49 protein-coding genes and 1 pseudogene (2 of these 50 only partly in view) are annotated in these 56,839 nt (G+C 70.9%); 30 read left to right on the forward strand and 20 right to left on the reverse strand.

Translation table 11 applies throughout. The features are described from left to right. A protein-coding gene (locus J2X55_RS08425; RefSeq protein WP_115920442.1) for a Na+/H+ antiporter crosses the window boundary here: on the reverse strand, nt 1-810 show its beginning. 969 nt of this gene lie to the left of the window's left edge; only the first 810 of its 1,779 coding nucleotides appear in the window; it begins with the start codon at nt 808-810; the stop codon falls past the left edge of the window. A 112-nt stretch (nt 811-922) separates the two neighbouring features. Next, the gene (locus J2X55_RS08430) at nt 923-2,365 is read right to left on the reverse strand and encodes a PLP-dependent aminotransferase family protein (protein ID WP_309822869.1); all 1,443 of its coding nucleotides are present in this window, start codon (nt 2,363-2,365) and stop codon (nt 923-925) included. 19 nt (nt 2,366-2,384) lie between these two features. Here J2X55_RS08430 and J2X55_RS08435 point away from each other — a divergent pair, with 19 nt between their 5' ends. Beyond that, nucleotides 2,385-2,705, forward strand: coding sequence for a hypothetical protein (locus tag J2X55_RS08435; protein ID WP_309822870.1), 321 nt, complete (start codon nt 2,385-2,387; stop codon nt 2,703-2,705). Nucleotides 2,706-2,742: 37 nt separating this feature from the next. Here J2X55_RS08435 and J2X55_RS08440 read toward each other — a convergent pair whose 3' ends face one another. The 5 genes from J2X55_RS08440 to J2X55_RS08460 form a co-directional block, all read right to left on the reverse strand. Next, the gene (locus J2X55_RS08440) at nt 2,743-6,096 is read right to left on the reverse strand and encodes an SbcC/MukB-like Walker B domain-containing protein (RefSeq protein ID WP_309822871.1); all 3,354 of its coding nucleotides are present in this window, start codon (nt 6,094-6,096) and stop codon (nt 2,743-2,745) included. After that, on the reverse strand, nt 6,093-6,833 hold the full coding sequence (locus J2X55_RS08445) for a DUF4194 domain-containing protein (protein ID WP_309822872.1): 741 nt from the start codon (nt 6,831-6,833) through the stop codon (nt 6,093-6,095). The genes J2X55_RS08440 and J2X55_RS08445 overlap by 4 nt, the downstream gene beginning before the upstream one ends. After that, a complete protein-coding gene (locus tag J2X55_RS08450; RefSeq protein WP_309822873.1) occupies nt 6,826-8,301 on the reverse strand; it encodes a DUF3375 domain-containing protein in 1,476 nt (491 codons plus the stop codon). The genes J2X55_RS08445 and J2X55_RS08450 overlap by 8 nt, the downstream gene beginning before the upstream one ends. A 56-nt stretch (nt 8,302-8,357) precedes the next feature. Beyond that, complete coding sequence (locus J2X55_RS08455; RefSeq protein WP_309822874.1) at nt 8,358-10,334, reverse strand: glycosyltransferase family 39 protein; 1,977 nt, start codon at nt 10,332-10,334, stop codon at nt 8,358-8,360. Nucleotides 10,335-10,498: 164 nt separating this feature from the next. Beyond that, a complete protein-coding gene (locus J2X55_RS08460) occupies nt 10,499-11,125 on the reverse strand; it encodes a DUF1028 domain-containing protein (RefSeq protein ID WP_309822875.1) in 627 nt (208 codons plus the stop codon). Between the two features lie 158 nt (nt 11,126-11,283). Here J2X55_RS08460 and J2X55_RS08465 point away from each other — a divergent pair, with 158 nt between their 5' ends. The 5 genes from J2X55_RS08465 to J2X55_RS08485 all read left to right on the forward strand — a co-directional run bounded on the left by J2X55_RS08465 (nt 11,284) and on the right by J2X55_RS08485 (nt 17,201). Next, nucleotides 11,284-12,813, forward strand: coding sequence for an ABC transporter substrate-binding protein (locus tag J2X55_RS08465; RefSeq protein WP_309822876.1), 1,530 nt, complete (start codon nt 11,284-11,286; stop codon nt 12,811-12,813). A 99-nt stretch (nt 12,814-12,912) separates the two neighbouring features. Then, a complete protein-coding gene (locus J2X55_RS08470; protein WP_220338184.1) occupies nt 12,913-13,878 on the forward strand; it encodes an ABC transporter permease in 966 nt (321 codons plus the stop codon). Then, nucleotides 13,875-14,837, forward strand: a complete 963-nt coding sequence (locus J2X55_RS08475; protein WP_309822877.1) for an ABC transporter permease — start codon at nt 13,875-13,877, stop codon at nt 14,835-14,837. Before J2X55_RS08470 ends, J2X55_RS08475 begins: the two co-directional genes overlap by 4 nt. Further along, the gene (locus J2X55_RS08480) at nt 14,834-16,459 is read left to right on the forward strand and encodes an ABC transporter ATP-binding protein (RefSeq protein ID WP_309822878.1); all 1,626 of its coding nucleotides are present in this window, start codon (nt 14,834-14,836) and stop codon (nt 16,457-16,459) included. The genes J2X55_RS08475 and J2X55_RS08480 overlap by 4 nt, the downstream gene beginning before the upstream one ends. Before the next feature lie 148 nt (nt 16,460-16,607). Further along, nucleotides 16,608-17,201: a helix-turn-helix domain-containing protein gene (locus tag J2X55_RS08485; protein WP_210113045.1), complete on the forward strand. Its 594-nt coding sequence runs from the start codon at nt 16,608-16,610 to the stop codon at nt 17,199-17,201. Between the two features lie 117 nt (nt 17,202-17,318). On the opposite strand, the gene J2X55_RS08490 is transcribed toward J2X55_RS08485, so the two are convergent. Next, a complete protein-coding gene (locus J2X55_RS08490) occupies nt 17,319-17,660 on the reverse strand; it encodes a nuclear transport factor 2 family protein (protein WP_309822879.1) in 342 nt (113 codons plus the stop codon). 108 nt (nt 17,661-17,768) lie between these two features. Between J2X55_RS08490 and J2X55_RS08495 the strand changes: the two genes are divergently transcribed. Then, on the forward strand, nt 17,769-18,659 hold the full coding sequence (locus tag J2X55_RS08495) for a LysR family transcriptional regulator (RefSeq protein ID WP_309822880.1): 891 nt from the start codon (nt 17,769-17,771) through the stop codon (nt 18,657-18,659). A gap of 77 nt (nt 18,660-18,736) precedes the next feature. Here J2X55_RS08495 and J2X55_RS08500 read toward each other — a convergent pair. From J2X55_RS08500 to J2X55_RS08510, 3 genes and pseudogenes are all read right to left on the reverse strand, one after another. Then, nucleotides 18,737-20,092: pseudogene (locus J2X55_RS08500) on the reverse strand (APC family permease); the annotation flags it as partial. 249 nt (nt 20,093-20,341) lie between these two features. Further along, nucleotides 20,342-21,736 (reverse strand): aspartate aminotransferase family protein, encoded by a 1,395-nt coding sequence (locus J2X55_RS08505; RefSeq protein ID WP_309822881.1) that lies wholly within the window; start codon nt 21,734-21,736, stop codon nt 20,342-20,344. Then, nucleotides 21,733-22,203, reverse strand: coding sequence for an Lrp/AsnC family transcriptional regulator (locus tag J2X55_RS08510; RefSeq protein WP_115920721.1), 471 nt, complete (start codon nt 22,201-22,203; stop codon nt 21,733-21,735). The genes J2X55_RS08505 and J2X55_RS08510 overlap by 4 nt, the downstream gene beginning before the upstream one ends. Nucleotides 22,204-22,347: 144 nt before the next feature. Here J2X55_RS08510 and J2X55_RS08515 point away from each other — a divergent pair, with 144 nt between their 5' ends. After that, a complete protein-coding gene (locus J2X55_RS08515; protein WP_309823029.1) occupies nt 22,348-23,988 on the forward strand; it encodes a cellulase family glycosylhydrolase in 1,641 nt (546 codons plus the stop codon). A gap of 92 nt (nt 23,989-24,080) precedes the next feature. Beyond that, complete coding sequence (locus tag J2X55_RS08520; RefSeq protein ID WP_309822882.1) at nt 24,081-26,078, forward strand: glycosyltransferase family 39 protein; 1,998 nt, start codon at nt 24,081-24,083, stop codon at nt 26,076-26,078. A 741-nt stretch (nt 26,079-26,819) separates the two neighbouring features. On the opposite strand, the gene J2X55_RS08525 is transcribed toward J2X55_RS08520, so the two are convergent. Next, nucleotides 26,820-27,611 (reverse strand): alpha/beta fold hydrolase, encoded by a 792-nt coding sequence (locus tag J2X55_RS08525; protein ID WP_115920473.1) that lies wholly within the window; start codon nt 27,609-27,611, stop codon nt 26,820-26,822. 57 nt (nt 27,612-27,668) lie between these two features. On the opposite strand from J2X55_RS08525, the gene J2X55_RS08530 reads away from it, so the two are divergent. The 6 genes from J2X55_RS08530 (at nt 27,669) to J2X55_RS08555 (ending at nt 31,401) form a co-directional block, all read left to right on the forward strand. Next, nucleotides 27,669-28,235 carry a mismatch-specific DNA-glycosylase gene (locus tag J2X55_RS08530; protein ID WP_309822883.1) on the forward strand — a complete coding sequence of 189 codons (567 nt, stop codon included), beginning with the start codon at nt 27,669-27,671 and terminating at the stop codon, nt 28,233-28,235. A gap of 41 nt (nt 28,236-28,276) precedes the next feature. Continuing rightward, on the forward strand, nt 28,277-28,669 hold the full coding sequence (locus J2X55_RS08535; protein ID WP_309822884.1) for a DUF2809 domain-containing protein: 393 nt from the start codon (nt 28,277-28,279) through the stop codon (nt 28,667-28,669). Between the two features lie 90 nt (nt 28,670-28,759). Beyond that, the gene (locus J2X55_RS08540; protein WP_115920479.1) at nt 28,760-29,056 is read left to right on the forward strand and encodes a DUF1905 domain-containing protein; all 297 of its coding nucleotides are present in this window, start codon (nt 28,760-28,762) and stop codon (nt 29,054-29,056) included. Between the two features lie 9 nt (nt 29,057-29,065). Beyond that, nucleotides 29,066-29,539 carry an A24 family peptidase gene (locus J2X55_RS08545; protein ID WP_309823030.1) on the forward strand — a complete coding sequence of 158 codons (474 nt, stop codon included), beginning with the start codon at nt 29,066-29,068 and terminating at the stop codon, nt 29,537-29,539. 67 nt (nt 29,540-29,606) lie between these two features. Then, nucleotides 29,607-30,677, forward strand: a complete 1,071-nt coding sequence (locus J2X55_RS08550; RefSeq protein ID WP_309822885.1) for a YhjD/YihY/BrkB family envelope integrity protein — start codon at nt 29,607-29,609, stop codon at nt 30,675-30,677. Then, complete coding sequence (locus J2X55_RS08555; protein ID WP_309822886.1) at nt 30,670-31,401, forward strand: NAD(P)H-hydrate epimerase; 732 nt, start codon at nt 30,670-30,672, stop codon at nt 31,399-31,401. Before J2X55_RS08550 ends, J2X55_RS08555 begins: the two co-directional genes overlap by 8 nt. A gap of 10 nt (nt 31,402-31,411) precedes the next feature. On the opposite strand, the gene J2X55_RS08560 is transcribed toward J2X55_RS08555, so the two are convergent. Continuing rightward, a complete protein-coding gene (locus tag J2X55_RS08560; RefSeq protein WP_309822887.1) occupies nt 31,412-32,167 on the reverse strand; it encodes a glutamine amidotransferase in 756 nt (251 codons plus the stop codon). Between the two features lie 68 nt (nt 32,168-32,235). On the opposite strand from J2X55_RS08560, the gene J2X55_RS08565 reads away from it, so the two are divergent. Beyond that, complete coding sequence (locus J2X55_RS08565; protein WP_309822888.1) at nt 32,236-32,463, forward strand: response regulator; 228 nt, start codon at nt 32,236-32,238, stop codon at nt 32,461-32,463. After that, nucleotides 32,460-33,104 carry a CYTH domain-containing protein gene (locus J2X55_RS08570; protein ID WP_309822889.1) on the forward strand — a complete coding sequence of 215 codons (645 nt, stop codon included), beginning with the start codon at nt 32,460-32,462 and terminating at the stop codon, nt 33,102-33,104. Before J2X55_RS08565 ends, J2X55_RS08570 begins: the two co-directional genes overlap by 4 nt. A 163-nt stretch (nt 33,105-33,267) precedes the next feature. Here the strand turns inward: J2X55_RS08570 and lpdA are convergent, their stop codons facing one another. Both lpdA and J2X55_RS08580 read right to left on the reverse strand, forming a co-directional pair. Next, nucleotides 33,268-34,665 (reverse strand): dihydrolipoyl dehydrogenase, encoded by a 1,398-nt coding sequence (gene lpdA, locus J2X55_RS08575; RefSeq protein ID WP_309822890.1) that lies wholly within the window; start codon nt 34,663-34,665, stop codon nt 33,268-33,270. 9 nt (nt 34,666-34,674) lie between these two features. After that, the gene (locus J2X55_RS08580; protein ID WP_309822891.1) at nt 34,675-35,316 is read right to left on the reverse strand and encodes a copper resistance protein CopC; all 642 of its coding nucleotides are present in this window, start codon (nt 35,314-35,316) and stop codon (nt 34,675-34,677) included. A gap of 295 nt (nt 35,317-35,611) precedes the next feature. Between J2X55_RS08580 and J2X55_RS08585 the strand changes: the two genes are divergently transcribed. The 3 genes from J2X55_RS08585 (at nt 35,612) to J2X55_RS08595 (ending at nt 37,427) form a co-directional block, all read left to right on the forward strand. After that, the gene (locus tag J2X55_RS08585; protein WP_181906557.1) at nt 35,612-36,100 is read left to right on the forward strand and encodes an FHA domain-containing protein; all 489 of its coding nucleotides are present in this window, start codon (nt 35,612-35,614) and stop codon (nt 36,098-36,100) included. Further along, nucleotides 36,100-36,786, forward strand: a complete 687-nt coding sequence (locus J2X55_RS08590; RefSeq protein ID WP_115920495.1) for a MerR family transcriptional regulator — start codon at nt 36,100-36,102, stop codon at nt 36,784-36,786. Before J2X55_RS08585 ends, J2X55_RS08590 begins: the two co-directional genes overlap by 1 nt. A 95-nt stretch (nt 36,787-36,881) precedes the next feature. Beyond that, nucleotides 36,882-37,427 (forward strand): MerR family transcriptional regulator, encoded by a 546-nt coding sequence (locus J2X55_RS08595; protein WP_115920497.1) that lies wholly within the window; start codon nt 36,882-36,884, stop codon nt 37,425-37,427. 196 nt (nt 37,428-37,623) lie between these two features. Here J2X55_RS08595 and J2X55_RS08600 read toward each other — a convergent pair whose 3' ends face one another. After that, nucleotides 37,624-38,436 (reverse strand): ParA family protein, encoded by an 813-nt coding sequence (locus J2X55_RS08600; RefSeq protein ID WP_055835478.1) that lies wholly within the window; start codon nt 38,434-38,436, stop codon nt 37,624-37,626. A gap of 68 nt (nt 38,437-38,504) precedes the next feature. Here J2X55_RS08600 and J2X55_RS08605 point away from each other — a divergent pair, with 68 nt between their 5' ends. The 3 genes from J2X55_RS08605 to def are packed head-to-tail and all read left to right on the forward strand — an operon-like array spanning nt 38,505 to nt 44,846. Then, nucleotides 38,505-41,912 carry a pyruvate carboxylase gene (locus tag J2X55_RS08605; protein ID WP_309822892.1) on the forward strand — a complete coding sequence of 1,136 codons (3,408 nt, stop codon included), beginning with the start codon at nt 38,505-38,507 and terminating at the stop codon, nt 41,910-41,912. 46 nt (nt 41,913-41,958) lie between these two features. Continuing rightward, nucleotides 41,959-44,358 (forward strand): MinD/ParA family protein, encoded by a 2,400-nt coding sequence (locus tag J2X55_RS08610; protein ID WP_309822893.1) that lies wholly within the window; start codon nt 41,959-41,961, stop codon nt 44,356-44,358. Beyond that, nucleotides 44,355-44,846, forward strand: coding sequence for a peptide deformylase (def, locus tag J2X55_RS08615; protein ID WP_115920501.1), 492 nt, complete (start codon nt 44,355-44,357; stop codon nt 44,844-44,846). Before J2X55_RS08610 ends, def begins: the two co-directional genes overlap by 4 nt. Before the next feature lie 152 nt (nt 44,847-44,998). Here the strand turns inward: def and J2X55_RS08620 are convergent, their stop codons facing one another. Then, on the reverse strand, nt 44,999-46,825 hold the full coding sequence (locus J2X55_RS08620) for a long-chain fatty acid--CoA ligase (protein ID WP_115920503.1): 1,827 nt from the start codon (nt 46,823-46,825) through the stop codon (nt 44,999-45,001). 156 nt (nt 46,826-46,981) lie between these two features. On the opposite strand from J2X55_RS08620, the gene J2X55_RS08625 reads away from it, so the two are divergent. Genes J2X55_RS08625 through J2X55_RS08635 form a run of 3 tightly spaced genes read left to right on the forward strand, consistent with a single transcriptional unit; the run spans nt 46,982 to nt 49,980 of the window. Beyond that, nucleotides 46,982-47,917 carry an ROK family glucokinase gene (locus J2X55_RS08625; RefSeq protein ID WP_115920505.1) on the forward strand — a complete coding sequence of 312 codons (936 nt, stop codon included), beginning with the start codon at nt 46,982-46,984 and terminating at the stop codon, nt 47,915-47,917. Nucleotides 47,918-47,919: 2 nt separating this feature from the next. Then, nucleotides 47,920-48,633, forward strand: a complete 714-nt coding sequence (locus J2X55_RS08630) for a lysophospholipid acyltransferase family protein (protein WP_309822894.1) — start codon at nt 47,920-47,922, stop codon at nt 48,631-48,633. 9 nt (nt 48,634-48,642) lie between these two features. Then, entirely contained in the window at nt 48,643-49,980 is a 1,338-nt protein-coding gene (locus J2X55_RS08635) for a class II 3-deoxy-7-phosphoheptulonate synthase (protein WP_115920507.1), read from the forward strand. Between the two features lie 130 nt (nt 49,981-50,110). Here J2X55_RS08635 and pknB read toward each other — a convergent pair whose 3' ends face one another. Together pknB and J2X55_RS08645 are read right to left on the reverse strand one after the other, a co-directional pair. After that, complete coding sequence (pknB, locus tag J2X55_RS08640; RefSeq protein ID WP_309822895.1) at nt 50,111-52,063, reverse strand: Stk1 family PASTA domain-containing Ser/Thr kinase; 1,953 nt, start codon at nt 52,061-52,063, stop codon at nt 50,111-50,113. A 67-nt stretch (nt 52,064-52,130) separates the two neighbouring features. Continuing rightward, nucleotides 52,131-53,120: a LysM peptidoglycan-binding domain-containing protein gene (locus J2X55_RS08645; RefSeq protein ID WP_309822896.1), complete on the reverse strand. Its 990-nt coding sequence runs from the start codon at nt 53,118-53,120 to the stop codon at nt 52,131-52,133. 148 nt (nt 53,121-53,268) lie between these two features. On the opposite strand from J2X55_RS08645, the gene J2X55_RS08650 reads away from it, so the two are divergent. After that, nucleotides 53,269-53,613, forward strand: coding sequence for an Rv2175c family DNA-binding protein (locus J2X55_RS08650; protein ID WP_103210659.1), 345 nt, complete (start codon nt 53,269-53,271; stop codon nt 53,611-53,613). An 11-nt stretch (nt 53,614-53,624) separates the two neighbouring features. Here J2X55_RS08650 and J2X55_RS08655 read toward each other — a convergent pair whose 3' ends face one another. After that, nucleotides 53,625-54,716, reverse strand: a complete 1,092-nt coding sequence (locus J2X55_RS08655; protein ID WP_309822897.1) for a polyprenyl synthetase family protein — start codon at nt 54,714-54,716, stop codon at nt 53,625-53,627. Nucleotides 54,717-54,780: 64 nt separating this feature from the next. On the opposite strand from J2X55_RS08655, the gene J2X55_RS08660 reads away from it, so the two are divergent. The 3 genes from J2X55_RS08660 to rsmH all read left to right on the forward strand — a co-directional run. Next, nucleotides 54,781-55,161, forward strand: coding sequence for a DUF3040 domain-containing protein (locus tag J2X55_RS08660; RefSeq protein WP_309822898.1), 381 nt, complete (start codon nt 54,781-54,783; stop codon nt 55,159-55,161). A 325-nt stretch (nt 55,162-55,486) separates the two neighbouring features. After that, on the forward strand, nt 55,487-55,918 hold the full coding sequence (gene mraZ / locus J2X55_RS08665; RefSeq protein WP_115920512.1) for a division/cell wall cluster transcriptional repressor MraZ: 432 nt from the start codon (nt 55,487-55,489) through the stop codon (nt 55,916-55,918). Between the two features lie 100 nt (nt 55,919-56,018). Next, nucleotides 56,019-56,839, forward strand: the 5' portion of a protein-coding gene (gene rsmH / locus J2X55_RS08670; RefSeq protein WP_309822899.1) for a 16S rRNA (cytosine(1402)-N(4))-methyltransferase RsmH. It continues 133 nt past the right edge of the window; the window shows 821 of its 954 coding nt (coding positions 1-821); its start codon is at nt 56,019-56,021; the stop codon falls past the right edge of the window.

Below are 56,839 nucleotides of genomic sequence, written 5' to 3' on the forward strand. Positions count from 1 at the left end.
GTTGAGCAGGTAGACGCCGAAGGGCCACGTGGCATCCGCCGCCCGCCGCGACATCGCGGTCGTGATCCGCGGAGACACCCACGCCATGATGAGGCCGGCGAACACCACGGCGAGCACCCCCGAGGCCTCGACGAGTTCGGCGATGAGGAACGACACGAACGGGACGAGCACCATCGTGAGGTTGATCGTCAGCGTCGACTGCATGCGGCGCAGGGCGAAGAAGGCGGCGGCCGCCACCGCGATACCCGCCGCCGCGCCACCGAGGTAAGACAGCAGCACCATGCCGGTGATCTGCAGCGGGGTGATCTGATCGCCGAGCAGCAGGGCGACGGCGATCGCGTAGAGAACGAGCGCGGTGCCGTCGTTGGTGAGACTTTCGGCCTTGAGCTTCATGAAGGTCTTGGCGGGCAGCAGACGTCCGAGCGCTGCGACGGCCGTGGCGTCGGGCGGAGCGACCGCGGCACCCAGCACGAGGGCTGCCTCCCACGGCACCCCCATCCAGGTCGCGACCCCGGCGACGGCGAACGCGGATGCCACGACGAGAAGCGTGCTCATGGGGATGATGTAGCGCAGCGACCGACGGACCGACCTCAGGGAGGTCGTCCACGCCTCACGGAACAGCATGACGGGCAGGAAGAGCAGCAGCACGGTCTCGGGTGGGAGCTCGATCTGACGGAGCTCCGGGATGAAGCCCAGGGCGAGACCGATGACGAGCAGTACGAGCGGTGTGGCCACGCGCAGTCGCGGTGCCAGGACGGTGCCCACGAGCATCGCGAGCCCCAGCAGAACCGTGATCTCGAGTCCCTGCATGCCTGCCGCCCTTCGTCGTGCCCCTGGACACAGCGTAGAGAGCGTGCGGAGAATTCCCGAGCGGCGTCAGCCGCGGGATGGGTGGGCTGACGTCTCCGCGCGCACGTCGTCTTCAGGCGCGATCCCGATACCCCTCCCATGCATCGGCGAGTCGCCTCAGCCCCTCGTCGAGCACGGGCGAAGTGACCGGCACACGAATGCGGTCATCGGTGTCGACGTCGGACGAGAACGCGGCCGACCCGGCGACCGAGACCCCGAAAGACGCAGCGTGCCGCGCGAACGCCGCGGCAGAGCCCACCGGCATCCGGGCCCAGATGCAGAGGCCTCCGCGGGGTGGCCGCCACTCCCAGTCGGGCAGGTGCGACGCCAGAAGGGTGCCGGCGCCCAGGGCGGCCTCGCGGTGCGTCACGACCGCATCCCGTCGCAGTGCGGGCGCGTGGGCGAGCAGATCGAGCGCGAGCAGCTGCGCGGGAACGCTCGTCGACAGGTCGGTGGTCTGGCGAAGGCCCCGCAACCGCCTCACCAGCACCGGGTCGGCGCGCACCCACCCCACGCGCAGGCCCTCCCAGGCCCATTTCGACAGGGACTCGACGGCGATGATCGGCGCGTCCGGCCTCAGGGCCGCGAGCGACGGGGGAGTCAGACCGTCGAATGACAGGTGCGCCAGCACGCGGTCTTCGACGACGGTGATGCCGTGCTCGGCGGCGAGGTCGGCGATCCGCTGGCGCACGAGCGGGTGGGTCTGGATGCCGGTCGGGTTGTGGTTGTGCGGGTTCAGGGCGATGAGCACGGGCCGGCGCACGACGATCGCCGCTTCGAGGTCGCCGACGTCGATCCCGTCGGGGGTCAGGCGGATGCCGTGCACCAGGCCGCCGCGCCGGCGCACGGCATCCGTGAGTCCCGGCCAGCTGACGTTCTCGGTGAGGACCGTGTCGCCGGGGGAGACGAGCTCGTCCACGAGCAGGCTGAGCGCCTGCTGCCCGCCGTGCGTGACGAGGATCTGCGCGGGGGTGGTGGGTGTCCCCTCGTCGGTCACGGTCTGGGCGATGAGCGCGCGCAGGGCGGGAAGGCCCGCGGGGTCCGCCTCGGCGGTGGTGGCGTCGAGCACGGGTCGGTGGCGGTGCACGATCTCGATCGCGCGCGGCGAGATCGCCGGTACCGCGCGCAGCAGGTCGATGTTCGACGAGAGCGACGCGTAGAGGGCTTCGCCGCGCCCGGCTCGCGAGCGCGCGGCGGTCGGCGCAGTCCCCGCGACTCGGGTTCCGCTGCCTTGCCGGCGGTCGAGGATGCCGTCTTCGTACAGCCGGGCGTAGGCGCTGACGACCGTGCCGCGCGAGACGGCGACGGTGGCGGCGAGGGTGCGTTCCGAGGGCAGGCGGTCCCCGCCGCGCAGTTCCCCCTCGCGGACGAGGCGGGCGATGCCGTCGGCGAGACTGGCCGACAGGGTCGCGTCGGTCGTCGCCCAGCGTCCGAGGCGCGCGGCGAGGGCTTCGGCCGACACGACAGCCGTCCGATGGTCCACCAGGGCGGAAGTGGCTCTGTCGACGAGGGTCATAGTCCCCGATTCTGGGGCCATGACCCGTCGTGAATCAGCCGAATCGTTCGTTCTCAGTCCACTGACCCTCGATTGGACCATCGGCGAGCTGCTCGCGTGGATCGGCGCCGAAGATGCGCGCTGTCATGACGAGGGCCTCGCGGAAGCCGTGGATGCCGTGAACCGAGCTCTCGGCGAGACGGCCGTCGCGACGATGACGCCGGTGATGGCCGTGCGTTCGCTCGCGATGCGCGTGGCGAACGAGCCGGCCCTGGCGGCGTCGCGCCTGGCCGGCATCCTCACCCCGGTGACGGTACCCGACCTCGCGCGCGTGGAGCGTGGCGTCATGACGCCCGCGTGACACCGGCACCTGGGTGCTGCACGCGGCTCTCGCGATCTCAGCCCCCGGCCGGCAGCGCCACCTTCGCCTTCGCCCACGAGCGCCCGCGCGTGTCCTTGAGGATGTCGTACTCGACGTCGACGTGCGGTTCGATCGCGCTGTACTTGTCGTTCGGCGCCCCGATGACGAGCTGGAAGCCGAGGCCGCGCCACGCGCCGATCGCGCGCTTGGTGAAGTGGGCGTCGGCCTTGATGAGCGCCTCGTCGAGGAACACGGGCGCGTACCGCGGCCGTTCGGCACCGGCATCCCCGAGCTGATACCGCAGAGCGGCGCCGACGATGAAGGCGATGAGCTCCTGCGACTCGCCTCCCGACTTCTCGCCGATGTGGTCGTAGAGGGCGACGTGCTCGCCGGTGTCGGCGCGGAAGCGCTCGGCGCTGACCCGCACGTGATTACGCACGTCGACGAGGTCGGCGAAGTCGGGTGCGGTCGGCCGGATGCGGCCGATGAGCCGGGCCATCCGTCCGTACACGGCTTCGCGTTCTTCGTCGGTTGAGGCGGCGTCGATCGCGGCACGGACATCGCGGAGCTCCCGGCGGAAGCGCTTGCGCACCTCGGACTGGCTCTCGCGCGGCACGATCTGCAGCCGATGCTCGTCGTCATAGAACGGCAGATCCTGCATGATGTCGTTGATCGGGGCGATGCGTTCGCGGATCTCGCGCAGGGCCCGGGTGAGAGCGGAGTCGAGGCTGGTGAGGTCGTTGCCCGACAGGCGCAGCAGCGAGTCGCGCCACTCCGCTTCGAGCTCGTGCAGGCCGCTGGCCTCGAGGTCGGCGAGGATCCGCTCGAAGTCGCCGAGCGAGTCGTCGGGGTCGGCGAGCAGGTTGGGGCTCGGCCACCGGTCGGTGAACGCGGTCATCGTGCGGCGGAGGCTCTCGCGTTGGTCGCTCCACGTCTCTTGCGCGCTCCGCTGTTCCTCGAGCAGGCGCCTCGAGGCCGACTCGAGGGCCGCGTCGAAGCGCGCGAGCTGCTGCGAGGGCGAGGCCTCGTCGCCGGCGGGCGCCACGAACAACCCGTCGAGATAGTCCGTCTCGTCGGAGGACAGCGTCATCTCGCGGTCCTCGGCCCGTTCGAGCAGGATCTGCGCGGCATCCACGTCGTCGGTGATCTCCGCCCAGCGCGCGGCGAGCGCCTGCTGTTCGGTCTTCGCGCCGCCGATCTCCTCGCGCAGCCGCCCCACGCGCGCTCTCGCGCCCGAGATCTGCTCCTGCAGTTCGGCGATGCGGGGGTTGCCGGCGGTGATCTCGGCGACGGTCTCGTTCCAGCGGTCGAGGTCGCGTCGGACGGATGCCACGTCCACCTGGTCCCACGACAGATCCGCGATCTTCTCGAGGGCGCCGCGCCGGTCGTCGAAGGCGTCGAGGGCGGCGGCGGCCTCGTCGACCGCGGTCTTGGCGGTGGCGAGCTCGCGGCGCACGGTGACGATCTGCTCGCCCAGCTCGGTGAGGCGCACGCGCGACGAGAAACCGAGGATGCTCTGCCGCACCGACCCGCCGTGCGCGCCGCGGGAGCCCTGGCTCGTCTGCCCCGAGATGGTCAGGGCCATGCGGTGCTGCGACAGCTGTGAGACGGCATCGACGCAGACGAAGGCGAACTGTTGCTCGAGCCGGTCCTGGAGCCAGCCGGTGAAGGGAGAGCGGCGGAATTCCAGGCGCCCGGGAAGGGTCGCGGGGTCGAGCCCGCCTCGCTCGGGCAGGTCGGTGGGCACGCCCTCGAAGCGCAACCGCTCACCGAGGCGGACGGTGTCGATCGCGGAGCGGAAGGCTGAAAGGTGAGCCGCGTCCACGAGCAGCGTCGTCGCGAATCCGCCCAGGGCGAGGGTGAACGCCCCCCGCCACGGTTCGAACTCGGTGCGGACGTCGACCAGCTCGGCGACGAAGGGCAGCTCGGCGGCCGTGAGCCCGGCGGCCTCGGCCAGGGCTTCGCGGGCCTCGTGCAGCCGCGGGGGAATGTTGTCGTCGCGGGTCTGCGTGCGCCGGTGCTCGCTCTCGAGGGATGCGAGCTGCTGACGCAGGTCGGTGTGGCGGCTGCTGGCGGCGACGAAGGCGTCGCGCACGGCGCTCTTGGCATCCGTGTCCCCGAGCGTGCGACGCGCCTCGGCGACGAGCGCGGTGAACTGCTTCTCGGTGGTCACCTCGACCGATAGCACCGCAAGGGCCACCTCGAACCGCTCGCGGTCGCGCTGCATGCCGGCGAGGCGCCGCTCGAGGTTCCGCAGCTCGCGCTGCGCGGCGTCGAGACGGTCGCCGCCGGCCGCGCGCAGCACGTCGCCGAGGCCCTCGCGCTCCGCCTCGGCCGCGTCGGCGAGGGCTTGACGCTCGCGCACGAGCGTGTCGGTGGCGTGCGTGCGGTCGCGCAGCTCCGCCTCGACGGCGCCGAGCAGATCGACCCGGCGCTGGGCGCGCCAGAGCGAGGCGCGCGAGTCGGGGTCGCTGAGGCGGCCCAGCGCGTCGATCAGGCGAAGGCGTTCGGCGGCGTCGTCGATGCGCGTCTTCATGCCGCGGATGGGCTGCAGCGCCCGCACCTGCTGGCGGGCTTCGAGCATGCGCGTGCGCGTGGATTCGAGCCCGTCGAAGTGCGTGACGACCGCGTCGGCGACGGCGAGCGTCTCGGGCTCTTCGAGCACCATCCGCTTGTAGAGGTCGTCGACGGTGGTGATCTGCTGTCCGGCCTGGATGCGCGCGAGCAGGCTCATCGCCTTCGAGCCCGCTCCCGCCGCCCCAATGCCGAGAACCGCGTGCAGCCGCGCCGAGAACTCGCGGTCGGTGGCGAGGGTCTCGAGGCCCGTGGCCCGCACCGCGGCGTCGGAGAGGTGGCTCTGCGCCGCCCGCTCGAGCCGGCGCAGGTCGAACGCCCCGTGCACGCTCGCGCGCACCTTCACCGCGTCGTCGAGCGTGCGGGCGGCGGCCGGGATGTACCAGGCGCGCACCGCCGTGAAGCGCGCGCCGTCGTGGTCGGCCCACGTCATCGCGATCGCCGTCCACGTGTCGACGCCGTCGCCGCGCAGCACGCGCACCTTCGTGCCCTCGTCGGTGCGCGACTCGTCGAGTTTGCCGCGCCCGTACGAGAGGATGTTGCGCTGCTCCTGCCCGCGCGGGCGCCCCACGACAGCGCCGTTCGAGGCGCCGTTGAAGGGGGTCGTGTGCGGCATCATGAGCGCGACGTAGGCGTCCATGAGCGTGGACTTGCCCGAGCCCGACCCGCCGCACAGCAGCGTCGCCGTCGGGGCGAAGCGCACGCGGTGCGTGCCGTCGTAGCCGCCCCAGTTGATGAGCTGCAGGTCTTCGGCGACCCACTGCTGTCCCCGCGATGCGGCGGGGATCAGCCCGAACAGCGTCTCGAGCATGCTCATGCGCGCTCCTCCTCGACCATCGCGGATGCCCCGGTCTCGATGCTCGGTTCCGCCTCGCCGGTCAGCGACGCCGGGGTGCCGGCATCCGGGGTCTGCTCGTCGAGCCAGCGCTGGAGCTCGCGCAGGACCTCGGCGCTGAGCACGATCTCGATGAGCGGGCCGATGCGGTAGCGCCCCTCGGACTCCTCCTCGATGATCCCCTCGCGATCGAGGCGGGCAATGGCCGTGCGGACGGCTCGCTGCTGGCTCGCGCGGGTGCCGTCGGTCTCGCTGAAGTAGGTGAGCACGGTCTGCTCGACCTCCTCGACGTCGACGCGGGCGGATGCCGTGCCCGCGGTCGTCTCGCGCTGGAACACCGTCCGCAGGTAGACGAGTACCAGGGTCTCGGCGCGCGAGTAGGCCTCGTCCTTCAGCAGGATCGGCACGTCGACGTCGTCGCTGCGCACCTGTTCCTTGTAGGCGACCCCGCGTGCGTGGTCGACGACGAGGCGGACGAACAGGTCGTTCAGGCGCGATTCGATCATCTGCTGATGCTCGATGAGCAGCTTCCACTCGGCGGGGGAGTTCTCGGCGACGAGGAAGCGCCGCTGCAGGATGCGCACCAGCACGCGTCGCACGTCGGCATCCAGGATGCCGCGATCCCCGGCGAACAACGCGTCGGGGTCGTTCTCCATCGCGACGGGGGCGATGAAGGCGGGGGTGTCCGTGTCGGAGGGGGACGGGGCGATGTCAGTCATCAGCATCCGTTTCTGTCGTGCGGGAGGCGGTGACCGCCCCGAAGGCGAAGCGACGGGTGGTGCCGTCGGGGCGGACGGCCTCGACGATCGAGACGTCGTCGCTCTCGATCGAACCGCGGCGGTGGACGATCTCGAGCAGGCCCACGAGGTCGACCGGGCGACGGGTCTCGGTCTCGGCGCCGTCGAACGCGGTCGCGAGGTCGAAGCCCTCGCCGAGTGTCGCGACGTACGCCTCGAGCTCGGCGTAGTGCGGCCCGCCCCACGCGCGCGTGTCGGCGTCGACGAACTCGACGTCGACGTCTGCGGATGCCAAGGGCTCGGGCGCCCCGGCCGGACGCACGTCGCTGAGGGACCGGCGCAGGTGCCCGATGTCGGCGAGGGGGAGGGTGCGCACCGGTTCGACCCGGCCGGGGGCGCGGGTCTGGCTCCAGCGATGTAGCCCCGCCATCACCGAGCGCAGCAGGTCGTCGACCTGCCGGTCGCGGATCGGGTCGTGGGTGCGCACCTGGGCGGTGATGATGTGCGAGGCCCGCCGCTGTGCCGTGAGCACGTCGTGCACGCCGGTCTCGACGCGGCGGGCGATCGCGTCGAGCTCGCCGCGCTGCTCGGCCGTCATCAGGCGCGAGAAGGGCTGGGTGAGCACCGTGTGCAGCTGGTCGGTGAGGTCGTCGATGTGCTCGGGGTCGCCGATCAGACGCAGCGCCCCCTGGAACGCCCGGCCCTCGGGGGTGGCCTGCATCACCTGGCGCCCGCGCTCGAGGTACTCGCGCAGCACCTCGCCCGTGGGACGCACGTCGCGGCGGAGCTCGGCGACGACATCGCGCTGCATCGCGGCGATCGATTCGGCCACCCGCGAGAAGTCGGCGGGGAGTTCTCGCGCGAGGTGGATGACGTTCTCGGCCTCTTCGAGCAGATGATCGTCGTCGAGCGGTTCGACGACGCCCTCGTCGAGGGCGGCGATCTCGGCGTCAAGGGCCGCTCTCTCTTCAAGCAGCGCCTCGCGGCGACGACCGGGGTCGCTCTCGGCGTCGCGCGCGAGCCGGTCGACGGCATCGAGCAGGGTCCGCACGCGCGAGCGCGAGACGCGCGCGCGACCGCCACCCGCGCGTCCGGCGATCTCGAGCGCACCGACCGCGTGCGCCGAGAGCCGGTAGACCTCGACGTCGTCCTCGATCTGCAGGCCCAGCCAGCCCACGCGCACCCACCCGCGGCAGATCTCGCGGGCGGTGCCGGCGGGGATCCGGCGATCGTCCTCGGTGTCGATGCCCGCGGCGCGCAGCTCGTCGATCGCCTCGGCGACCTCGACGTGCGCGTCGGCGACGGCGACGGCGGGGCGATCGGGAGTGAAGACGATCGACAGCACGGCGACGACGAACGGCGCGAACCGGCCGTGCAGCAGGTCGAGCGTCGGATTCTTGAATGCCGTCACCGAGCGCAGGTACGCGGCTTCGGTTCGGGTGCTGCTCACTGGCTGAAGTCTACCGGCGGCTCAGCGGGCGCCACGGCGGCCCCTTTCGGCACCGTTCACCCGGCCGTGCATTGGTAGAGGGTGGCGCCGGTCACCTTGTTGATCTCGCCGCCCTCCTTCGGCTGAGCGAAGTCCCATTCCCTCACCTCGTGGCATCCGGGACCGGTCGCCACGCGCCGCACCGGGTCGCTCTCGGGAGCCCCGGATGCCACGACGAACAGCCGCGCGTGGCCGCTGCGGACCATCTGCTCGAGCTCGTCCGCCGTGAACACCGGCACATGTCCGCTGTAGCCGCCGTCGGTCAGCACGCTCGCCCCGGTGGCGTCGATGACCTGCGACGACATCGCCCACGAGTCGGTGACGAAGAGCGGGGCGCCGTTCTCGCCGCCGCCGTGCTGGCGGGCCGCGTCGACGATCTGCGCGACGGCGGGGCTCATCTGCGGGCTCCCGCCCCAGGGCGACGGGGGCGACACCGCGAACGTCTCGTCGGGGTGGCCGCCGCGCGCGGTGACGCCGACGTACGCGTCACCCCCGCTGCCGTCGCGCGCGTCGTCGAGCACCTGCAGGCTGGTCGCCGCCGGGAGGCACAGCAGGGCGACGGCGAGGGCGGCGGGGGCGAGACGCCGCACCCGGGGAAGTGCCCGGGGCTTCGACACCGCGGCCACCGCACCGACCGTCAGCCCCACCGCGCCGATCACGATCGCGGGCACCAGGAGCACCGCGGGCAGCCGCGCCTCGCTGATCAGGACGACCCACCACGCCGCCTGCACGGCGACGACGGCGGGCAGCACGAGGCGGAGAGACCGGCGTCGCGAGCGCAGAAGGTGCGCCCCTTCGCGCCAGGCGACGGCGACGAGCAGGACCAGGGGAACACCGAGGGCGGCGACGTAGGCCGTGTGCGGCACGTGCGTGACCGTGAGGACCGCCGCCGCGGTCGCGAACCACGCCGTCGCGACGACCACCAGGGGAAAACGGGCCCGCGACACCGGCGTGCCGCGGTGGCCGCGTCTCGGCCGGTACCGCCAGAGACCCAGGGCGATGCCCGCGAGAGCCGCCGGGTAGAGCCACCCGATCTGGGTGACGAGCGGCAGTTCCAGCAGCTTCGTGAGCGTCGGCGAGCCTCCCGAGCTCGAGGCGGCGGGCGTCGTGAGCGCATGGGCCAGGGCGGCGAGGGTCGCGCCGAGCCCGCCGGTCGAGCTCGAGGCTCCGACCGACCCCGGCACGGCGCCCGGTGCGAGGCGGTCGAGGCCGTTGTAGCCGAAGACCATCGCGAAGATGTCGTCGTTCGTCGAGCCGTCGACGTAGGGGCGCGCACCGGCCGGGACGAGGGCGAAGACGGTGATCCAGGCGACGGATGCCACGACGGCGGCGCCCGTGACGATTCCGGCGCGGTAGAGCCCGCGGCGCCACCCGGGGGTCGCGGCGAGCGTGCCCGCCACGATGGCGGGGAGGAGGAACCACGCGGCCATCATCTTCGCCTGGAAGCCCACGCCGATGAACACCGCGCAGACCACCAGGGGCCACCATCTGGCGGTGAGCACCGCGCGCTGCCACCACACCAGGGCGACGGCGAGGGCCATCGTGAGCAGTCCGTCTTCCATCGGGTGGGCGAACATCGACACGAAGATCGGCGTCGAGGCCGCTGCGGCGGCGGCGAGGAGCCCCGCGCCGCGTCCTCCCCAGCGCAGTGCCAGCACCGCGCACGCGACGATGGTGACGACGCCCTCGATCACTTGGGGGAGGGCGATGGCCGAGATCGACATCCCGAACAGTCGGATGCTGAGCGCCTGGGGCACGGCGAAACCGCTGAGCTTGTCGAGGGTCACCGTGGCATCCGGATCGAAGGCGCCGAAGAAGAGCGCATGCCACGACTGCGACATCGACCGGGCCGACGCTTCGTAGAACGAGAAGTCGCCGCCTCGCGCGAGGTTCCAGCACGTGAGGACGACGAAGCCCGCGACGATGACCGTCAGCGAGATCCGGGCCCACCAGGGTTCGCGCCACCACCGGGCGAGAGGGACGGGGAACGGCACGGTCCACAGCATCGACCTCGCGGTGCGGGCGATCGTATGCGCCGGGTATCAGTCCGCTGTGACGCGGGAAGAGCACGGCGGGCGAGCTCAGGATGCCGACGGGCACGGTGTCCGCGCGGCTCGCCGCATCGCCCTGACGGAGCCGCCGCGGCCCGCGGGCGCGCTCAGGAGCGGGGTGCGGGGACCTCCGTGGGCGCGGCGGCGAGGGTGCGCAGTCGCGCGAGCTCGGTCAGCGGAGCCGGATGGTCGTCGACACGGAGGTCGACCACGGTGTCGGTGCGCGTGGCGACGAGCAGGGCGGCGCTCTGACGCCCCCGGGCATCGCCTCCGGCGGCATCGCCCGCGGCCATCACGTGGAGGAGGCGATCGGAGAGGTCGTCACCGGCGCTGTCGCGCCATGCCGACGTCATCGCTTCGAGCACGGCGGGGCCTGTCAGGAGGTTGCCCACGAACACGGCGTCCGTCTCGACCAGGGAGCCGGCCCAGTCGCTGACGTCTCTCCCCGATCGGGCGGCTCCCGGTCCGCTCCAGGCGAGGGCGGCGACCTGCCGGAGCGCGAACTGCTCGTCCCACTCCGGCACGCGTGCCACCGCGTCGGGCGCGTCGGCGCCCGAGGCCATGCGGGCCAGCAGGAGCGGGCGCAGGGTGCGGTTCGTCCACGCCTGGCTCGCGACGACGCCCACGGCGGGCTCGACGGCGATCACCGAGGCGCCCACGGCGAGCGAGCGGCTGGCGGTCGCGGCGCCGATCCGATCGCGCGCGGAGTCGCGAGCGAGAACGGTGAAGGTCATGGGCTCTCCTGGGGTCGTCGAGGCGCGGCGGCGTCCTCGCGAGTCGATTGTGAAGATCGTGTTTCGGGGCGTCTCGGGGCTTGTGCCGCTCCCCATGCTTGCACATACTGATCGAAACATCATTCAAATGATGGACCCCTCACCCGATTGGCATCCACATGAAACCGCGCATCACTCTCGGCATCGCCGGCGCGCTCGTCGCGGCGCTCGCCCTCGCCGGTTGCTCCGCCGGCCAGAGCGTCGACCTCGGCGGCTCCAGCACCAGCTCCGGCCAGACCCTCGTCGCCGCCATCGGCGGCGAGCCCGACCAGCTCGACCCGCAGAAGACGACGTCGTACTTCGCGTTCGAGGTGCTCGAGAACGTCTTCGACACCCTCGTGCAGCCCGACGCGAGCCTCGAGATGCAGCCGGCCCTCGCCGAGAGCTGGACGACGAGCGACGACCAGCTCACGTGGACGTTCACGCTGCGCGACGGCGTGAAATTCCAAGACGGGTCGGACTTCACCAGCGAAGACGTCGTCTACTCGTACCGCCGCATCATCGACGAGAAGCTCGCCAACGCCTGGAAGTTCTCCACGGTCACCGACGTCGCCGCTCCCGACGCCCAGACGGTCGTCATCACGGTCTCGCAGCCCACGCCCAACCTGCTGTCGAACCTCGGCGGCTTCAAGGGCATGGCGATCGTCGAGAAGAGCAACGTCGAGTCGGGGAAGATCACCACGGAGCCCGTCGGCACCGGCCCCTTCTCGGTCAGCGAGAACGTCGCCGGCGACCACATCACCCTGAAGGCGAACCCGAACTACTGGGGCGGCGCGCCCAAGATCGGGGGAGTGGAGTACCGCTTCATCTCCGAGCCCGCCACCGCGCTCGCCTCGCTGAAGGCCGGCGACATCGACTGGACCGACGTGGTTCCGACGCAGCAGGTGGCTCAGCTGAAAGACGACAGCTCGCTCACGCTCGGTCAGACGCCCTCGAGCGACTACTGGTACCTCGCCCTGAACGAGGCCAAGGGCCCGTGGAGCGATGTGCGGGTGCGCCAGGCCATCGCCTACGCCATCGATCGGGATGCCATCGTGCAGGCCGTCAGCTACGGCACCGCCGAGAAGAACCAGCTCGCCATTCCGAAGCAGAGCTTCTGGTACACCGAATACGACCAGTACTCCACCGACCTCGACAAGGCCAAGCAGCTCCTGGCCGAGGCCGGGTACACCGGCGGTACGCTCGACCTGCTCGCCACGAGCGACTACCCCGAGACGGTCACGGCCGCGCAGATCATCGCCGCGAACCTGGCGCCCCTCGGCATCCAGGTCTCGATCCGTCAGCCCGACTTCTCGACCTGGCTCGACGAGCAGAACTCCGGCAACTTCGACATGCTCATGATGGGCTGGCTCGGAAACATCGACCCCGACGACTTCTACTACTCGCAGCACCACACCGGTGGCGCCAGCAACGCGCAGAAGTTCTCGGACCCCGAGGTCGACAAGCTGCTCGACGCCGGTCGGGTCGAGACCGACAAGGACGCGCGCAAGGACCTCTACGCGCAGGCCGCGACGATCATCGCGGACAAGGTCAGCTACATCTACCTGTACAACCCGTCGGTGCTGCAGGTCTGGTCGCCCGAGGTCAGCGGCTACGAGACGCGCGCCGACCGCGCGATCCGGTTCGCCGGCGTCTCGCTGACCGAGTAATCCCCGCCGTGGGGGCGCCGGTCGCCGGTACCCCCACGGCCCCGAACCCCGTGGGATGCCGCCCGAACGGCATCCCACGGCCCGATGAGAGGAGAGCCCGTGAGCATCGCCCCCGCGCAACTGCTGCGCTTCCTGGGCGCGAGGCTGCTGTCGTCGGCCGTCGTGCTGCTCGGCGTGCTGATCGTCGTGTTCGCGCTCGTGCACCTCGTGCCCGGTGACCCCGTTCGTCTCGCCCTCGGTACCCGGTACACCCCCGAGGCGTACGACGCCCTGCGGGCGGCATCCGGTCTCGATCGTTCGCTCCCCGAGCAGTTCGTCACCTACATCGCTCACGCGCTGACCGGCGACCTCGGCGTGAGCTTCCGCAACGGTCAGCCGGTGACCACGACGCTCCTGCAGCGGCTTCCCGCCACGATCTCGCTCGCCCTCGTCGGCCTCGTCATCGCCCTGATCATCTCGGTTCCGGCCGGGGTGTACTCGGCGCTGCGCGAGGGGCGCGTGAGCGACGTCGTCGTGCGACTCACCAGTCAGTTCGGTGTCTCGGTACCCGACTTCTGGCTCGGCCTGCTGCTCATCTCGCTCTTCTCCGTCACGCTGGGCCTGCTCCCGGCGAGCGGATACGTCGCCCTCACCGACGACCCCGGCGGCTGGCTCCGGCAGGTGACCCTCCCCGGCCTGACCGTGGGCCTGGTCGCGGGCGCGATCATGACGCGCTACATCCGCGCCGCCGTCATCGACGTCGCCTCCGCCGGCTACATCCGCACGGCCGTGTCGAAGGGGCTGCCCCGCCGCGTCGTCGTGTCGCGCCACATCGTGCGCGGCGCGCTCGTTCCGGTGCTGACGATCGCCGGCATCCAGCTCGCGACCATCCTCGGCGGGGTGATCGTCGTCGAGGTCGTCTTCGCCTGGCCCGGGCTCGGCCGCCTCGTCTACGACGCCGTGGCCGCGCGCGACTACCCGCTCATCCAGGGCGCCGTGCTGCTGGTGGCCGTGATGTTCATCGTCGTCAACCTGATCGTGGACGTGCTGTACGCCGTCGTCGACCCGAGGATCCGTGCCGCATGAGTGTCATCGAACCCCCCGTCTCCGTCGCCGCCCCGCGCTCTCGCGTCCGAGCATGGCGCCTGTTGGCATCCAATCCGCTCACCGTGGCCGCGGCCATCGTGCTGGCCGTCGTCGTGCTGGCCTCGGTGCTCGCGCCGTGGGTCGCACCGTACGGTGTTAATCAGATCGATGTGGCGAACGCGCTGAACCCGCCGAGCCCCGCGCACTGGTTCGGCACCGACGAGCTCGGGCGCGACGTGCTCTCGCGCGTGCTGCTGGCCGGGTCCACCTCGCTCACGATCGCGGTGTCGGCCGTGGCGATCGCCCTCGTCCTGGGGCTCGTGCTCGGCGTCGTCGCCGGTTTCGCGGGCGGCTGGGTCGACGCGGCGCTCATGCGCATCGTCGACGTGATGTTCGCCTTCCCCGTGCTGCTGCTCGCGCTGGCGATCATCGCGATCTTCCAGCCCGGGATGCTCACCACCACGATCGCGATAGGGGTCGTTTACACGCCGATCTTCGCCCGCGTCGCCCGCGCCAGCACGCTGTCGCTGCGCACCGCGCCGTTCGTGCAGGTGTCGAGAACGATGGGCACGCCCGCGGCATCCATTCTCCGCCGGCACGTCCTGCCGAACATCGGCGGTCCGATCATCGTGCAGACCTCTTTGTCGCTCGCGTTCGCGATCCTGTCCGAGGCCGCGCTGTCGTTCCTGGGCCTCGGCATCCAGCCGCCCGCGCCGTCGTGGGGAGGCATGCTCTTCACCGCCCAGGGTTTCCTCGCGCAGGCGTGGTGGATGAGCGTCTTCCCGGGCGCGGCGATCTTCGTCACCGCCCTGGCGTTCAACCTGTTCGGCGACGGGCTGCGCGACGGGCTCGATCCGCGCCAACGCACGATCATCGAGGCACGACACGGGCAGCGGCGGCGCGAGCGCGCGGCGGCGGCGCTCCGCCGCGACACGACCGACCGGGAGGCTTCACAATGACCGTTCTTCAGGTGCGCGACCTCCGCGTCGCGATCGGCGAGACCCCGATCGTGCACGGGCTGGACTTCGCCGTCGACCGGGGCCAGACCCTGGGCATCGTGGGGGAGTCGGGTTCGGGCAAGTCGCTGACGGTGCTCGCCGCGACGGGGCTCATCGACGCCCCGGGCCGCCGGGTGTCGGGTTCCAGCGTGCTGCGGAAGGACCCGGATGCCGCGGGCGTCGAGCTCGTGGGAGCCTCCGACCGCGTGCTGCGCTCGGTGCACGGCGACGGCATCGGCTTCGTCTTCCAGGACCCCTCCACCTCGCTGAACCCCTACCTGACGGTCGGGCGGCAGATCGCCGAATCCCTCGAGACCCATCGGGGACTGTCGCGCCGGGCCGCGCACACCCGCGCCGTCGCGCTGCTCGAGGCCGTCGGCATCCCGGATCCGGGTTCGCGCGTCGACGCGTACCCGCACCAGTTCTCGGGCGGCCAGCGTCAGCGCGTGATGATCGCGATCGCGCTCGCGTGCGATCCGGCGCTGCTCGTCGCCGACGAACCGACCACCGCGCTCGACGTCACGACCCAGGCGCAGATCATCGACCTCGTGCAGCAGTTGCAGCACGACCGCGGCACCGCCGTGGTGTGGATCAGCCATGACCTCGGCGTGATCGGCCAGGTCGCCGACGACGTGCTCGTGCTCCGCCACGGCGAGGCCGTCGAGCAACGGCCGCTCGCCGAGGTGTACGCCGACCCGCAGCACGCCTACACGAAGGAGCTGCTCGCGGCGCGCCCGCGCGTCGTCGCCGGGGCCGGTCCCGCGCCCGAGCCGGCCGCCGCGCCCCTGCTCGAGGTCGTCGGTCTCGACGTGCGGTTCGCGGTGCAGACGCCAGCCGGTCGCCGCACCGTGCACGCCGTCGACGACGTGTCGTTCACGGTGCGCCGCGGCACGACGCTCGCGCTCGTGGGCGAGTCCGGCTCGGGCAAGTCGACGATCGCGAACGCCCTCACCGGCCTCGTCGCCCCGCACGCAGGCGCGGCGACGTTGGCGGATGCCGCGGGCACCGGCGTCCGCGACGCGCTGCGCGCGAAGCGCCGCGAACGCCGACGCATCGCCATGGTGTTCCAGGACCCGTTCGCCTCGATCGACCCGCGCCGCACCGTCGCCGACGCGATCGCCGAGCCGCTGCGCGTGCACCGGCTCGGCGGCGCCACGGCGGCATCGCGCACCGCGCGCGTGCGGGAGCTGCTCGAGCTCGTCGACCTCGACCCGGCCTTCGCCGAGCGCTACCCGCACGAGCTCTCCGGCGGCCAGCGTCAGCGCGTGTCGATCGCCCGCGCGCTGGCTCTCGAGCCCGAGCTCGTCATCCTCGACGAGGCCACGGCATCCCTCGACGTCTCGGTGCAGGCGCGCGTGCTCGCCCTGCTTCGGCGCCTGCAGGTCGAGCAGGGCTTGACGTACCTCTTCATCGCCCACGATCTCGCGATCGTGCAGCAGATGAGCCACGACATCGTCGTCCTGCGGGGCGGGAAGGTCGTCGAGGCCGCGCCGGCCGCGGAGCTGTTCGCGCACCCCCGCGAGGAGTACACGCGGGCGCTGCTGGCGGCCGTGCCGCCGGACGGGCCGCGGGTGCGGGCGTGATCCCGCTGACTTCGGCCGTATCTGCGCCGGTGGCCTCCCATGACGTGCGCGCGGCGCACGTCGGCGACGGGGCGGGGCGCGCAGGGCGCGGCACCGGCCGGGCGGGCCGCCGCGTGTGCGCGCCGGATCTCGATACGCTGACACCGTCATGACACGAGCTACGGATGCCGACGAGCAGCGCACCGTCGAGACCCTCGGGGCCGCGGTGCGCGAGGCACGCAAACGCCTCGGCCTGAGCGTGCAGGCGCTGTCCGAGAAAGCCGGCGTGAGCTTCGGCCTCGTCAGTCAGCTCGAGCGGGGACTCGGCAACCCCTCACTGCAGTCCCTTCAGCGGCTCGCCGGGGCTCTCGGCATCCCGGTCACCCAGTTGCTCGACGAGCCCGCCGTCCCTCTCGCGGTCGTCACGCGCGCGAAGCGGCACGTCATGCCGGTGGCCGCCGACGCGCCGCCGCACCAGCGCGCCGAGCGGGAACTCCTGACCCCGCGCGGGGAGTCGATGCTGCAGCTCATCCGCTCGACGCTTCCGCCCGGATTCACGAACGAGGCGAGCCCCTTCCGCCACATCGGTACCGAGACCGTGACGGTGGAGTCGGGGGTGCTCGTCGTGTGCCAGTCCGACCGCCGCGTCGAGCTGCAGGCCGGCGACACCGTCACCTACGGCTGCTCGGCCCCGCACTGGTGGGCCAACGGTCACGACGGCGAGACGGTCGTCCTCGGGGCGGTCACACCGTTCGAGCGCTAGCCAGCGCCCCGGCCGGGCCGAACCCCCGGGGACATCTCGCGTCTCAGAGCGGTCAGGCCGTGGGGCGCTGGCGCCCGCCACGGGACCGGATGTCAGGCGGCGACGGCATCGCCCCGCTCAGAGCAGCGGGCGGGGATCGAACGTGACGCGGATACGAGTGATCGCCCCCGATTCGACGTGACTCCAGTTCACGATCGGCAGGGGACCGGCATCCGTCGTCGTCAGTTCGAACCACGTGATCACATCGGGTCCATCGACCCAGCGGTGCACGACCTCGACGCTGCTCGTCATCGCGAACAACCCGGTCAGTCCCGCGAGAGTGTCATCGACGCCCGCCGTCGTGCCGAGGGCGCCGACGAATGACACGTCTTCGGCGAGAAGGGGCCGGATGCCTTCGGCATCCTTTCTGTGCCAGGCCTCGAAGTAGGCGGTCGCGACCTCGACGGGTGTTTTCGACATGAGGATCTCCTTGTCCGGCGCGATGGTGTCCGCGCCCTTCCTCCATGGTCGCCGCGGCAGGATGAGAAGTCGAAGACCTGCTTGTTCTCACGATCAGAACGGATGCTTATGGAACTTCGTCAGATCGCCTACCTGCTCGCGGTGGTCGAGTCCGCCAGCTTCACGCGCGCCGCGGAACAGCTGCACGTCGCGCAGCCGGGCATCAGCGCCCAGATCCGTCGGCTCGAGCGCGAGCTGGGACACGAGCTACTCGATCGATCGACGAGGACGATCCGCCCCACGCCGGCGGGAGCCGCGGTGCTCGGCCCGGCACGGGCCGCTTGGGACGCCGTTGCCGGTATGCGCACCGCGCTCGATGAGTTCAAGGGTCTGCTGCGGGGGCGGGTGGCCGTCGGAACCGTCGCCACGGCCGATCCGCTCGGGCTGCCCGATCGTCTGGCAGAGTTCCACCACGCCCATCCGGCGATCGAGGTGACCCTGGTCGAAGCCACGTCGCGGCGGCTCGTGGACCAGCTTCGCGACGGGGGCCTGGACCTCGCCATCGTCAGCGTTCCGCGCGACCTTCCCGGCGGATTGACCGGACGAGTCGTCACGGATCGGCCGTTGGTCGCGGTCGTCCCTCCCGGGCACGCGCTCGAGGGGCGGGGGAGTGTGCCGCTCCACGAGCTGGTGGAGCAGCCGCTCATCACCATGCCTGCCGGCTCGGGGACGCGGGAGAGTCTGGACACCGGATGTGCCGCCGAGGGGCTGCCATCGCACATCGCTTTCGAGGCGAGCAGTCCCCGCACGGTGACCCGTTTGGTCGCGCGAGGCCTCGGCGTCGGAGTCCTCCCGGCCCGCGAGCCCGGTCAGCGCTATGACACGGCTCTCGAGGAACTCGGCATCACCTCGCCGACGGTGCGCGCGCGTCTCGTGCTCGCGTGGCGGGAGAGCGAGGCGCTGACTCCCGCCGCGGCCGCTCTGGCTGCGCGTCTGGGAGAGCGCATCGGCGTCGCCTGACGCGCCCCCTCGGCAGAGAGCGCCGGAAACGCGGCGGCCGCGACACCCCTGACGAAGGGATGCCGCGGCCGAGAGGATCAGACCTCCGATCGCGGTCCGGCGACGGTCTTGTTCACCCCGGTCACCGGCTCGTTCTCGTCGAACGAGGCGATCGGTCGACGGAAGCCGCGCGTGAGGATGACGAGGTAGATGACGCCGAGCGCGGTCCAGATCAGCCCGCCGATGAGGGCGTGCATGTCGAGGTTGACCCACAGCAGGCCGGTGAGAAGCATGCCGATACCGGGCATCACGATGTAGCGCAGGATGTCGCCCGGAGTCTTGCGCAGACCCTTGCGAACGGCGAACCACGCGATCACCGAGATGTTCACGAACGTGAAGGCGATGAGCGCGCCGTAGTTGATGTACGCCGCGATCTGCTCGAGCGTGAACTCGATCGCCAGCAGGCTCACGAGCCCCACGATGATGATCGAGAACGTGGGGGTGTGCGTCTTCGGGTTGATGAAGCCGAAGACTCTCCGCGGCAGGACGTTGTTGCGGCCCATCACCATGAGCATGCGTGACACCGAGGCGTGCGACGCGAGCCACGACGCCAAGGTCGCCGCGAACCCGGCCGCGGTGAGCACGGCCTGCAGCACCGGCCCGCCGACCTGCACACCGATCTCGGGCAGCGTGCTGTCTTCGATCGCCTCCTGCGGGAATGCGGTCGAGTCGGGGAAGCGCAGCTGCGTCACGTACGAGGCGACCAGGAAGATGAGACCGCCGACGACGAGTGTCAGCACGATGGCGCGCGGCATGATCTTCGGGGTCTTCGCCTCTTCGGAGTACATCGACACCGCGTCGAATCCGATGAACGAGAAGCACACGACGGTGGCTCCCGCGAGCACTGCGCCGAACTGCACGTCGCTGTGGGCGAAGGGGGCGATCGACACGGGCGTGCCGGCTCCCGCGCCGCCGACGAGCTGCACGACGACCATCACGACGAACACCGTCATCACGAGGATCGAGAACACCAGCAGCAGCATGTTGACGTTCGAGGTCCCGCGCATCGTCAGGTAGATGATGCCCGTCACGCCCGCCGTGAAGACGACGACCCAGATCCAGCCCGGGACGTCGGGAAACAGGGCTTCCATGTAGCTGCGCAGGATGAGCGCGTTCACCATCGGCAGCAGCATGTAGTCGATGAGCGCGGTCCACCCGACGACGAAGCCGACGCCCGGGTGGATGGACTCACGCGCGTAGGTGTAGGCGGAACCAGCGCTGGGGATGACGCGGACCATCTTCCCGTAGCTGATGGCGGTGAAGATCAGCACGACGAGCGCGACCGCGTAGGCGGCCGGGACGACGTTGTTCGTCTTCTCGGCGACGAGGCCGAAGGTGTCGAACACGACGGTCGGGGTCATGTAGCCCAGGCCCAGGCCGACGATCGACCAGAGCCCGAGCGTGCGGGCGAGCTTGGCGCTCGAGCGGGACGGGGCCGCCGAGGCGGCGAGGTTCTCGTTCGTGGCTCCTCCTGGAGGGTGCGGGTCGCGACGTCGTCGCGACCGGAGATGGTGTCGGGTACAGCATCGAGAGCACCGCTCGCGGGTGGGAGCGGAAGTACCGGCGGGGGTGGTGCCGGGTGAGCGGGGGACGCGGGTGGAGCGGGAGGGATGCCGACAGGGGTGCGCCGGCATCCCTGTTCGTCAGAGGCGGGTCCCGGCCTCGGTCAGGACGGAACGGAGGATCTGCTCGATCTCGGTGAACTCGCTCGGGCCGATCGTGAGGGGCGGGGCGAGCTGGATGACGGGGTCGCCGCGGTCGTCGGCGCGGCAGTAGAGCCCTGCGTCGTAGAGGGCCTTCGAGAGGAAGCCGCGCAGCAGCCGCTCGGACTCGTCGTCGTCGAAGGTCTCTTTGGTCGCCTTGTCTTTGACGAGTTCGATGCCGAAGAAGTATCCGTCGCCGCGCACGTCGCCGACGATGGGCAGGTCCAGCAGCTTCTCGAGCGTCGAGCGGAAGACGGGGGAGTTCGTGCGGACGTTCTCGAGCAGCCCCTCCTCCTCGAAGACGTCGAGGTTCTCCAGCGCGACGGCGGCCGACACGGGGTGTCCGCCGAAGGTGTAGCCGTGCGGGAAGGTCGCGTCGCCGTGGGCGAAGGGCTCGTAGACCCGGTCGCTGACGATCGTGCCGCCCAACGGTGAGTACCCGCTCGTGACGGCCTTGGCGAACGTGATCATGTCGGGTTGGTAGTCGTAGGCCGTGGCGCCGAAGTAGTGGCCGAGCCGGCCGAAGGCGCAGATGACCTCGTCGGAGACGAGCAGCACGTCGTAGCGGTCGCAGATCTCACGCACGCGTTGGAAGTAGCCGGCCGGGGCGGGGAAGCAGCCGCCGGCGTTCTGCACCGGCTCGAGGAAGACCGCGGCGACCGTCTCGGGTCCCTCGAACTGGATCATCTGCTCGATGCGGTCGGCGGCCCACACGCCGAACTCTTCGGGGGTGCCGCCCCCGAAACCCGACTCCTCGGCGCGGTAGGAGTTCGTATTCGGCACCCGGAAGCCGCCCGGGGTGACGGGCTCGAACATGTGCTTCATGACGGGCAGTCCCGTGATGGCGAGGGCGCCCTGCGTCGTGCCGTGATACGCGATCGCGCGGGAGATGACCTTGTGTTTGCTCGGCTTTCCCTGCGTCTTCCAGTACTGCTTGGCGAGCTTGAACGCCGTCTCGACCGCCTCGCCGCCGCCGGTGGAGAAGAACACGTGGTTCAGGTCGCCGGGGGCGAGGTTCGCGATGCGCTCGGCGAGCTCGATCGCAGCCGGGTGGGCGTAGGACCACAGCGGGAAGAACGCCAGCTCCTCGGCCTGCTTCGCCGCGGCCTGCGCGATGCGCCGTCGCCCGTGGCCCGCATTGACGACGAAGAGTCCGGCGAGGCCGTCGATGTACCGCTTGCCCGCGGCATCCCAGATGTGGTGTCCCTCGCCCTTGACGATGATCGGGACGCCAGGACCATCCGTCATCACGGACTGGCGCGCGAAGTGCATCCACAGGTGATCCCGGGCTTTCGCCTGGAGATCCGACTGCTGGTCGGTGCCGAGAAGGGTCATCGCGTCCCCCAGTTGTAGAGCTGACGGTGGAGTTTGAGGTAGACGAACGTCTCGGTCGAGACAACGTCGGGCAGGGCCCGGATGCGGTCGTTGAGCAGATCGATGAGATCGTCGTCGCTCTCGCACACGACCTCCACGAGCAGGTCGAACGACCCCGCGGTCGAGACGACGTAGATGACCCCGGGAAGCTCCGCCATCTCGGCGGCCACGACCCGGGTGTCGCCCGAGACGCGGACCCCGATCATGGCCTGGCGCGCGAAGCCCAGCTGCATCGGGTCGGTGACCGCGACGATCTGCAGGATGCCGGCATCCTGGAGTTTCTGCACGCGCTGGCGCGTCGCGGTCTCGCTCAAGCCCACTACCTTGCCGATCTCGGCGTAGGAACGGCGCCCGTCCTCCTGCAGCTGTTCGACGATGGCCTTCGAGACGGCATCGAGGGTGGTGCGGCGTTCGATCGACGGGCTCATGATCGGCGACGGTATCAGCGGGATCTGACCCAAAGTCACGATGGATTCGACATTTACAACCCCGTAACGGAGCGGAAACCGCGGCATTCTGTGAGTGGTCTTTGGGGGGTTCGCGGTCCCAGTACGATGACCGCGGGGGTGCCCATGTCCGCACTGCGCAAGAACCGGTCGTCCACGCGTCGCGTCCTCCGACGCGTGGCGGCCTTCGTCGCGGGTGCGGTCCTCGTCGCCGCAGGGGCGGTCGTCTCTCCCGCGTCGGCAGCGACCGCGCTCCCGGGCTGGCTATCGACCAACGGGTCGACGATCGTCACGGCATCCGGTGCGCCTTTCACCATCAAGGCGGCCGCGTGGTTCGGCATGGAGACCTCGAACTGCGCCCCGCACGGCCTATGGTCGATTCCCCTCGACGACGGCCTCGCCGCGATCGCGGGGATGGGGTTCAACACCATCCGCCTCCCCTTCTCGAACGAGTGCCTCGCCGCCAAGACCTCGAACTCGATCAATGCGAACGCCAACCCGGGACTGGTCTCGCTCACGCCCCTGCAGCTCATGGACACCGTGATCGCCCGGGCGAAGGCGCACGGGCTCTCGGTAATCCTCGACCGGCATCGCCCCGATTCCGCGGCCCAGAGCGAGCTCTGGTACACCGCGCAGTACAGCGAACAGCGGTGGATCGGCGACTGGAAGATGCTCGCCACCCGCTACAAGAACGAATCCGCCGTCATCGGCGTCGATCTGCACAACGAACCCCACGGATCGGCCTGCTGGAACTGCGGCGATCCCGCCCGCGACTGGCGCGCGGCGGCCACCCGCGCCGGCAATGCGGTGCTGGCGGTGAACCCGAAGCTGCTGATCATCGTCGAGGGCGTCGAACGCCAGAACGACGGGTCCAGCACGTGGTGGGGCGGTGGCCTGAAGGACGCGGGGGCCGCACCGGTCACCCTCGCGGTGAAGAACCGGGTGGTCTACTCGCCGCACGACTATCCGGCGAGCGTCTACGCGCAGCCCTGGTTCGCGGCATCCGGGTATCCCGCCAATCTCGAAGCGGTGTGGGATGCCAACTGGGGTTACCTCGTGCGCAAGAACATCGCTCCCGTGCTGCTCGGCGAGTTCGGCACCAAGCTCGAGACGGCCAGCGACCGCGCCTGGCTCGACGCGCTCGTGGGGTACCTCGCGAAGACGAAGATCAGCTACGCCTACTGGTCGTTCAACCCGAACAGCGGCGACACCGGTGGGCTCGTCGCCGACGACTGGCGCACGCCGCAGAAGGCGAAGCTCGCGGCTCTCGCACCGATCCTGAAACCGGCCGCGGCGCCGGCCCCGCAGCCGAGCCCCACCCCGACCGCGACGCCCCAGCCGACCCCGAAGCCCACCGCTTCTCCTTCGGCGACCCCGAAGCCCACCGCTTCTCCTTCGGCGACCCCGAAGCCGACGGCCACGCCCACCCCGTCGCCCACGTTCACAGCACAGCCGGGGACGAGCGCGCCGGCCGGGATCACCGCGACGTGGATCCCGCAGAGCACATGGGGTGAGGGATACGTCGCCGAGCTCACGGTCACCGCCACCGGACGGGTCAAGACGTGGTCCGTATCCTTCGACGCCCCCGGTACCACCGCGGTGTCGAACGCGTGGGGAATGACGTGCGCGGTCGCCGCCGGCCGTGTGACGTGCACCGGAAGCGACTGGGCGGCCGCCCTCGCCCCCGGCCAGACCGTGCGGGTGGGTCTGCAGGCCGCGGCCAGCCGGGCGCCCTCCGCTCCGAAGTTCACCGTCGCGGCATCCTGAGTTCCCCCTGCGCGACGACCGGAGCGGCATCCATCGCTCGCGCATAGGCTCCGCAGGGCTGTGGTGAGGGAAGCGCTGCCTACGATGCGTCGGTGACCGCTGCTTCCCCTCCCGTTCCCACCCCGACGCTCCCGCTGACGGCGAGCCTCCGCCGCCCCCGCGGCTGGACCGTCGGTCTCATCGCCATCGGGCTGCTCGCACTCGTCCTGACGGGCTGGCAGGTGTGGGCGGGGGCGCCGAGCGAGTACTACGCCTCGATCGCCCTGTCGATGAGCCGGTCCTGGTCGAACTTCTTCTTCGGCGCGGTCGACCCCGCCGGGACCGTGACGCTCGACAAGATCCCCGGGTCGTTCTGGATCCCCGCCCTGTTCGTGCGGGCCTTCGGATACTCGACGTGGGCGGTGATCCTGCCGAATGCCCTCGCGGCGGTCGCTGCGGCACTCGTCACCGCCGTCGCCGCCAGACGCGTGGCGGGGGAGCGGGCGGGACTCATCGCCGGCGCGGTGGTGGCGGTGACGCCGATCCTGGTCGCGGTCGCCCGCTCGAACCAGCCCGAGACGTTCTTCGTGCTCGGTCTGTCGCTGACAGCCTGGGCGGCGGTGCGAGCCGTCCAGGCCGGGAGCCTCGGCTGGCTGATCACCGCGGGAGCGTTCATCGGCCTGTCGTTCCAGTTCTACGAGCTCGAAGCGTGGGCCGTGTGGCCGGCGCTCGCCGCCGCATACCTCTTCACCCGGCAGTCGTGGGCCCGACGCATCGGCCATCTCGCGCTCGCGGGAGCGGTGAGTCTCGCGGCCTCGCTGTGGTGGGTCGCGATCGTCTCACTCATCCCCGCCGGAAGCCGGCCGTACATCGGCAGCACGCTCGCCAACAACCCGTGGGAGATGGTGTTCGGCTATAACGGCCTGGGCCGATTCTCGGCGACCGCCGACAGCGGAGCGTACGAGTCGTTCACCCCGCCGTTCTCGGGGGAGCCCGGGGTGCTGCGCCTGTTCAACGCGCAGCTCGCGGGCCAGGTGGCCTGGCTCATCCCGGCGGCCGTCGTCGCTCTCGTCGTGCTGTGGGTGCTGCGCTTCGCGCGTCCGCTCACGGTGCTGCTGACCGTGTGGCTCGCGACCTTCGCGGTGATGTTCTCGGTCGTGGCGGGGATGCACCAGTTCTATACGGCGGCACTCGCCGTACCCCTCGCGCTCGCGGTCGGTACGGCGCTCGCCGCGGCACGCCGTGCGCGAAAGGTCTGGCCGCAGATCGCAATCGTCGCGGTGGCGGGGGCGACGGCTCTCGGCATCGGCATCTCGACCGGGGGATACAGCGTGCCCGTCTCGATCGCGCAGGCCCTCGTCGCCGTGATCGCGATCGTGCTGTTGTCGACACGCCACCGTGGGCGTCCGGTCACCGCCGTCGCACTGATGATCGGGCTACTGCTCACCCCGGCCGTCTGGTCGGCGGTCACCGTGGCCCACCCCAACTCGATCAACCCCGTCGCGGGCGGAGTGTCGGAGACCTCGGGATTCGGTGGACGCGGTTTCGGCGGGGGCGACTTCGGCGGCGGGATGCCGACCGGCGGACGCGGCAGCCAGGGGTTCGGCGCCGCACCCGGGGGCGGAGGAACGCCGGGGCAGGGTTTCGGACAAGGATCCGGCTCGGGGACGGCGCCCGGCGGCTCGGCCTCGGGGCATGCGCGTGGGGGAGCGGGCGGGGCACCGGCCGGCGGCGCCGGCTTCGGTACGGGCGGCGGCGACGACAACGCTGCACTCCTCTCGTGGTTGCAGGCCCGCAGCACGGGATCCACCTACCTCGCCGCGACTTTTGGGGCGCAATCGGCGGCGCAGCTGATCGTCGCCTCGGACGGCGGCTCGTTCCTGCCGATCGGCGGCTTCAACGGCACCGACGACGTGCCGACCCTGCAGGCGTTCACCGCCCTGGTCGAATCGGGCCAGGTGCGTTACGTCATCGGCGGTGACCAGCGCGGAGGGGGCACGTCGATGGCCGCCGCAGCCACCACCACCGCGTCGTCTCAGATCCGCACGTGGGTCACCCAGCACTGCGCCACCGACAGCTCCGCCCCCGTCACGGTCTACGACTGCGGCTGACGCGCTGTGCTCTCCGGTTGAGGGTCCAGGACACGCCGCGTCCGGCGACGCACGTGCGGCGTGTCCTGGACACTCAACGGGAGGCACGGCCGCCCGCGCCTCTCGCGAACGTTCAGCCCGACTTCGCCGCGCCCGAGCTCGGCCCGCCCACGCTCGCTGCGCCCGAGCGCGATGCGCCCGCGGACGGCGCGCCCGCGCTCGCCGCGCCCGAGCTCGCCGCGCCCGAGCGCAGGGAGCCTGAGCGCAGGGAGCCCCGAGCACGTTGAGTGTCCAAAACACCCGGACGAATTCGAAAACTCTCCGGGTGTTCTGGACACTCAAGGGAGGCACGGCCGCCCGTGCCTCGCATGCTCGTTCGTCCCGAGTTCGCTGCGCCCGAGCGCGATGCGCCCGCGGACGGCGCGCCCGCGCTCGGCCCGCCCACGCTCGCCGCGCCCGCGCCCGCGCTCGCCGCGCCCGAGCGCAGGGAGACCGAGCGCAGGGAGCCCCGAGCGCGTTGAGTGTCCAAAACACCCGGACGAATTCGAAAACTCTCCGGGTGTTTTGGACACTCGACGGGCGGGAGCCGGCGCGGGCGGCACCGCGGCGGGCGGCGCCGGGAGCGGGTGGGCAGGATGCGCGTGAGAGCGGGCGCGCCACGCTGCGCGTGAGAGCGGGCGCTCCACGCCGCGTGAGAGCGCGGGATACCGACGGGGCGATGCGACCGCGACACCGCGCGCAGCGGCTCGCGCAGTCCGCGGGTCAGCGCCCCAGGAACTCCATGCCCGCCTCGCGGAACGCCCGCGCGCCGGGAGCGTTGACGTGATGGCGTCCCGGGATGTCGGCGAACTCGCCCCGGGGGAGGAGCCCCGCGAGGTGCTGCGACTGGTCATGGATGGGGTCTTCCGTTCCCGTGGCGATCAGCACGGGCTGCTGCGGGGGCGACGAGGGGTCGGGATCGGTCTCGCCCAGGCGCATCCCCTCGGCGATCGCGACGAGTGCGCGCAGGTCGTTCCCCGGCACGCGTTCGGCGAGCGAGACGTAACGCAGGGTCGTGGCATCCTGAACGGGTTCTCCGTGGTCGAGGAAGGCGCGCGCCTGGTCGACCTGCAGGCGGGCGAGAGGACGACCGTCCGGGATGCCGCCCAGCACGGCGCGCTCGACATGCTCGGGGGCGTCGACGGCGAGCTGCCAGCCGACGCGTCCGCCGAGGGAGTAGCCCAGGTAGCGCACCTGGTCGAGCAGGTAGGTGTCGAGCACTGCGACCAGGTCGGAGACCAACGTCGGCATCGTGTACGACGCGGCGTCGTACGGCTTCTCGCTCGCGCCGTGACCGCGCTGGTCGACCGCGACCACCCGGTAGCCCGCACGCAGCAGGTCGCGCACCCAGCCGGTGTTCACCCAGTTGTCGCGCGTGCTCGATCCGAAGCCGTGGACGCACAGGACGGCATCGGCCTCGACATCGCCCCACGAGTAGGTGGCGAGGCGCACGTTGTCGCCGACGATGACGAACTGCGCGGGAGGGACCTCGGTCAGGGCGGGAACGGCATCCATTCCTCCGATCCTGGCAGAGCGGGCCGTCCCGCACGGGCTAGTGGTCATAGTGGTCTCATGGGATACACGCGCGCCGAGCTCGAGTCGTATCGGAACACCACCCGGCCCGACCTCGTCGAGCCGGGGGTGCGGCTGCTGTTCGTCGGCATCAACCCGGGTCTGTGGACCGCGGCGACCGGCACGCCCTTCGCGCGCCCGGGCAACCGCTTCTGGCCGGCGCTGGTGAAGGCGGGGATCCTCCCGCGCCTGCCCGCGCACGCGGAACCCCTCGGAGACGAGGACCGACGGATGATCTTCGCCGCCGGGGTGGGGGTGTCGAACCTCGTCGCGCGGGCGACCGCGCGGGCCGACGAGCTCTCGCGCGATGAGCTCCAGGCGGGTGCGGCCTCGCTCGTCGAACGGGTCGCCGGGTGGCGGCCCCGGGCGGTCGCGATCGTCGGTCTCACCGCATACCGGCAGGGGTTCCAGCGACCCCGCGCGAGCGCCGGTCGACAGGAGGAGTCGATCGCGGACGTCCCGACCTGGGTGCTGCCCAACCCCAGCGGGCTGAACGCCCACGACACCGTCGAGTCCCTCGCTCGCGCCTACGCCGAGCCGGCGCGCGCCGCGGGGGTGATCCGCTGACGCGTGTCGTGCGCTGCGGCGGGAGATGTCACGATGACAGGATGCCGCCCACTCGACGCCGCCTGATCGCCCTTCTCGCGCTGGCAGCGGTCGTCGCCGCGGGACTCGTCGTCCATGTCGTGCTGCCCTCGAGCGCCGCGACCGACATCGCGGGAGACGCGCTGTACACGGTCGCGGTCTACGCCGGGGTCGTGGTGATCCTCCCGCGTCTGCGCCCGCTCGTCGTCGGCCTGATCGCCGGGGGATGGAGCGTCGCCGTCGAACTGTTCCAGGCCACCGGGATCCCGGCCGAGTGGGCGGAGCGGTTCCGGCCGGTCGCGCTGGTGCTCGGGACGGGGTTCGACGTGAGGGATCTCGTCGTCTACGTGTGCGCGGCGCTCGCCGTCGTCGGGGTGGATGCCGCCGTCGGGCGCTCGCAGCGGCGTCGGGCGTGAGCATCGAAGCTTCTCCCCAGGAGAGGACGCCCTCCATCGATCGCTGCTCGCCGGTATCGTGACCACCTCGCGAGAGGAAGGGAAGCGGCGATGAGGGTGCGGTTCGAGGGAGACGTCTTCCGCTGGGAGGCCCGCAGCGACAGCGACTGGTACTTCGTCGCTCTGCCGCCCGAGCCGAGCGCTGAGATCCGCGAGACCCAGACCGTCCGCCGCGGTTTCGGCGGGGTGCGGGTCGACGCCACGATCGGCGGCACGACCTTCCGCACCTCGATCTTCCCGCAGGCCGGGGGCGTCTACGTCCTGCCGCTCAAACGCGCCGTGCGCGACGCCGAAGCGATCGACCCCGGGGCGGTCGTGCGGGTCGACCTCTTCGTCCTCGACGCCTGACCCGTGCCGATGCTCGTCGCGCTCGCCGCCGCGGTTTTCGCCGCAGCCGGCATCGCCCTCGTCGTGCTCGACGCGCGCACGCACCGCCTCCCCGACGTCGTGGTGCTGCCGTCGCTCCTGGTCGTCGCGGGACTGCTGACCGTCGAAGCGCTCCGCACGAGCGACCCGCAGCGCGCGTTGGGCGTCGTCGGGGGTGCGACGGCGGCCTTCACCGTCGCCCTCGCTCTGCACCTCGTCCGCCCCGGGGCGTTCGGCGGCGGTGACGTCAAGCTCGCCGCCCTCGTCGGCGCGCCGCTCGGGTGGTACGGGCCCGAGGCCGTGGCATCCGGTCTGCTCTTCGCCGTCGTGCTCGGCGGGGTGGCGGCGACCGGTGCTCTGCTCGCGGTGGGGCGGCGCGCCGAGATCGCGTACGGGCCCTGGTTGCTGTCGGGCGCGTGGCTGCGCCTCCTGGAAGGACCGCACGGAGGGATGACGCCGGGCTGACTTGCCGCTCGGGCCCTCGGCGGTCAAGCCCGCGAGGCTCGCGCCCTCGCGCCGTTAGCCTGACAACATGGCTGACCTCATCCGTCGTGTCACGGCCTGGGCGCTGCGCCTCCGGCTCGTGCGCGCCTTCCTCGTCTACTCGGGGGCGCGCGGCCCCATGCTGGCCGACAGCGTGACCTATCGCACCCTGTTCAGCCTGTTCGCCGCCGTGCTCATCGGGTTCTCGGTCGCGGCGATCTGGCTGTCGGGCAATCCCGAGGCGTTCTCGGCGCTCGAGCGCTCGGTCAACAACGTGGTGCCCGGCCTGGTCGGCCCCGACGGTCTGCTCGACGTCAGCAAGCTGGACGCCCCGCGGGAGTTCACCGTCGCGGGGGTCATCGGATCCATCGGTCTTCTCGGTGCCGCGATCGGCGCCATCGGCTCTCTTCGCTCGGCTCTCCGCCAGATCGCCGGCGTCGCCACCGACGACACGCTCCCCGTCCTCGTCATCGTGCGCAACCTCGCCGTCGCCGTCGGCATCGGCGTCGCTCTCGTCGGCGCGGCCATCGTGACCTTCCTCGCGACCGCGGGGCTCACCTTCGTGCGCGAACTGCTCGGTGTCTCCGCCGACTCCTGGATCTCGGCGGTGCTCACGTGGCTGGTCTCGACGGCCGTCGTCCTCCTCCTCGACACGGCCGCCGTGGCCGTGGCCTTCGCCGCCCTCTCGGGCGTGAAGACGCGCCGTCGCACGCTCGTGCGGGGCGCCCTGCTCGGCGGTGTGGGGCTCGTCGTCCTGCAGCAGCTGTCGGGACTGTTCGTCGGCGGGGCGGGCAACAACCCGCTTCTGGCGACCTTCGCCTCGCTGATCGCGCTGCTGTTGTGGCTGAACCTCTCCAGCCAGGTCATCCTCATCGCGGGGGCCTACATCACCGTCGCCACCGAAGAGGATCACGACCGGGTCCGCGCGAAGTACGGCGCCTCCACCCTGATCCAGTTCCGCGTCCGCCGGGCCGAGAAGGCGGTGCGCGCCGCGACCGGAGAGCTCGAGGCCGCCCGCGCGGCCGAGGTGAAAGAGCGCGAGACACTCTTGAAGAGCGACCCTGCCGCCGCCGATCGCGAGGAGCGCGCCGAGGTGCGCGCGGGGTCGCGCGATGAGTGAAGCCGCCGCCGGTCTCCTGGCATCGCGTGAGCGCGTAGCCGCATACAGCGCCGACGCTGTGCGGGCGGCCGAGAAGCCCCTCCTGGCCGAGGGGCGGCCGCTCATGCGGTGGGCCGCCGCGGCCCTGGCCGATGTCGTCGCCCGGCAGCTCGAGACCCGTCCCGGTGCCCTCCTCGTCCTCGCGGGCGCGGGCGACAACGGGGGAGACGCCCTCTTCGCCGCGGCCGAGCTCTGCACCGTCGCCGAACGCGTCGACGTCGTCCTCGTCCGTGATCGCGTGCACCGGGCGGCACTCGACGCCGCCCTGGTCGCGGGAGCGCGCGTGCGTTCGGCGTCGGAGGCGTGCGGCGCCCTGGCCGAGTACGCCCTGGTGCTCGACGGCATCCTGGGTATCGGTCATCTGGCCGACCGACGCCTGCGCGGGGGAGCGCGCGCCCTTGTGGAGTGCGTCCGCGCCCTCGACGAGCGGCCGATCGTCGTCGCGGTCGACCTGCCCAGCGGTCTCGATCCCGACGACGGGACGGCGGATGCCGCGGTGCTCGCCGCCGACATCACGGTCACGTTCGGAGCCCTCAAGGCGGGCCTGATCCGTGGTCGGGGTCCCGAGTTGTCGGGGCGGGTGCATCTCGTGGACCTGGGTCTGGAGCCGTATCTCCAGCTCGCTCACCCCGCGGCGACCGCTCCGGTCGAGATCGTGCGGGTCACCGCGCCGCAGCGTCCGTGACGAGGGCGCCTCAGCGGGCGTAACGCTCGACGAACGTCCGCAGCATGCGCGAGGGAGCCGTCACGGGCGCGCGGCGGACGGCCGCGAGCGTCAGGTCGAGCTCGTCCGGGGCGAAGTAGCCGTACGCGGCGTACGCGTGAATGCGCGTAACGATCCCGTCCAGGTCGAGCTCGGGGTGGAACTGGGTGGCGTAGACGTTCTGCTTCACACGGAACATCTGCACGGGGCACGTCGCCGAGGACGCGAGGAGGGTCGCTTCGGGCGGGAGCGCGCTGATCGCCTCTTTGTGGCCGACGAACGCGGGGAAGGTGAGGGGCATGCCCTCCGCCAGCGGGTCGTCGCGACCCGCGGGGGTCAGGGACACGTCGACGACGCTGATCGGCTCGGCGAACGTGCCGTCGATGGGCGCGCCGAGGTGCGTTCCCAGGGTGCCCACGCCGTAGCAGGCGCCGAGGAACGGCAGGTCTCGGGCGACGACCTCGTCCACGAGGGCCGCCATCTCGCTCTCGACACGCTGCTGAACGGCGGACTTCCGCTCGATCGGGTCGGACGCGTTGAAGGGGCTCCCCCCGACCAGAATTCCCGACACCTCATCGAGGTCGAACGCGGGCAGGGGTTCGCGTTCGAGTCGCACACGAAGGAGGCGCTCGGGAGGCAGCCCCGTGAACCGCAGGAAGAGGGCGTACTCCTCGTCGGCCGGGAGGTCTTCCGCTCGCGTCGCGAGGAGGACGAAGGGGCGGTCGCCGGGGAGGTCGGTCGGGGTCACCTCAGCGATTGTAGGTGAGCGCTGTCAAGGCGCCGGGCGGCGTCGGTACCGCGGTCTACGCTGGCGGCATGGCTATTGCACGACTGACCGGAGGCCCGCTCGACGGGCAGGTGCTCCCTCTCGAGAACGAGTCCGACGACACGCTGATCATGCCCTACAGCGAGGGCCAGCTGGTCTACCGCCGCGACGGCGGCCTGGCGAACCAGGGCGAGGCCGACGGTCCCACCGAGGCCGTCTTCGTCTACTCGGAAGAGACCGAAGACATCAACCCCGACGCCGACGGACGCGACGATTGAGCGGAGCCCGCAGCGGCTCGTCGAACGTCGAGGTCGAGTCGAAGTACGACGTCGACGATGACACGCCCCTTCCCGACTGGTCGGGTCTGCCGGGCGTGACGCGGGTCGGCGAGCCCGAGCCGCGCGACCTCGATGCGCGCTACCTCGACACCGCGGGTGCCGACCTGGCGCGCGCGGGCATCGCGATCCGCCGCCGCACGGGTGGCCCCGATGCGGGCTGGCACGTGAAGGGTCCGGTCGAGGGTGCCGGGCGCACCGAGACGCAGTGGCCGCTCGAGGGCGACATCGACCCCGACGCCGACCCGATCGTGCCTGGCGCGATCCAGGATGCCGTCGCCTCGGTCGCCTCGCCCCCGTTCACGCCCCTCGCGCGCCTCCGGAACCACCGCACGGCCTATGCCCTGCTCGACGCGGACGGGAACGAGGTCGCCGAGTTCGTCGACGACCACGTCCGCGCGCGGGACGAGCGTCGCGGCGTGGACTCCGCGTGGCGCGAGTGGGAGGTCGAGCTCGGACCCGCCGCGCCCGCCGACGACGAGGCTCGCGCCGTGTTCTTCGCGGCGGTCGACGCGGCGGTGTTCGCCGCCGGGGGTCGCCCCGCGGCATCCGGGTCCAAGCTCGCTCGCGCTCTCGGGCACTGACAACAACCCTGGACCGACGCGGTTCAGGACGGCACCTCGCCGACGGAGGGTCGCCACGGGCGACCTGTCGTCGCGGGGTGCCGTTCCGCGTTCGCGCGCTGTCTGTCACGGGGACGACGAAGGCCCGCCCGGCGAACCGGACGGGCCTTCGAGCGTCATGTGATCAGAGGTTGATCATGTGTCCCGTCAGACCGTGGAAGGCCTCCTGCAGACCCTCCGACAGCGTCGGGTGGGTGTGCACGTTGCGGGCTGCCTCGAGCGCGGTGAGGTCCCACTTCTGAGCGAGCGTCAGCTCGGGCAGGAGCTCCGACACGTCGGGGCCGATGAGGTGACCGCCGATGAGCTCGAGAGTCTCGGCATCGGCGACGAGCTTGACGAAACCGACGGGCTCGCCCAGGCCGTTGGCCTTGCCGTTGGCCGAGAAGGGGAACTTCGCGACCTTGATGTCGTGACCGGCATCGCGGGCCTGCTGCTCGGTGAGGCCGAACGACGCGACCTGCGGGTTGCAGAAGGTGGCGCGGGGCATGTTGCGGTAGTCGCCCAGGGTCAGCGTCTCGGCCCCGGCGATGGTCTCGGCGGCCACGACGCCCTGCGCCTCGGCCACGTGGGCCAGCTGCAGCTTCGCGGTGACATCACCGATCGAGTAGATGTGCGGCACGTTGGTGCGCATGTGGTCGTCGATCTCGATGGCGCCACGCTCGGTGAGCTTCACGCCGGTGTTCTCGAGGCCGAAGCCGTCGACCTTCGGCGCGAAACCGATCGACATGAGCACGCGGTCGGCGTCGATCGAGCCGGTCGAGCCGTCCTTCGCCGTGTAGGCGACGGTGACCTTGTCGCCGTGGTCGGTGACCGAGTCGACCTTCGTCGAGGTGAAGATGTCGACGCCGTAGCCCTTGTACTGCTTCTGGATCTCTTTCGAGACCTCGGCGTCCTCGTTCGGGAGGGCGCGGTCGAGGAACTCGATGATCGTGACCTTCACGCCGTAGTTGGTCATGACGTACGCGAACTCCATGCCGATGGCGCCCGCGCCGACGATGACGATCGACTCGGGGAGCTCGCGGGTGAGGATCTGCTCCTCGTACGTGACGACGTTCTCCGAGAGGCTGACCCCGGGGAGCAGGCGCACGGTCGAGCCGGTGGCGATGATGACGTTGTCGAAGGTGACCTGCTCCTTCGAGCCGTCCGTCAGCGTCACGTTGAGCGTGTGGTCGTCGGCGAAGGAGCCGCGCCCTTCGTACTCGGTGACCTTGTTCTTCTTCATCAGGTAGTGGATGCCCTTGACGTGACCGGCGGCGACGCTGCGCGAGCGGTCGAACGCCTTGCCGAAGTCGAAGGTGACATCGCCCGAGATGCCGAACAGGTCGGCCTTCGCGTGGAACGTGTGCGCGAGGTCGGCGTTGCGCAGGAGGGCCTTGGAGGGGATGCAGCCCACGTTGAGGCACACACCGCCCCAGTACTTCTCTTCGACGATCGCGACCGACAGTCCGAGCTGTGCGCCGCGGACGGCGGCGACGTATCCGCCGGGACCCGCACCAAGAATGACCAGATCGTAATGAGGCATGGTTCCAGCCTATCGCCCGGTGGTGTCGCCGCCGGCGGTCTTCCGACCCGCGCGCGAGGCGAAGACGTAGACGAGCACGCCGGCCACGATGACGAGCAGGACCGCGAGCAGGATCCAGGGCAGGGGCGACGCGTCCGAGGTGTTCTCGGCGGGCAGGGGAGTGGCATCCGACGAAGCCGACGGCGCCGCGCTCTCGGCGGTCGAGGGGCTCGCCGATGCCGTGGTGGTCGCCGTCGCGGTGGGGGTGGGGGCGGCCGCGGGGACTGTGAAGGCGAAGTCGCCGTCGATGGGGTGGCCGTCGCTCGACACGACGCGCCACTTCACCGTGACGGTCCCGGATGCCGCTCCCGTCAGGGCCTGCGTCACCTCGGCGCCCGAGACGGTCGGGGCGCCGTCGGCGAGCGAGGCGCCCGAGGCGTCGGAGACCTCGATCACGGTCGCCCCCGGGTCGGTGAGGATGTCGGCGCTGTAGGTGAAGGTGATCTGGGAGGGGAGCGCCTCGAGCGTCGCGCCGGCGGCGGGATCGGTCGAGACGAGTTCGTCGTGGGCCGCGGCGGGCAGGGCCGGTACGAGCAGAGCGGCGGCGGCCAGCAGGCCGGCGGCCACGAGAGCGGGAAGGGAGCGTCGGCGGGGCGTCTCGAGGGAAGTCACTCTTCGACCCTAACCAGGCGGAAAGCGACCGGACCGAGAGCGTGCACAGAGCCTCGGTGTCTCCGAAGGTGGCCCCGGGTGAACACGGCGCGCCGACAGCGGGTGATGCGGACTCGACACGGGCACGTTCGGGTCGATAGGTTCGAGTGTCTCGTCGGCCGCCTCCGCATCCCCCAAACCGCGGTGTCCCGGTTTCGGCGAATACAGACACATCACGCCTCACCATGGCCCGCTCGAAGTCGGTCGACCCCGCCGTTGGCGACCGATCGGTTATGGTGAATATGAAGGAGAAGCCGTGGACGAGACCAGCCGATTCGAGCGAGACGAGATCCGGCGCGCGGCCGACGCCGCCGCAGCGGGTGCCTCTCACGACACGACCCAGACCCACGACGCCGACCTCTCGTTCGTGCCCTTCGGTGCGGACCTCACCGAGGCCGAGCTCGAAGCGATCGAGGCTCTCCCGACCGGGGCCGCCCTGCTCATCGTGCGCTCCGGCCCGACGACCGGAGCCCGCTACCTCCTCGACACCGACGTGACCACCGTCGGCCGTCACCCCGAGGCCGACCTCTTCTTCGACGACGTCACCGTCTCGCGGCGTCACGCTGAGATCCTGCGCTCGGGCAGCTCGTTCGAGATCGTCGATCAGCGCTCGCTGAACGGCAGCTACGTCAACGGCGAGCGGGTCGATCGTTCCGCTCTCGTCAACGGCGCCGAGGTGCGCATCGGCAAGTTCCGCTTGAACTTCTTCGGTTCGCCGGTCGACCTGCCCGCGGCAGAGCACTGATGGCGGCAGCCCCCTCCCGTAGTCGACAGACGGCTGCGGGGCTGCTCAGCATCGGGCAGGTGCTCGCGCGCCTGACCCCGGACTTCCCGGCACTCACCTCGAGCAAACTGCGGTTCCTCGAGGTGCAGGGGATCGTGTCGCCGACCCGCACCGAGTCGGGCTACCGCAAGTTCTCGCCCGCCGATCTCGAGCGTCTGCGTCTCGCGCTCACCCTGCAGCGCGACCACTACCTTCCGCTCGTCGTCATCCGCGACTATCTGGCGGATCTCGATGCGGGCCGCAACCCGGCGCCGCCCACCGCGATCCCGTCGATGACCAGCGCTCCGCGCCGTTACCGCCGCGACGAGCTCCTGTCCGCCGCGGGTGCGCGCCCGCAGTTGCTGAACGACGCGATCAGCACCGGCGTGATCACCGGTTCCGACACCTACTCCGAGCAGGCCGTCACACTGCTGCGGGCCCTCGTCGCGCTCGATCGCCACGGCATCGAGCCGCGTCACATCCGCTCGCTCCGCCAGAGTGCCGAGCGCGACGTCTCGCTGGTCGAATCGGCGCTGTCGGCCCTGCTGCGGCGCCCCGACGCGCCGTCGCGGGCCCGTGCGAGCGAGCTCGCACCCGAGCTCGCGGCTCGTCTCGACGAGGTGCGGACGATGTTCGTGCGCGATGCTCTCGAGCGAATCCTGTCCTGATCGCGACACGCCGCGGCCCTCGGAGCGGATGTCATTGCCGGGGGACCTCCGCTCATCTAGCGTGGAGGAAACGAACCGATGAGGAGGACGCGAGCATGAACGCTGGCGACGCACTCGGTGAACCTCGGTTCGCCGCCGACCTCCTCTTCACCGACGGTCTGCCCGAGATGGACGACGACACCGGGTATCGCGGAGCCGTCGCGGCACGCGCCGCCGGTATCACCTACCGCCAGCTCGACTACTGGGCTCGTACCGAGCTCGTCGTTCCGACGGTCCGTGGCGCGAGTGGTTCGGGGTCGCAGCGTCTCTACGGCTTCCGCGACATCCTCGTCCTCAAGCTCGTGAAGCGTCTTCTCGACACCGGCATCTCGTTGCAGCAGATCCGCACCGCGGTCGATCAGCTCCGTGCGGCGGGCATCCGCGACCTCGCCGGCACCACGCTCATGAGCGATGGAGCGTCGGTGTATCTCTGCACCTCGAACGACGAGGTCATCGACCTCGTCAGCCGCGGTCAGGGCGTCTTCGGGATCGCCGTCGGCAAGGTCCTCCGTGAGGTCGAGTCGACGCTGGTCGACTTCGAGAGCGCCACCCCCGACGCCGTCGACGAGCTCGCCGCCCGCCGCGCCGCACGCACCGCCTGACAGACTCCTTCGGATCCCGGATGCCATGGCATCCGGGATTCTGCTTTTTCCACACGCACGAGTCGCCAGGGTGTGTCGCCTCGCGCTCTTTCGGATCGACGCTGTCCGGCGACTCACCCGCGACGTGCGCGAGCGGAAACGTCAGACGCCGCCCGGCTGCGGGGGGCAGCGGGATGGCGTCCGAAAAAGCCGAGGCTCAGGCCTGCGGGGCCTCGTTCTCGACGGGGATGCGGCCGGTGCGCACGATCCGGTCGAGGAGGGCGTCGAAGTCGGCGGCGAGCTCTTGCGCGGAGTCGCCGGGCCAGACGTGCAGCGGCTTCGCGGCGCCCTGCGCCTGCTGCAGCGAGGTGCGCTCGGGCAGCTGCGGGTTGAGCACGAGGGGACCGAACATGTCGCGCAGTTCCTTGATGCGGAACTGGTGCTCGATCGACTGCGGACGCACGCGGTTGACGACGACGCCGAGGGGCTGCAGACGCGGCGAGAGGCCGCGTCGGATCTCTTCGATCGCGCGCAGGGCGCGGTCGGCGGCGGCGACCGAGAACAGCCCCGGCTCGGTGACCACCACGACGCGGTCGCTCGCCGCCCAGGCGGTGCGCGTGAGGGCGTTGAGCGAGGGGGCGCAGTCGATCAGCACGAGGTCGTAGTCGGCCTCGATGGTCGCGAGGGCCTCTTCGAGCTTCCACACGTCACGGACGCTGGGGTGCGGGCCGTCGAAGTTGATCGCCGAGGGGCTCCCGATCAGGACGTCGATTGTGCCGGGATGCACCTTCGCCCACCCGCTCGAGGTGATCGCCTGTCGGACGACCTTCTCTTTGGGGTTGGCCAGGACATCGGCGATGTTGAGCCGACCGGCGACCTGGATGTCCATCCCGGTCGACACGTCGGACTGAGGGTCGAGGTCGACGACGAGAGTGCGGACGCCACGTGCGAAGGCTGCGGAAGCCAGCCCGAGTGTCACGGTCGTCTTGCCGACCCCGCCTTTGAGAGAGCTGACGGAGAGTACGTGCACGAGAGTCCACGTTACCGTCCCCTAGGCTGTGAGCACATTCAGCTCCGCCAGCTTGACGTGAGGTGCGCATGTTCTCGAAAATCCTGGTCGCCAATCGCGGGGAGATCGCGATCCGCGCCTTCCGTGCGGCATACGAGGTCGGAGCCCGCACCGTCGCGGTCTACCCGTATGAGGATCGCGCCTCGCTCCACCGCTTGAAGGCCGACGAGGCGTACCAGATCGGTGAGCGGGGCCACCCGGTCCGCGCCTACCTCGACGTCGACGAGATCATCCGCGTCGCCCGCGAGTGCGGAGCGGATGCCATCTACCCGGGCTACGGCTTCCTCTCCGAGAACCCGGAGCTCGCCGAGAAGGCGGCTGCCCACGGCATCACCTTCATCGGCCCTCCCGCCGAGGTGCTGGCCATGGCCGGCAACAAGGTCACGGCGAAGGAGCACGCGATCTCCGCGGGCGTCCCGGTGCTGCGCTCGACGCCCGCGTCGGACGACATCGACGAGCTCCTCGCGCAGGCCGACGACATCGGGTTCCCCGTGTTCGCGAAGGCCGTCGCCGGCGGTGGCGGTCGCGGCATGCGGCGCGTCGAGTCGAAGGGCGAACTCGCCCCGGCGCTGGCGGAAGCCATGCGCGAGGCCCAGAGCGCCTTCGGCGACCCGCGCATGTTCCTCGAGCAGGCCGTTCAGCGACCCCGCCACGTCGAGGTGCAGATCCTCGCGGATGCCGCGGGCGAGACCGTCCACCTCTTCGAGCGCGACTGCTCGGTGCAGCGGCGCCACCAGAAGGTCATCGAGATCGCGCCCGCGCCGAACCTCGACCCCGCGGTCCGCGACGACCTGCACCGCTACGCGGTCGCCTTCGCCCGCTCGATCGGCTACCAGAACGCCGGCACCGTGGAATTCCTGCTCGAGACCGCGGGCCCGCGCGCCGGCGAGGTCGTCTTCATCGAGATGAACCCGCGCATCCAGGTCGAGCACACCGTCACCGAGGAGGTGACCGACGTCGACCTCGTGCAGTCGCAGATGCGCATCGCCGCCGGCGCCACCCTCGCCGACCTGCACCTCCGGCAGGACGACATCCGCCTGCGCGGCGCGGCGTTGCAGTGCCGCATCACGACCGAGGACCCCACGCAGGGCTTCCGCCCCGACACCGGGAAGATCACCACGTATCGCTCGCCCGGTGGTGCCGGCATCCGCCTCGATGGCGGAACGACCGCGGCAGGCTCGCAGGTGAGCCCGCACTTCGACTCGATGCTGTCCAAGCTCACGTGTCGCGGCCGCGACTTCGAGGCCGCCGTGTCGCGCGCCCGTCGGGCTCTCGCCGAGTTCCGCATCCGCGGCGTCTCGACGAACATCCCCTTCCTGCAGGCCGTGCTCGACGACCCCGCTTTCGTCGCGGGCGATCTCAGCACCTCGTTCATCGACGAGCGCCCCGAGCTGCTCAAGGGTCGCGAGTCGAAAGACCGCGGGACGAAGATCCTCTCGTGGCTGGTCGACACCACCGTCAACCGCCCCCACGGCGAGAACCCGCTCTCGATCGACCCCGGCGCGAAGCTCCCCGCGCTCGACCTCGCCTCTCCCGCCCCGGCCGGCTCGCGTCAGCGACTGCAGGAGCTCGGTCCCGCGGGCTTCGCGAAGGCCCTGCGCGAGCAGACCGCCCTCGCGGTCACCGAGACGACGTTCCGCGACGCACATCAGTCCCTTCTCGCCACGCGCGTGCGTACCCGCGACCTCGTGCGCGTCGCCCCCTACGTCGCCCGCCTGACGCCCGGGCTCCTCTCCGTCGAGGCCTGGGGCGGGGCGACCTACGACGTCGCTCTCCGCTTCCTCGGCGAAGACCCGTGGGAGCGCCTCGACGCCCTCCGCCAGGCCCTGCCGAACGTGGCGATCCAGATGCTGTTGCGCGGCCGCAACACCGTCGGGTACACCCCGTACCCCACCGAGGTCACCGACGCGTTCGTGGCAGAGGCCGCGGCATCCGGGGTCGACATCTTCCGCATCTTCGACGCCCTCAACGACGTGTCGCAGATGCGGCCGGCGATCGACGCGGTGCTGCGCACCGGCACCGCCGTCGCCGAGGTGGCCGTCTGCTACACCGGCGACCTGCTGGATCCCGCCGAAGACCTCTACACGCTCGACTACTACCTGCGCTTGGCCGAGCGGATCGTCGACGCGGGAGCGCACGTGCTCGCGGTGAAGGACATGGCGGGGCTGCTGCGCCCGGCGGCCGCGGCGAAGCTCGTCTCGGCGCTGCGCGAGCGGTTCGACCTGCCGGTCCACGTGCACACCCACGACACGGCGGGAGGGCAGCTCGCGACCCTGCTGGCCGCGTCGGCGGCGGGAGCGGATGCCGTGGACGCGGCGTCGGCGCCCATGGCGGGGACCACGAGCCAGCCGTCGCTGTCGGCCTTGATCGCGGCCCTCGCGCACACCGACCGCGACACCGGTATCGATCTCGCGGCCGCGAGCGATCTCGAGCCCTACTGGGAGGCCGTTCGACACCTCTACCGCCCGTTCGAGTCGGGGCTGGCCGGGCCCACCGGGCGCGTCTACCGGCACGAGATCCCGGGCGGGCAGTTGTCGAACCTGCGTCAGCAGGCGATCGCGCTGGGCCTCGCCGACGACTTCGAACTCATCGAGGACATGTACGCCGCCGCCGATCGCATCCTGGGGCGCGTTCCGAAGGTCACGCCCTCGTCGAAGGTCGTGGGCGATCTCGCCCTGCATCTCGCGGCGGTCAAGGCCGACCCGGACGACTTCGAGCAGCACCCCGAGAAGTACGACGTTCCCGACTCGGTCGTGTCGTTCATGGCGGGCGAGCTGGGCGACCTGCCCGGCGGGTGGCCGGAGCCGTTCCGCTCGAAGGTCCTCGCCGGTCGGGATGCCAAGACGGGCACCACCCCGCTCACCGACGACGACCAAGCCGCCCTGACGGGGGAGTCCGCCGAACGGCGTGCCCGCCTGAACCGGCTGCTGTTCCCCGGGCCCACGCGCATCTTCGAGGAGGCTCGCGAGACGTATGGCGACCTCAGCGTCCTCGACACGGCCGACTACCTGTACGGCCTGCGCTCCGGCGGCGAGCACACTGTCGAGATCGAACGGGGCGTGCAGCTGTTCGTGGGCCTCGAGGCCGTCGGCGAGGCCGACGACAAGGGCATGCGCACGGTGATGACCACGCTGAACGGTCAACTGCGCCCGGTGTTCGTCCGCGATCGTTCGATCGACGTCGAGGCGCGCCAGGCCGAGAAGGCCGATACCTCGAAGCCGGGACAGATGGCGGCGCCGTTCTCGGGTGTGGTGACGATGAAGGCGGCGGCGGGCGACCGCGTCTCCGCCGGTCAGGCGGTGGCATCCATCGAGGCCATGAAGATGGAGGCGGCGATCACCGCGACCGTCGACGGGGTGATCGAACGTGTCGCAATCGGTACCACACAACAGGTCGAAGCAGGAGATCTTTTGCTGGTAATCCGCCAAGCGCAGTAGCCTGGGAGGGGGCGCTTTCGCGCCCTCTTCCCGTTTGGAGACTGCAGTGACCCCCGACCGCACCGACGCGAACCCCGACGAGAACGCCGAGCACGGCGTGCTCGAAGAGAGCGGGAACCTCGACACGGCCAGCATCACGATCCTCGGTGGGCACATCGCGCAGGTCAACGTCGACCTGCCCGTGGCCAGCGACGACGACGATCTCGACGACGACGTGATCGAAGACGAGATCCCCCTCGACGAGGCCGACCTGGCCGCCCTCGACGCGCCGCGCACCCCCTCCGCGGCGCCCGCCGACACCGACGCACGCGACGACATCGTGCACGACCCCCACGTCGAGCAGCTCCCGACCGGCGACATCATCCTCGAGCCGCAGGACACGGACGAGGCAGCGGAGCCGTTCGCCGACGACGACGTGCACGATGCCGAGGTGATCGAGGAACCGCCCCACGAGCCCACCGCGAACGAGGCCCCGGATGCCGAGCACCCGGCGGCCGCGGAAGCAGCCGGTGACGAGAGCTCTTCCGACGCCGCGGCGGAGCCGTCCGGCGACCAGCAGGAGCTCGAAGATGCCCCGGAGGGCGCGGCGTCGGTGGAGGCTGACGAGATGCTCGGAGACGACGAGCCCGTCGGTTCCGATGAGGAGCGCGACGGCTTCCTCGCGGACGACGACGTGCTCGCGGCGGTCGACCCCGAGACCGACGGGGTCGAGGCGGCGGAGGCGGACCAGCGAGCCGAGGATCTCGCCGATGCCGAGATCGTCGACGACGTCGAGCTGTTCGAAGCCGATGCCGCCGAACCGGTCGACGTCGTCGCCGGCGCGGACGGTATCGAAGACGACCACGCACCGGCCGACGATGAGCCCGCGACGCTCGACCCGTCGGAGACGAACGACGAGTCCGGCGTCGAGAGCGACACCGCGCCGCAGCTCACGCACGCACCGTGGGTTCCCGCGGCCGTCGACGAGCCCGCGGATGCCCCCGCGCAGGACGCTGTGCCCGCGCACGTCGAGCCCCCTCACGCCGAGCCCGCGCACGTCGAGCCCGCGCACATCGAGCCCGAAGACGTCACCGTCGAAGAGGCCGGGGCATCCTCGGCCCCGTCTGCGGACGTCGACGACGCCGGTGTCGATGAGCGCGAGATCGGGGCGGCAACGACCGATGCCACCCCGCCGACGACCGACGCGCCGCGCCCGGACACCGCGGTGGACCCGCAGCCCGCGGCGGTAGCCGCCACCGAAGTCGAGGCCGCCGCCGTCGCACGGCCCGAGATCGACGCCGCCCCCGCACCGGTGCCGACCACGCGCGCCCAGCGCGCCGCGACGGGCGTGATCGGAACGATCCCGCTCACGCGTCGCAGCGCACACCAGGCCGACGACGCGGCCCGCGCCGCGGACGCGGCCGCTCGCGTCGACCGCGCTCACGCGCTGGAGCGCGTCCGCACGCCCGCTCCCGAGGTCGCGCTCACCTCGAAGCGCATCGGTCAGATCGACGACGAGCGCGAGAGCGCCGACCTGCTCACCGCCGACCGTCTCCTCGACCCGCGCCAGATCGCGCGTCCCGAGCCCGAAGGTCTCTGGCAGCAGCTCGTCTACTCCGTCTCGCGTCACCGCATCAACCTCGGTGACGGTCGTCGCGCGCGTCAGCGCAAGGATCTCGACCGTCGGATCGCCGCGCCCCTCGCCGGTGGGGCTCGCTTCGTGCCGGTCCTCTCGCGCAAGGGCGGGGTGGGCAAGACCACCATCACCTCGCTTCTGGGCATGGCCCTCGCCGACGCGCGCGACGACCGCATCATCGCGGTCGACGCCAACCCCGACCGCGGGACTCTCGCCGATCGCGTGGGCCGCCCGAACGGCCGCACGGTCCGCGACCTCGTCCGTTCGCACGACGAGATGGTCGGCTACAACGACGTCTCGTCGATCGTCGCCCGGGATGCCACGCGCCTCGACGTCCTGGCATCCGATTCCGATCCGCGGGTGTCCGAGGCGTTCAGCGACGACGACTACCGTCAGGTGGCCGACGTCGCCGCGCACTACTACTCGATCGTCCTCACCGACACGGGCACCGGGATCGTGCACTCGGTCATGGGTGCGACGCTCGAGCTCGCCGACACCCTGGTGATCGTCGCCGGTCTCTCGGTCGACGAGGCGCGTCTCGCCTCCGAGACACTGACCTGGCTCGAGACCAACGGCTACGCGTCGCGGGTCCGCGACGCGGTCGTGGTGCTGAACAACTCGCGCCCCGGCACGCCGCTGGTGCGCGAGAGCGAACTCGAGGCGCACTTCCGCTCGCGCGTGCGCACCGTGATCCGCATGCCGTACGACGCACGCATCGCCGCGGGCAGCGCGATCACCTTCCGTGACCTCCAGCCCTCGACCCGTCAGGCCGCGCGGGAGCTGGCAGCGGCCGTGGTCGAAGGCCTGCGCACCCCGGCGGCAGCGGCATGACCGTCCGCCCGATCCGCCTGTTCGGCGACCCCGTCCTGCGGGCGACGAGTGCGCCCATCGAGCAGATCGACGACGGCATCCGTGCCCTCGTCCAAGACCTCCTCGACACGGTCGAGCTGCCCGGCCGCGCGGGAGTCGCCGCGCCGCAGATCGGCGTGGGTCTGCGCGCCTTCAGCTACAACATCGACGGCGACATCGGCTACGTGCTGAACCCCGTGCTCGTCGAGACGCGCGGAGAACCCGAGCCGGTGGGGGAGGGCTGCCTCTCGGTGCCGGGTCTCTGGCACGACGCCCTGCGCTACCCATGGGCGAAGGTGGTCGGCATGGACCTTGACGGCAACGAGGTCGTCCTCGAGGGCGAGGGACTGCTCGCCCAGGCGCTGCAACACGAGACCGACCACCTCGACGGCATGCTGTACCTCTCGCGCTTGTCCGCCGAGACGCGCCGCGAGGCCATGCGCCAGGTGCGCGAGAGCGACTGGTTCTGACCTGAGCCGTGCAGAGGGGCCCGGATGCCGGCATCCGGGCCCCTCTGCATACTCCGCGCGACCTCGGTCGTCCGTCGCTTTTCGGGCTGAGGTCGTGCCCGGAAATGCAACGGCCCGGCCCCGAGGGGACCGGGCCGTCGTCGCATCACGCGTCAGGGGAGCGAGACGTTCGTCGTGTTCACCGGCACGGCGTAGATGTCCTCGATCGCATCGGCGAAGTCGGCCACGATGACGTTTCGCTTGATGCTCATCTTGGGCGTCAGATGGCCGCTCGCCTCGGTCCACTCGGTCGGGAGGATCGTGAACTTGCGGATCGATTCCGCGCGCGAGACCCGCGTGTTGGCTCGGTCGATCGCGCCCTGCACCTCGGCGCGCACCTTGTCGTTCTCGGCCGCCTCGGCGAGCGGCATGTCGGCGGGCAGTCCGTTGTTGGCCAGCCAGGTCGGCAGCATCTCGGTGTCGAGTGTCACCAGCGCCGCGATGAACGGCTTGTGATCGCCCACGACCACCACCTGTCCGACGATCGGGTTCGCGCGGATCGGGTCCTCGAGGGCCGCGGGCGCGACGTTCTTTCCGCCCGCGGTGACGATGATCTCTTTCTTGCGGCCCGTGATGGCCAGGAACCCGTCGCTGTCGAAGGCGCCGATATCGCCCGTCTTGAACCACTCCCCGTCGAACGCCTCGGCGGTGGCCTCGGGGTTCTGCCAGTACTCGCGGAAGACGTTGATGCCGCGCACCTGGATCTCACCGTCGTCGGCGAGACGGACGCCGACACCGGGCAGGACGGGGCCGACGGTGCCGATCTTCGACTTCGTGGCGAGGTTCACCGTGGCCGGCGCCGTGGTCTCGGTGAGACCGTACCCCTCGAGGATGACGACGCCGAGGCTGCGGAAGAAGTGGCCCAGGCGGGGGCCGAGGGGAGCCGAGCCCGACACCGCGTAGACGATGTTGCCGCCCATGGCATCCCTGAGCTTGGAATAGACCAGCTTGTCGAAGAGGGCGAATTTGATCTTGAGCAGCAGGGGGATCGACTTGCCGTCCTGCAGACGCTGGGAGTGCTCGATCGCCGCGTCGGCGGCGGCGCGGAAGATCTTGCCCTTGCCGCCGGCCTCGGCCTTCTGCTCGGCGGAGTTGTAGACCTTCTCGAAGACGCGGGGGACCGCGAGGAGGAAGGTGGGGCGGAAGCTGCCGAGCGCCGGGAGCAGCTGCTTCGTGTCGGGCTGGTGGCCCGTCTTCACCCCCGCGTGCACATTGAGCAACGAGATGAAGCGTGCGAAGACGTGCGCCGTCGTGATGAACAGCAGGGTCGAGGCACCGGGGGTCTCGACGACCTCGTGCAGCGACTTCGCGGAGTTGCGCGCCAGCTCGACGAAATTGCTGTGGACGAGGACGCAGCCCTTCGGGCGGCCGGTGGACCCCGAGGTGTAGATGAGGGTCGCGACGTCGGAGGCCTTCGCCAGGTGGCGGCGGCGCTCGATCTCTTCGTCGGTGATGTGCGTGCCGCCCGCGACCAGGGCGTCGAGGGCGCCCGAGTGCATCGACCACACCTCACGGACGAGGGGGAGGTCGCTGCGCACCTCGTCGAGACGCTCGGCATGCTCCGGTGACTCGAGGACGACCGCGATGGCGCCGGAGTCGGACAGGATCCACGAGATCTGCGACGGCGAACTGGTCTCGTAGACCGGGACCATGATGGCTCCGGCATAGAAAAGCGCGAAGTCGACCAGCGTCCAGTCGTAGGTGGTGCGGGCGATGAACCCCACCTTCTCACCCGGCTGGACGCCCGCGGCGACGAAGCCCTTCGCGAGGGCGATGACCTGCCGTTCGAACTCGACGGCGGTGACATCGCGCCACCCGTCGCGGTCGGGGACCGCGAACAGCGGCCGGTCGGGGGTGGCGCGGACGCGGTCGGCGAGCAGGTCGGACGCGTTGGCGTCGGGGTCTGCGGGAACGAGGGCGGGTTGATCGAACTGGATCACGGCAACTCCTTTGGCACCGGAAGAACGTCGAGCGGTTGGACGAGTCTATCCGTATGGATGCGCTCTCCCCCGAGAGCGCCGTGCTTCCTCCCCGGCTGCGGGGGATGGCTAGACTTCTCCGGGCCGAGCCGCACGGCGGGCCCGGAAGGGAGAACGGTGCGCAACGTCGGCATCGACATCGGGGGAACGAAGATCGCGGGGGGCGTCGTCGACGAGGACGGCACCATCGTCGAGAAGCTCCGCGTCGACACTCCCATCGACCCCGCGGCCCTGGTGGACGCCGTGGTCGACATGGCCGACCATCTGCGCCGCGCGCACCGGATCCACGCGATCGGCGTGGCGGCGGCCGGCTTCATCAGCCGCGACCGCAGCACCGTGATCTACGCGCCGAACATCGACTGGCGCGACGAGCCCCTGCGTGCGCGGCTCGAGCAGCGCCTCGACGCCCCCGTCACGATCGAGAACGACGCGAACGCCGCCGGGTGGGGCGAGTACCGTTTCGGCGCCGGCCAGGGCGTACGGGACATGGTCATGCTCACGATGGGCACCGGCGTCGGCGGCGCAGTGGTCACCGACGGCGAACTCTTCCGCGGAGGACACGGCATCGGCGCCGAGCTCGGCCATATGCGTTTCGTGCGCGGGGGCCACCCCTGCGGATGCGGGCAGAACGGATGCCTCGAGCAGTACGCCTCGGGTCGCGCGCTGCAGCGCGAGGCCAACGCCATCGCCGACGAGGGCGGGATGGGGGCTGCCCTCGCGGCGGTCCGCGAGGAGCGGGGGGCGATCCCTGGGCCCGCCGTCTCGCGCCTCGTGCTGGCCGGCGACCCCGGGGCCGTCGAGGCCCTGCGCCGCGTGGCCACCGCCCTCGGCGAGGCGTGCGGAGGCTTCCAGGCCGTGCTCGACCCCGAGGTGTTCGTCATCGGCGGGGGAGTGGCGCAGCTCGGCGCCGACTTGCTCGAGCCCGTCAAGCTCGCGTACGAGACCTCGCTCCCGGGATACGGTGAGCGTCCGGTCGCGGAGTTCGCCATCGCGCGACTGGGCAACGACGCCGGTCTCATCGGAGTCGCGGACCTGGCCGGAAAGGAGCGCTGACGATGTTCTACTGGCTCATGAAGTACGTGGTGATCGGGCCGGTCATCAAGGCCGTGTTCCGCCCGTGGATGGTGGGCCGGCGCAACATCCCCGTCGAGGGCGCCGCGATCCTCGCGAGCAACCACCTGTCGTTCTCCGACTCGATCTTCCTGCCCCTCATGATCGATCGCCGGATGGCGTTCCTCGCCAAGAGCGACTACTTCACCGGCAAGGGCCTCAAGGGCTGGGCCACCCGCATGTTCTTCACCGCGACGGGCCAGCTGCCCATCGACCGCTCGGGCGGCAAGGCCTCGGAGGCCTCACTCAACACGGGCCTCGGGGTGCTCGGACGCGGCGAACTGCTCGGCATCTATCCCGAGGGCACCCGCAGCCCCGACGGCACCCTGTACCGCGGCCGCACGGGCATCGCACGCATGGCCCTCGAAGCACGCGTTCCGGTCGTACCGGTGGTCATGGTCGACACCGGCGCCGTCATGCCCATCGGTCAGCGTCTGCCCCGCGTCGGTCGCGTCGGGATCGTGATCGGCGAGCCCTTGGACTTCTCGCGCTTCGAGGGCATGGAGGGCGATCGCTACGTGCTCCGTTCGGTCACCGACGAGATCATGGTGGCCCTGCAGCGTCTCGGCGAGCAGCGCTACGAGGACGTCTACGCCTCGACCGTGAAGGACCGTCTCGCCACGTCGGAGGCGGCGAAGGCGCCGGCCTCGCGCCACTAGACTTCAGGGGTGAATCAGCAGCTCCACGACCTCGACCACTGGCGAACCCTGCCCATCAAGCAGCAGCCGCAGTGGTATGACGAGGCCGCTGTGGCCGCGGCGTCCGCAGAACTCTCGACCCTCCCTCCGCTGGTCTTCGCCGGCGAGGTCGACATCCTGCGCGAGCGCCTCGCGCGCGCCGCCGCCGGCCAGGCGTTCCTCCTGCAGGGCGGTGACTGCGCCGAGACCTTCGCCGGCGCGACCGCCGAGCAGATCCGCAACCGCATCAAGACCGTGCTCCAGATGGCCGTCGTCCTCACCTACGGCGCCTCGATGCCCGTGGTCAAGATGGGCCGCATGGCGGGGCAGTTCGCCAAGCCGCGCTCGAGCGACGTCGAGACGCGGGGCGACGTGACGCTTCCGGCGTACCGCGGCGACATCGTCAACGGGTACGACTTCACCGAGGAGTCGCGGAAGGCCGACCCCGCACGCCTGCTCAAGGGCTACCACACGGCCGCGTCGACCCTGAACCTCATCCGCGCGTTCACCCAGGGCGGCTTCGCCGACCTCCGCGAGGTTCACAGCTGGAACAAGGGCTTCGCGAGCACCCCGGCCAACCAGGCCTACGAGAGCATGGCGACCGAGATCGACCGAGCCATCAAGTTCATGGAGGCCGCCGGCGCCGATTTCGACGAGCTCACGCGCGTCGAGTTCTACACCGGCCACGAGGGTCTGCTCATGGACTACGAGCGCCCGATGACGCGCATCGACTCGCGCACGGGTGAGCCGTACAACACCTCGTCGCACTTCCAGTGGATCGGCGAGCGCACGCGCGAGCTCGACGGCGCGCACGTCGACTACTTCTCGAAGATCCGCAACCCCATCGGGGTGAAGCTCGGCCCCACCACGACGGCCGAGACCGCTCTGGCGCTGATCGACAAGCTTGACCCCGACCGCGAGCCCGGGCGCCTGACGTTCATCACGCGCATGGGCGCGGGCAAGATCCGCGATGCCCTGCCGCCGTTGCTCGAGGCCGTGCGCGACTCGGGCGCGACCCCGCTCTGGGTCACCGATCCCATGCACGGCAACGGCATCACCACGCCCACCGGTTACAAGACGCGTCGTTTCGACGACGTGGTCGACGAGGTGCGCGGGTTCTTCGAGGCGCACCGCTCGGTGGGCACGCACCCCGGCGGCATCCACGTCGAGCTCACCGGAGACGACGTCACCGAGTGCCTGGGCGGTTCGGAGCAGATCGACGAGGCGACCCTCGCGACGCGCTACGAGAGCCTGTGCGACCCGCGCCTGAACCACCGGCAGAGCCTGGAGCTCGCGTTCCTCGTGGCCGAGGAGCTCGAGAACCGCTGACCCCTGTTCGCGTAAGACGACGCCCCCGACCGCGAGGTCGGGGGCGTCGGTCGTTGCGGATGGCGTGCGCGGGCGCACCGATCTGTCGCCGGGGAGCGCGAGACCCCGCGCGCGTGGGCGGCGCGAATCGCTACAGCGTCGGCGTTAGCGTGATCGTCGACCCCTGCGGAGCGGTCGTCCCCGCCTTGGGGTTCGTCGCGCGCACCTTGTAGATGTCCCAGTACTTGAAGCCCAGGGGAAGCGTTCCGTCGTCGATACCCGCGTTGACCTCGAAACCGAGCGCCTCGAGCGTCTTCACGGCATCCCGGATCGACATCCCGACGACGTTGCCGGGGATCTCGACGGGCTTGGGTCCGATCGACACGCGCAGAGGGACCGTGTCACCGGGGCGCCAGTTGCCGCCGCCGTCGCGCTGGCCCATGGCGATGACATTGCCGGATGCCACGGAGTTGCTGTACTCCTCGCTCACCGATGACTTCAGCCCGACGCCGTCGAGGGCGCGCTGCGCCTGTGAGCGGGAATCGCCGGTGACGTCGGGGATCGGGCCGAGCGAGACCACGAGCGAGGCCGCGTCTCCCTCGGACACGGTGCAGCCCTGCGTGCAGTCGATCGCATCGCCGCCGGAGCGGGGGATGACCGAGGCGCCCAGGACCGTGCCGTCGGCCGGATCGGCGAACTGACGCTCGGGGTCGCCGGCGACGCCGACGAAAGCCTGCTCGAGGATCGAGCGCACCTCGTCGGCGCTCTTGCCGGCGAGGGCCGGGATCTGGTGGGTCGCCGGTCCGATCGAGACGAAGACGGTGACGACCGTCTCTTTGTCGAGACGTTCCCCGGGGCCGGGGTCGGATCCGACCGTGGTGCCGGAGGGGATCTCGCGGTCGGTGACCTCTTGCGCCTGCGCCTGCAGCTGCTGAGCGGTCAGCAGGGCTTCGGCGTCGGCGAAGCTGCGGCCCGAGATGTCGGGGACGGCGACGAGCGAACCCGGGCCCGATCCGAAGTACCAGCCGGTGAAGCCCGCTCCGCCGGCGAGCAGCAGCACCAGGGCGAGGAGCCACGCGCCCCGCGTCGTGCGCCGGCGCGTGCGCGTGCGAAGGCGCGCGGCGTTGTCGGGCTCGTCGATGGTGGCGGAGGGGAGGGATGCCGTCTGCGGGAGCACCTTGGTCAGCTCGCGCGATTCCGCAGCGCTGGCGGGACCCGTGGTGCCCACGGCCACGGCGCGGGCGACCTGGGGTGCCAGGCCGAGTTCTTTCTCGATCGCGCGGAGGCGCTCGAGCATCGCACCGGCATCGAGGGGGCGATCTCCTGGCTCTCGTTCGGTCGACCAGAGCACGAGCTCGTCGAGATGCTCGGGGACCCCCGGGTTCTTGGCGCTCGGGCGCGGCACCGAGTCGGTGGCGTGCTGGTAGGCGATCTGCATGGGCTGCTCGCCCTTGTACGGCTGCTCGCCGACGAGCATCTCGTAGAGCATGATGCCGAGCGAGTAGATGTCGCTGCGCGCATCGGCGGTGCCGCGGGTGACGAGCTCGGGCGCCAGGTAGGCGATGGTGCCCATGAGCTGGGCGCCGCTGGCGGTGTTCGCCGTGGTCGCGCGCGCCAGGCCGAAATCGCCGATCTTGATGCGGCCGTCCTCGGCCAGCAGGACGTTCTCGGGCTTCACGTCGCGGTGGACGATCCCGGCCCGATGCGCGGCCGCGAGCCCCGAGAGGATGGCATCCATGATCGTGAGGGTCTGATCGACCGTGAGGCGCCGGTGCTCGCGGAGCAGTTCGCGCAGGGTGATGCCCGGCAGGTACTCCATGACCAGGTAGGCCATCTCGCCGTCCTGGCCCTGATCGAACACGTTCACGACGTGGGGGTCGCTCAGTCGGGCGGCCGAACGGGCCTCCTGGATGAAGCGGCTCTGGAACACTGTGTCGTCGCTGAGGTGGCCGTGCATGACCTTCAGCGCGACGCGGCGCTCGAGGCGCAGGTCGGTCGCCACGTACACGGTCGCCATGCCGCCGCGCGCGATGCGCGCGCGGACCCGGTACCGGCCGTCGACGAGACGGCCGATCAGCGGGTCTGCCTGCTGACTCGTGCTCACAGGTCGAGTCTACGGAGCGCCCCCTGTGAGCCCGGGGAGCGGCTCACCCTGACCTGGGGCGAGAAGATCAGCCGAGCGCGGCGAGCCAGGTGGTGGCGGGTTGCTCCCACTGGGCGTACCGATCGGGGTAGGCGGAGATCTGCACCGCCTGCGCGGCGTCGGTGTAGGCGAGCTGCTCCCAGCCGGGAATGTCGAGCAGGCCGCGGGTCGCTGCGCCGTTGGGGTCGGCCGCCCCGCCGTAGAACACGCGGGTCGACCGCTCCCGATCGCGGATCTGGTCCGGCGTCCCCCACCCCGTGCTGGGGCGTTGCTGGAAGAGGCCGAGCGAATCGCGGTCGCCCCAGTCGAGGTTGCGCAGCCACGACTCCTGCATCGCGGTGCCGAGGGCGATGAGGATGCCGCGGTCCGGCACGCCGAGTTCGCGTCCGATCCGGATGATGAGGCGCGCGTTCTCGGATTGCTCCGCGTCCAACCCGGGCGCGGTGGCGGGGGCGACGGCGGCGGGGGCGGGCGCGGGCGATGCCGCGGGGATCTGCAGGACGTCGCCGGGGTAGATGATCGACGCGCGGGTGAGCCCGTTCGCCGTCAGGACGGCGTCGAGCGAGACGCCGTGCGCACGCGCGATCGCCGAGACGGTGTCGCCCGGGCGGATCTCCTGCGACCGGGGCGCGGTGGGCGCGGGCGCGGTGGGCGCGGCAGGAGCAGCCGTGGCGGCGGGCGTGAGCGCGAGGACCTGACCCGGGCGGATGACACTGTCGGACGTCAGGCCGTTCGCCGCGAGGACCGCGGCGGTGTCGAGACCGTGCGCGCGGGCGATGCCCCACACCGTGTCGCCCGCGCGGACCGTGTACGTCGTGGGGGCGGTGACAGCGGCGAGGGTCGGTACCGCGATCGCGCGAGGCACCGGCGGCAGCACGGTTCGCGCCGGTTCGGGTGGCGCGGCGTGAGCGGCGTGCTCGGCGGTGAGGGTCAGGGCGATCGTGCCGGCCACGGCGGCCGGCCAGATGGCAGCCGCGCGGCGTCGCGTGGGCAGGGGGGACTGCGTGAGTCGTCGCATGGTGGGGGGATTCCGTTCGTTCGACTGCCCGACACGCTGGCATGCCTCGGGGCTGATGTCAACGAAAGTGACTGTTGTGACTGCTGTGACCGAGGGGACCGATGCGGTCGCGGGCGGCCCAGGTCGGCGGGAATGCGAGAATGGGGGCGTGAGCGAGACTTCCCGTTACGAGACCGCGTGGCTGACGATTCCCGATCTGGTCGAGTTGCTCGACGAATCGCTCGGACGCGTCCGCCGCCTCTTCGACGAGCACTACCTCGTCGGCTCGCGCCGCGAGGGCGTCTTCAAGGTGCCGGCCGTCTTCATCGTCGACGGGCGCCCGCTCGCATCGCTGCGCGGCACGATCATCGTCCTGCACGACGCCGGGTTCGACCCCGACGAGACCATCGACTGGCTCCTGAGCCCCGAAGAGACCATCGGCATGGCCCCCATCGAGGCTCTGCTCGCCGGACGCAAGAGCGAGGTCCGCCGGGTCGCCGCGACCCTGGCCTGAGCCCTCCGGCGTCAGGCCGTCCGCTCGGTGGCCGCGCGCGCGAGGGCGCGCAGGTCGTCCAGCGCCCTCGTGTCGACCCGCGCATCGGCCAGCGCGACATCGGCGAGGCGTGCGTACTCGGTGATCAGCGCTTCCGTGCGCTCCAGCGCGCCGGTGTCGACGATCGTGTGCTGCAGAGCCGCGATCTGCGCGGGGGTGAGGGCGGGGTCGCCGAGGACGGCGTCGAATCGCGCGCGCTCATCGGTCGGGAGCACCTCACGGGCGTAGGCCACGAGGACCGTGCGCTTGCCCTCGCGCAGGTCGTCGCCGACCGGCTTGCCGGTGACGGCGCTGTCGCCGAAGACGCCGAGGACGTCGTCGCGCAGTTGGAAGGCCATACCGACCTCGTGACCGAAGTCGCCGAGGGCATCGAGCTGGGCCTCGTCGGCGCCGGCGAGAGCTGCTCCGATCTGGAGGGGCTGCTGGATGCTGTAGCGCGCGGACTTGTACGAGGCGATGCGCAGCGCTCGCTCGGCGTGGGTGTCGTCGGAGTAGACGGTGTATGCGGATTCCTCGGCGACGTCCAGGAACTGGCCGATCGTCACGTCGCGACGCATCCGCGCGTAGGCGCGGCGGGTCGGGGCGGCGTGGGGATGGTCTCTCAGGCCCTCTTCGAGCAGGTCGTCGCTCCACGCGACGAGCAGATCTCCGAGCAGGATCGCGCCGGAGCGACCGAACGCGTCGGAGTCCCCGGCCCAGTCGGCATCCTGATGGGTTCTCTGCAGCGCGCGGTGCGCCGCGGGCTGACCCCGGCGGGTGTCGCTGTTGTCGACGAGGTCGTCGTGGACGAGGGCGGCCGCGTGGAAGATCTCGAGCGAGGTGGCCACGGCCAGTGCGGGCTCGTCGAACGCGTGAGCGGCCGGTGCGTCGAGGGCGCGAACGGCACGCCAGCCGGCGAGGCAGAAGCGGGCCCGCAGGCGCTTGCCACCCTGCAGCGCCGACGCTCCCGAACGGGTGAACGTCACGGCCTCTGGGCCCAGTGCGGAGGCGTACGATAGCTGTTCCGAGAGGAACTTGTCGAGTCGCTGGGAAACAGCTTCGATCGGTTCCGGGGAGGTCTCCACAGGCCTAGCCTAGTGATCCAGGCCGCGCGTAGAATCGTCCGCAACGAACAACAGAGGGGGATGCATGCCACTGTCAGAGCAGGAGCAGCGTCTGCTGGACGAGATGGAGCGCCATCTCATGAGCAACGACACCGATGTGGTGTCCGCCCCCAGTCGTGCCCTCAGCTACCGCAACATCGTCCTCGGCTCGATCCTCGTGCTGGCCGGTCTCGGCGGTCTCGTCGCGGGTGTCTCGATCGGGTTCACCACGGGCTTCGTCGGCATCGCCGTCGGCGTCCTCGGCTTCCTGCTCATGGTCGGCGGTGTCGTGTTCGCCGTGACCCCCACCCGTGGCGCCGTCCCGGCGGCGCCCACCGCGGCCAAGCCCCGCCCGGCCCGCGCTTCCGGCTCCTCGTTCATGGACCGCATGAACGAGCGCTGGGATCGCCGCCACGACGGGCCCTGAGCCCCGGCATCCCTCGCATCTCAGCACCGGCTCTTCGGAGCCGGTGCTTTTTTGTGCGCCCGGAAACTCGTCCGCGGGATTCGTGGGGGAGCGAGCAGCGGTCCGCGAATCGCTCCCTTTTCCTCCACCGGGGCCGCCGCCCGCGCGAGGAATCCCCGAATTGCCCCGGAAAGACGGGGGATTCGATCACATAGGCCCGGGTGGTCGAACACAGTACACGGCCGCTGTTCTCCGCAGAAGACCCGCGATTGCCATAGCGAAGTGGAGGACGGTGGAGTAAAGTGGGGGAAACTTCGCAGGCCGGACGAAGGGGGTGGACGCCCGAATGCTGCTCGGAACGCACACACCCAAGCTCGACGACAAAGGTCGGGTCATCCTGCCGGCGAAGTTCCGTGACGATCTCGGCGCCGGAGTGGTGATCACGCGCGGGCAGGATCGCTGCCTCTACGTGTTCAGCACCGAGGAGTTCGAGCGCGTTCACGAGCGGATCCGCGAGGCCCCGCTCAGCAACAAGCAGGCCCGCGACTTCCTGCGCATGTTCCTCTCGGGGGCGAGCGCCGAGAAGCCCGACAGTCAGAACCGCATCACCGTCCCGCCCGCCCTGCGCAGCTACGCGGGTCTCGGGCGCGAGCTCGTCGTCACCGGCGTGGGAGCGCACGCCGAGATCTGGGACGCCGAGGCGTGGAACTCCTACGCGGAGAGCAACGAAGAGACGTACGCCGAGATGGAGCAGGAGGTGATCCCGGGACTCTTCTGACCCTTCGGCTGTGATGCCCAGCCGCTCGCCCTGACGCACTTCCCCGGCGCCAGGTCGATGCGGATGGGGATCAGAGTCCGAAGGTTCAGCCCGACACATCATGGACATCCGCGACATCCACACCCCCGTCCTGCTCGAGCGCTGCGCCGAGCTTCTGGGACCTGCCCTGCAGAAGCCCGGTTCCGTCTTCGTCGACGGCACGCTCGGCATGGGCGGCCACTCCGAGGCCTTCCTCGAGAGGTTTCCCGGCACGCGCCTCATCGGCCTCGATCGCGACACCGACGCCCTCCGCATCGCGGGCGAGCGTCTCGCGCGCTTCGGCGACCGCGTCACCCTCGTGCACACCGTCTACGACGGAATCGCCGAGGCCGTGGCAACCGCCGGAGTCGACAAGGTCGACGGCATCCTGTTCGACCTGGGCGTGTCGTCGCTGCAGCTGGACGTCGCCGACCGCGGCTTCGCCTACGCGCAGGACGCGCCCCTCGACATGCGCATGGATCAGACCACCGGCGTGACGGCGGCGGAGGTGCTCGCGACCTACGGCGAGGGCGACCTGCGCCGCATCTTCGAGCGCTACGGCGAAGAGAAGCTCGCGGGACGATACGCCCGTGCCATCATCTCCGCCCGCGCCGAGGCCCCCCTCGAACGCTCCGGACAGCTGGTCGACGTCCTGCAAGCAGCCACGCCCGCCGCGGTGCTGCGCGAGCGCCACCCGGCCAAGCGCGTCTTCCAGGCGCTGCGGATCGAGGTCAACGCCGAGCTCTCGGTGCTGGAACGGACGATCCCGGCCGCGCTGAGCGTGCTCGGCGTCGGCGGACGCATCGTCGTGCTGTCGTACCAGTCGCTCGAGGACCGGTTGGTCAAGCGCGTCTTCGCCGACGCGTCGACGTCGACCGCTCCGCGCGGACTGCCGGTCGAGCT

Source organism: Microbacterium sp. 1154 (assembly GCF_031455375.1).
Classification (GTDB): domain Bacteria; phylum Actinomycetota; class Actinomycetes; order Actinomycetales; family Microbacteriaceae; genus Microbacterium.

Bases quoted from the DNA above. Each gene is read 5' to 3' on its own strand.
- J2X55_RS08430 (WP_309822869.1), bottom strand. From the start codon at position 2,365: ATGACCCTCGTCGACAGAGCCACTTCCGCCCTGGTGGACCATCGGACG.
- J2X55_RS08435 (WP_309822870.1), top strand. From the start codon at position 2,385: ATGACCCGTCGTGAATCAGCCGAATCGTTCGTTCTCAGTCCACTGACC.
- J2X55_RS08440 (WP_309822871.1), bottom strand. From the start codon at position 6,096: ATGAGCATGCTCGAGACGCTGTTCGGGCTGATCCCCGCCGCATCGCGG.
- J2X55_RS08445 (WP_309822872.1), bottom strand. From the start codon at position 6,833: ATGACTGACATCGCCCCGTCCCCCTCCGACACGGACACCCCCGCCTTC.
- J2X55_RS08460 (WP_309822875.1), bottom strand. From the start codon at position 11,125: ATGACCTTCACCGTTCTCGCTCGCGACTCCGCGCGCGATCGGATCGGC.
- J2X55_RS08465 (WP_309822876.1), top strand. From the start codon at position 11,284: ATGAAACCGCGCATCACTCTCGGCATCGCCGGCGCGCTCGTCGCGGCG.
- J2X55_RS08475 (WP_309822877.1), top strand. From the start codon at position 13,875: ATGAGTGTCATCGAACCCCCCGTCTCCGTCGCCGCCCCGCGCTCTCGC.
- J2X55_RS08480 (WP_309822878.1), top strand. From the start codon at position 14,834: ATGACCGTTCTTCAGGTGCGCGACCTCCGCGTCGCGATCGGCGAGACC.
- J2X55_RS08485 (WP_210113045.1), top strand. From the start codon at position 16,608: ATGACACGAGCTACGGATGCCGACGAGCAGCGCACCGTCGAGACCCTC.
- J2X55_RS08490 (WP_309822879.1), bottom strand. From the start codon at position 17,660: ATGTCGAAAACACCCGTCGAGGTCGCGACCGCCTACTTCGAGGCCTGG.
- J2X55_RS08495 (WP_309822880.1), top strand. From the start codon at position 17,769: ATGGAACTTCGTCAGATCGCCTACCTGCTCGCGGTGGTCGAGTCCGCC.
- J2X55_RS08505 (WP_309822881.1), bottom strand. From the start codon at position 21,736: ATGACCCTTCTCGGCACCGACCAGCAGTCGGATCTCCAGGCGAAAGCC.
- J2X55_RS08510 (WP_115920721.1), bottom strand. From the start codon at position 22,203: ATGAGCCCGTCGATCGAACGCCGCACCACCCTCGATGCCGTCTCGAAG.
- J2X55_RS08515 (WP_309823029.1), top strand. From the start codon at position 22,348: ATGTCCGCACTGCGCAAGAACCGGTCGTCCACGCGTCGCGTCCTCCGA.
- J2X55_RS08525 (WP_115920473.1), bottom strand. From the start codon at position 27,611: ATGGATGCCGTTCCCGCCCTGACCGAGGTCCCTCCCGCGCAGTTCGTC.
- J2X55_RS08530 (WP_309822883.1), top strand. From the start codon at position 27,669: ATGGGATACACGCGCGCCGAGCTCGAGTCGTATCGGAACACCACCCGG.
- J2X55_RS08535 (WP_309822884.1), top strand. From the start codon at position 28,277: ATGCCGCCCACTCGACGCCGCCTGATCGCCCTTCTCGCGCTGGCAGCG.
- J2X55_RS08540 (WP_115920479.1), top strand. From the start codon at position 28,760: ATGAGGGTGCGGTTCGAGGGAGACGTCTTCCGCTGGGAGGCCCGCAGC.
- J2X55_RS08545 (WP_309823030.1), top strand. From the start codon at position 29,066: ATGCTCGTCGCGCTCGCCGCCGCGGTTTTCGCCGCAGCCGGCATCGCC.
- J2X55_RS08550 (WP_309822885.1), top strand. From the start codon at position 29,607: ATGGCTGACCTCATCCGTCGTGTCACGGCCTGGGCGCTGCGCCTCCGG.
- J2X55_RS08555 (WP_309822886.1), top strand. From the start codon at position 30,670: ATGAGTGAAGCCGCCGCCGGTCTCCTGGCATCGCGTGAGCGCGTAGCC.
- J2X55_RS08565 (WP_309822888.1), top strand. From the start codon at position 32,236: ATGGCTATTGCACGACTGACCGGAGGCCCGCTCGACGGGCAGGTGCTC.
- lpdA (WP_309822890.1), bottom strand. From the start codon at position 34,665: ATGCCTCATTACGATCTGGTCATTCTTGGTGCGGGTCCCGGCGGATAC.
- J2X55_RS08590 (WP_115920495.1), top strand. From the start codon at position 36,100: ATGGCGGCAGCCCCCTCCCGTAGTCGACAGACGGCTGCGGGGCTGCTC.
- J2X55_RS08595 (WP_115920497.1), top strand. From the start codon at position 36,882: ATGAACGCTGGCGACGCACTCGGTGAACCTCGGTTCGCCGCCGACCTC.
- J2X55_RS08605 (WP_309822892.1), top strand. From the start codon at position 38,505: ATGTTCTCGAAAATCCTGGTCGCCAATCGCGGGGAGATCGCGATCCGC.
- def (WP_115920501.1), top strand. From the start codon at position 44,355: ATGACCGTCCGCCCGATCCGCCTGTTCGGCGACCCCGTCCTGCGGGCG.
- J2X55_RS08630 (WP_309822894.1), top strand. From the start codon at position 47,920: ATGTTCTACTGGCTCATGAAGTACGTGGTGATCGGGCCGGTCATCAAG.
- J2X55_RS08645 (WP_309822896.1), bottom strand. From the start codon at position 53,120: ATGCGACGACTCACGCAGTCCCCCCTGCCCACGCGACGCCGCGCGGCT.
- J2X55_RS08660 (WP_309822898.1), top strand. From the start codon at position 54,781: ATGCCACTGTCAGAGCAGGAGCAGCGTCTGCTGGACGAGATGGAGCGC.
- mraZ (WP_115920512.1), top strand. From the start codon at position 55,487: ATGCTGCTCGGAACGCACACACCCAAGCTCGACGACAAAGGTCGGGTC.